Annotated in this window: 40 protein-coding genes and 20 pseudogenes (2 of these 60 running past the window's edge); 21 read left to right on the top strand and 39 right to left on the bottom strand. The window is 33.2% G+C overall.

Annotated features, from left to right (window positions below; genetic code table 11):
* From ABLV90_RS14850 to ABLV90_RS14860, 3 genes and pseudogenes are all read left to right on the top strand, one after another.
* Positions 1 to 799, top strand: a pseudogene (locus ABLV90_RS14850) (GNAT family N-acetyltransferase); it begins 72 nt to the left of the window's first position.
* 246 nt (positions 800 to 1,045) lie between these two features.
* Positions 1,046 to 1,903: a RhaT/GlcU family sugar-proton symporter gene (locus ABLV90_RS14855; RefSeq protein WP_460872833.1), complete on the top strand. Its 858-nt coding sequence runs from the start codon at positions 1,046 to 1,048 to the stop codon at positions 1,901 to 1,903.
* A gap of 168 nt (positions 1,904 to 2,071) precedes the next feature.
* Positions 2,072 to 2,866 (top strand): annotated as a pseudogene (locus tag ABLV90_RS14860) (glucose 1-dehydrogenase).
* A gap of 75 nt (positions 2,867 to 2,941) precedes the next feature.
* On the opposite strand, the gene ABLV90_RS14865 reads toward ABLV90_RS14860, so the two are convergent.
* Complete coding sequence (locus ABLV90_RS14865) at positions 2,942 to 3,850, bottom strand: AEC family transporter (RefSeq protein WP_460872834.1); 909 nt, start codon at positions 3,848 to 3,850, stop codon at positions 2,942 to 2,944.
* A 149-nt stretch (positions 3,851 to 3,999) separates the two neighbouring features.
* Here ABLV90_RS14865 and ABLV90_RS14870 point away from each other — a divergent pair, with 149 nt between their 5' ends.
* Together ABLV90_RS14870 and mspA are read left to right on the top strand one after the other, a co-directional pair.
* A complete protein-coding gene (locus ABLV90_RS14870) occupies positions 4,000 to 4,176 on the top strand; it encodes an SE1832 family protein (protein WP_002511448.1) in 177 nt (58 codons plus the stop codon).
* A gap of 64 nt (positions 4,177 to 4,240) precedes the next feature.
* Positions 4,241 to 4,558: a membrane stabilizing protein MspA gene (gene mspA / locus ABLV90_RS14875; RefSeq protein WP_046465826.1), complete on the top strand. Its 318-nt coding sequence runs from the start codon at positions 4,241 to 4,243 to the stop codon at positions 4,556 to 4,558.
* A gap of 212 nt (positions 4,559 to 4,770) precedes the next feature.
* On the opposite strand, the pseudogene ABLV90_RS14880 reads toward mspA, so the two are convergent.
* The 3 genes and pseudogenes from ABLV90_RS14880 to ABLV90_RS14890 all read right to left on the bottom strand — a co-directional run bounded on the left by ABLV90_RS14880 (position 4,771) and on the right by ABLV90_RS14890 (position 10,562).
* A pseudogene (locus ABLV90_RS14880) lies at positions 4,771 to 7,973 on the bottom strand (efflux RND transporter permease subunit).
* 209 nt (positions 7,974 to 8,182) lie between these two features.
* Complete coding sequence (locus ABLV90_RS14885; RefSeq protein WP_460872835.1) at positions 8,183 to 9,433, bottom strand: lipid II:glycine glycyltransferase FemX; 1,251 nt, start codon at positions 9,431 to 9,433, stop codon at positions 8,183 to 8,185.
* A 367-nt stretch (positions 9,434 to 9,800) separates the two neighbouring features.
* Positions 9,801 to 10,562, bottom strand: a complete 762-nt coding sequence (locus ABLV90_RS14890) for a VOC family protein (protein ID WP_046465830.1) — start codon at positions 10,560 to 10,562, stop codon at positions 9,801 to 9,803.
* A 220-nt stretch (positions 10,563 to 10,782) separates the two neighbouring features.
* Here ABLV90_RS14890 and ABLV90_RS14895 point away from each other — a divergent pair, with 220 nt between their 5' ends.
* The gene (locus ABLV90_RS14895; RefSeq protein WP_427706727.1) at positions 10,783 to 11,217 is read left to right on the top strand and encodes a MarR family winged helix-turn-helix transcriptional regulator; all 435 of its coding nucleotides are present in this window, start codon (positions 10,783 to 10,785) and stop codon (positions 11,215 to 11,217) included.
* A gap of 1 nt (position 11,218) precedes the next feature.
* A complete protein-coding gene (locus tag ABLV90_RS14900; RefSeq protein WP_460872836.1) occupies positions 11,219 to 12,418 on the top strand; it encodes an MFS transporter in 1,200 nt (399 codons plus the stop codon).
* A 78-nt stretch (positions 12,419 to 12,496) separates the two neighbouring features.
* Here ABLV90_RS14900 and ABLV90_RS14905 read toward each other — a convergent pair whose 3' ends face one another.
* From ABLV90_RS14905 to glp, 7 genes and pseudogenes are all read right to left on the bottom strand, one after another.
* A complete protein-coding gene (locus tag ABLV90_RS14905; protein ID WP_427706723.1) occupies positions 12,497 to 12,847 on the bottom strand; it encodes a SarA family transcriptional regulator in 351 nt (116 codons plus the stop codon).
* A 445-nt stretch (positions 12,848 to 13,292) separates the two neighbouring features.
* Positions 13,293 to 14,316 (bottom strand): annotated as a pseudogene (moaA, locus tag ABLV90_RS14910) (GTP 3',8-cyclase MoaA).
* Positions 14,317 to 14,330: 14 nt separating this feature from the next.
* Positions 14,331 to 14,940, bottom strand: a pseudogene (gene mobA, locus ABLV90_RS14915) (molybdenum cofactor guanylyltransferase MobA).
* Between the two features lie 7 nt (positions 14,941 to 14,947).
* Complete coding sequence (moaD, locus tag ABLV90_RS14920) at positions 14,948 to 15,181, bottom strand: molybdopterin converting factor subunit 1 (RefSeq protein WP_046465836.1); 234 nt, start codon at positions 15,179 to 15,181, stop codon at positions 14,948 to 14,950.
* Complete coding sequence (locus tag ABLV90_RS14925) at positions 15,178 to 15,630, bottom strand: molybdenum cofactor biosynthesis protein MoaE (RefSeq protein ID WP_427706719.1); 453 nt, start codon at positions 15,628 to 15,630, stop codon at positions 15,178 to 15,180. The genes moaD and ABLV90_RS14925 overlap by 4 nt, the downstream gene beginning before the upstream one ends.
* 5 nt (positions 15,631 to 15,635) lie before the next feature.
* A complete protein-coding gene (mobB, locus tag ABLV90_RS14930; RefSeq protein ID WP_460872837.1) occupies positions 15,636 to 16,118 on the bottom strand; it encodes a molybdopterin-guanine dinucleotide biosynthesis protein B in 483 nt (160 codons plus the stop codon).
* A pseudogene (gene glp, locus ABLV90_RS14935) lies at positions 16,115 to 17,375 on the bottom strand (gephyrin-like molybdotransferase Glp). Before glp ends, mobB begins: the two are co-directional and overlap by 4 nt.
* A gap of 64 nt (positions 17,376 to 17,439) precedes the next feature.
* Here glp and moaC point away from each other — a divergent pair.
* Positions 17,440 to 17,925, top strand: a complete 486-nt coding sequence (gene moaC / locus ABLV90_RS14940; protein WP_046465840.1) for a cyclic pyranopterin monophosphate synthase MoaC — start codon at positions 17,440 to 17,442, stop codon at positions 17,923 to 17,925.
* A gap of 190 nt (positions 17,926 to 18,115) precedes the next feature.
* On the opposite strand, the gene ABLV90_RS14945 is transcribed toward moaC, so the two are convergent.
* Both ABLV90_RS14945 and ABLV90_RS14950 read right to left on the bottom strand, forming a co-directional pair.
* On the bottom strand, positions 18,116 to 18,616 hold the full coding sequence (locus tag ABLV90_RS14945; RefSeq protein WP_046465841.1) for a MogA/MoaB family molybdenum cofactor biosynthesis protein: 501 nt from the start codon (positions 18,614 to 18,616) through the stop codon (positions 18,116 to 18,118).
* A 12-nt stretch (positions 18,617 to 18,628) separates the two neighbouring features.
* Positions 18,629 to 19,633, bottom strand: a complete 1,005-nt coding sequence (locus ABLV90_RS14950) for a ThiF family adenylyltransferase (protein WP_460872838.1) — start codon at positions 19,631 to 19,633, stop codon at positions 18,629 to 18,631.
* A gap of 272 nt (positions 19,634 to 19,905) precedes the next feature.
* Between ABLV90_RS14950 and cudC the strand changes: the two genes are divergently transcribed.
* Positions 19,906 to 20,460 carry a choline uptake/conversion transcriptional regulator CudC gene (gene cudC, locus ABLV90_RS14955; RefSeq protein ID WP_046465843.1) on the top strand — a complete coding sequence of 185 codons (555 nt, stop codon included), beginning with the start codon at positions 19,906 to 19,908 and terminating at the stop codon, positions 20,458 to 20,460.
* A 96-nt stretch (positions 20,461 to 20,556) separates the two neighbouring features.
* Here cudC and ABLV90_RS14960 read toward each other — a convergent pair whose 3' ends face one another.
* The 8 genes and pseudogenes from ABLV90_RS14960 to ABLV90_RS14995 form a co-directional block, all read right to left on the bottom strand.
* On the bottom strand, positions 20,557 to 21,387 hold the full coding sequence (locus ABLV90_RS14960) for an MBL fold metallo-hydrolase (protein WP_427706713.1): 831 nt from the start codon (positions 21,385 to 21,387) through the stop codon (positions 20,557 to 20,559).
* A gap of 100 nt (positions 21,388 to 21,487) precedes the next feature.
* Positions 21,488 to 22,094, bottom strand: a pseudogene (locus ABLV90_RS14965) (ATP-binding cassette domain-containing protein).
* Positions 22,095 to 22,767: pseudogene (gene modB, locus ABLV90_RS14970) on the bottom strand (molybdate ABC transporter permease subunit).
* A gap of 12 nt (positions 22,768 to 22,779) precedes the next feature.
* Positions 22,780 to 23,565 carry a molybdate ABC transporter substrate-binding protein gene (gene modA, locus ABLV90_RS14975; RefSeq protein WP_460872839.1) on the bottom strand — a complete coding sequence of 262 codons (786 nt, stop codon included), beginning with the start codon at positions 23,563 to 23,565 and terminating at the stop codon, positions 22,780 to 22,782.
* A gap of 116 nt (positions 23,566 to 23,681) precedes the next feature.
* Positions 23,682 to 25,173: pseudogene (galT, locus tag ABLV90_RS14980) on the bottom strand (UDP-glucose--hexose-1-phosphate uridylyltransferase).
* A gap of 3 nt (positions 25,174 to 25,176) precedes the next feature.
* Positions 25,177 to 26,179: pseudogene (gene galE / locus ABLV90_RS14985) on the bottom strand (UDP-glucose 4-epimerase GalE).
* A 35-nt stretch (positions 26,180 to 26,214) separates the two neighbouring features.
* Positions 26,215 to 27,377: pseudogene (locus ABLV90_RS14990) on the bottom strand (galactokinase).
* A 97-nt stretch (positions 27,378 to 27,474) separates the two neighbouring features.
* Complete coding sequence (locus ABLV90_RS14995; protein WP_427706701.1) at positions 27,475 to 28,488, bottom strand: LacI family DNA-binding transcriptional regulator; 1,014 nt, start codon at positions 28,486 to 28,488, stop codon at positions 27,475 to 27,477.
* 198 nt (positions 28,489 to 28,686) lie between these two features.
* Between ABLV90_RS14995 and fdhD the strand changes: the two genes are divergently transcribed.
* Entirely contained in the window at positions 28,687 to 29,493 is an 807-nt protein-coding gene (gene fdhD, locus ABLV90_RS15000; protein WP_427707046.1) for a formate dehydrogenase accessory sulfurtransferase FdhD, read from the top strand.
* Between the two features lie 124 nt (positions 29,494 to 29,617).
* Here fdhD and ABLV90_RS15005 read toward each other — a convergent pair whose 3' ends face one another.
* The 4 genes and pseudogenes from ABLV90_RS15005 to ABLV90_RS15020 all read right to left on the bottom strand — a co-directional run bounded on the left by ABLV90_RS15005 (position 29,618) and on the right by ABLV90_RS15020 (position 33,344).
* Positions 29,618 to 30,364, bottom strand: coding sequence for a GNAT family N-acetyltransferase (locus ABLV90_RS15005; protein WP_427706699.1), 747 nt, complete (start codon positions 30,362 to 30,364; stop codon positions 29,618 to 29,620).
* Positions 30,365 to 30,401: 37 nt separating this feature from the next.
* Positions 30,402 to 30,950, bottom strand: coding sequence for a biotin transporter BioY (locus tag ABLV90_RS15010; RefSeq protein ID WP_046465852.1), 549 nt, complete (start codon positions 30,948 to 30,950; stop codon positions 30,402 to 30,404).
* Positions 30,951 to 31,118: 168 nt separating this feature from the next.
* Positions 31,119 to 32,024, bottom strand: a pseudogene (locus tag ABLV90_RS15015) (ABC transporter substrate-binding protein).
* A 162-nt stretch (positions 32,025 to 32,186) separates the two neighbouring features.
* Positions 32,187 to 33,344 (bottom strand): acyl-CoA dehydrogenase family protein, encoded by a 1,158-nt coding sequence (locus ABLV90_RS15020; RefSeq protein ID WP_460872889.1) that lies wholly within the window; start codon positions 33,342 to 33,344, stop codon positions 32,187 to 32,189.
* A 143-nt stretch (positions 33,345 to 33,487) separates the two neighbouring features.
* On the opposite strand from ABLV90_RS15020, the pseudogene ABLV90_RS15025 reads away from it, so the two are divergent.
* The 4 genes and pseudogenes from ABLV90_RS15025 to ABLV90_RS15040 all read left to right on the top strand — a co-directional run bounded on the left by ABLV90_RS15025 (position 33,488) and on the right by ABLV90_RS15040 (position 36,486).
* Positions 33,488 to 34,235 (top strand): annotated as a pseudogene (locus tag ABLV90_RS15025) (amino acid ABC transporter ATP-binding protein).
* A complete protein-coding gene (locus ABLV90_RS15030) occupies positions 34,235 to 35,089 on the top strand; it encodes an amino acid ABC transporter substrate-binding protein (protein ID WP_427706692.1) in 855 nt (284 codons plus the stop codon). Before ABLV90_RS15025 ends, ABLV90_RS15030 begins: the two are co-directional and overlap by 1 nt.
* Complete coding sequence (locus tag ABLV90_RS15035) at positions 35,089 to 35,772, top strand: amino acid ABC transporter permease (RefSeq protein ID WP_285323755.1); 684 nt, start codon at positions 35,089 to 35,091, stop codon at positions 35,770 to 35,772. Before ABLV90_RS15030 ends, ABLV90_RS15035 begins: the two co-directional genes overlap by 1 nt.
* A 14-nt stretch (positions 35,773 to 35,786) precedes the next feature.
* Positions 35,787 to 36,486 (top strand): annotated as a pseudogene (locus ABLV90_RS15040) (amino acid ABC transporter permease).
* Positions 36,487 to 36,557: 71 nt separating this feature from the next.
* Here the strand turns inward: ABLV90_RS15040 and ABLV90_RS15045 are convergent.
* The 4 genes from ABLV90_RS15045 to ABLV90_RS15060 form a co-directional block, all read right to left on the bottom strand.
* Complete coding sequence (locus tag ABLV90_RS15045) at positions 36,558 to 37,637, bottom strand: PTS sugar transporter subunit IIC (RefSeq protein WP_460872840.1); 1,080 nt, start codon at positions 37,635 to 37,637, stop codon at positions 36,558 to 36,560.
* Positions 37,638 to 37,822: 185 nt separating this feature from the next.
* A complete protein-coding gene (locus ABLV90_RS15050; RefSeq protein WP_046465860.1) occupies positions 37,823 to 38,170 on the bottom strand; it encodes a transcriptional regulator, SarA/Rot family in 348 nt (115 codons plus the stop codon).
* A gap of 350 nt (positions 38,171 to 38,520) precedes the next feature.
* On the bottom strand, positions 38,521 to 38,880 hold the full coding sequence (locus tag ABLV90_RS15055; RefSeq protein ID WP_460872841.1) for a hypothetical protein: 360 nt from the start codon (positions 38,878 to 38,880) through the stop codon (positions 38,521 to 38,523).
* A gap of 14 nt (positions 38,881 to 38,894) precedes the next feature.
* Positions 38,895 to 39,947, bottom strand: coding sequence for an LLM class flavin-dependent oxidoreductase (locus ABLV90_RS15060; RefSeq protein WP_460872842.1), 1,053 nt, complete (start codon positions 39,945 to 39,947; stop codon positions 38,895 to 38,897).
* Between the two features lie 497 nt (positions 39,948 to 40,444).
* Between ABLV90_RS15060 and ABLV90_RS15065 the strand changes: the two are divergent.
* A pseudogene (locus ABLV90_RS15065) lies at positions 40,445 to 41,216 on the top strand (CHAP domain-containing protein).
* Positions 41,217 to 41,484: 268 nt separating this feature from the next.
* Here ABLV90_RS15065 and ABLV90_RS15070 read toward each other — a convergent pair.
* The 3 genes and pseudogenes from ABLV90_RS15070 to ABLV90_RS15080 form a co-directional block, all read right to left on the bottom strand.
* Positions 41,485 to 41,940, bottom strand: coding sequence for a hypothetical protein (locus ABLV90_RS15070; RefSeq protein WP_427706682.1), 456 nt, complete (start codon positions 41,938 to 41,940; stop codon positions 41,485 to 41,487).
* Between the two features lie 124 nt (positions 41,941 to 42,064).
* Positions 42,065 to 43,457, bottom strand: a pseudogene (gene nhaC, locus ABLV90_RS15075) (Na+/H+ antiporter NhaC).
* 27 nt (positions 43,458 to 43,484) lie between these two features.
* Entirely contained in the window at positions 43,485 to 44,555 is a 1,071-nt protein-coding gene (locus ABLV90_RS15080) for an NAD/NADP octopine/nopaline dehydrogenase family protein (protein ID WP_427706677.1), read from the bottom strand.
* 384 nt (positions 44,556 to 44,939) lie between these two features.
* On the opposite strand from ABLV90_RS15080, the pseudogene ABLV90_RS15085 reads away from it, so the two are divergent.
* The 5 genes and pseudogenes from ABLV90_RS15085 (at position 44,940) to ABLV90_RS15105 (ending at position 48,264) form a co-directional block, all read left to right on the top strand.
* Positions 44,940 to 45,196: pseudogene (locus tag ABLV90_RS15085) on the top strand (DUF4870 domain-containing protein).
* A 340-nt stretch (positions 45,197 to 45,536) separates the two neighbouring features.
* A complete protein-coding gene (locus ABLV90_RS15090; protein ID WP_460872843.1) occupies positions 45,537 to 46,004 on the top strand; it encodes a CHAP domain-containing protein in 468 nt (155 codons plus the stop codon).
* A 397-nt stretch (positions 46,005 to 46,401) separates the two neighbouring features.
* A complete protein-coding gene (locus ABLV90_RS15095; RefSeq protein WP_460872844.1) occupies positions 46,402 to 46,722 on the top strand; it encodes a DMT family transporter in 321 nt (106 codons plus the stop codon).
* Positions 46,722 to 47,036 carry a DMT family transporter gene (locus tag ABLV90_RS15100; protein ID WP_069817616.1) on the top strand — a complete coding sequence of 105 codons (315 nt, stop codon included), beginning with the start codon at positions 46,722 to 46,724 and terminating at the stop codon, positions 47,034 to 47,036. The genes ABLV90_RS15095 and ABLV90_RS15100 overlap by 1 nt, the downstream gene beginning before the upstream one ends.
* Before the next feature lie 270 nt (positions 47,037 to 47,306).
* A pseudogene (locus tag ABLV90_RS15105) lies at positions 47,307 to 48,264 on the top strand (2-hydroxyacid dehydrogenase family protein).
* 101 nt (positions 48,265 to 48,365) lie between these two features.
* Here ABLV90_RS15105 and ABLV90_RS15110 read toward each other — a convergent pair.
* The 7 genes and pseudogenes from ABLV90_RS15110 to ABLV90_RS15140 all read right to left on the bottom strand — a co-directional run bounded on the left by ABLV90_RS15110 (position 48,366) and on the right by ABLV90_RS15140 (position 56,619).
* The gene (locus ABLV90_RS15110; protein WP_427706673.1) at positions 48,366 to 49,490 is read right to left on the bottom strand and encodes an FAD-dependent monooxygenase; all 1,125 of its coding nucleotides are present in this window, start codon (positions 49,488 to 49,490) and stop codon (positions 48,366 to 48,368) included.
* Between the two features lie 179 nt (positions 49,491 to 49,669).
* Positions 49,670 to 50,446: an N-acetylglucosaminidase gene (locus ABLV90_RS15115; RefSeq protein WP_427706671.1), complete on the bottom strand. Its 777-nt coding sequence runs from the start codon at positions 50,444 to 50,446 to the stop codon at positions 49,670 to 49,672.
* A 25-nt stretch (positions 50,447 to 50,471) separates the two neighbouring features.
* A complete protein-coding gene (locus ABLV90_RS15120; protein ID WP_080947915.1) occupies positions 50,472 to 50,705 on the bottom strand; it encodes a hypothetical protein in 234 nt (77 codons plus the stop codon).
* A gap of 310 nt (positions 50,706 to 51,015) precedes the next feature.
* A complete protein-coding gene (locus ABLV90_RS15125; protein WP_046465874.1) occupies positions 51,016 to 51,480 on the bottom strand; it encodes a helical membrane plugin domain-containing protein in 465 nt (154 codons plus the stop codon).
* Positions 51,480 to 54,435: pseudogene (fdhF, locus tag ABLV90_RS15130) on the bottom strand (formate dehydrogenase subunit alpha). The gene ABLV90_RS15125 and the pseudogene fdhF overlap by 1 nt, the downstream one beginning before the upstream one ends.
* Before the next feature lie 307 nt (positions 54,436 to 54,742).
* A pseudogene (locus tag ABLV90_RS15135) lies at positions 54,743 to 55,670 on the bottom strand (LCP family protein).
* Positions 55,671 to 55,824: 154 nt separating this feature from the next.
* Positions 55,825 to 56,619 (bottom strand): inositol monophosphatase family protein, encoded by a 795-nt coding sequence (locus ABLV90_RS15140; protein WP_460872845.1) that lies wholly within the window; start codon positions 56,617 to 56,619, stop codon positions 55,825 to 55,827.
* Positions 56,620 to 57,070: 451 nt separating this feature from the next.
* Between ABLV90_RS15140 and ABLV90_RS15145 the strand changes: the two genes are divergently transcribed.
* Positions 57,071 to 57,671: the 5' portion of a helix-turn-helix transcriptional regulator gene (locus ABLV90_RS15145; RefSeq protein WP_046465878.1), read on the top strand. 92 nt of this gene lie beyond the right edge of the window; the window shows 601 of its 693 coding nt (coding positions 1–601); the start codon lies at positions 57,071 to 57,073; its stop codon lies beyond the right edge, outside the window.

Consider the following 57,671-nt stretch of genomic DNA (forward strand, 5'->3'; position numbering starts at 1 on the left):
TCTTATTTATACAAATTACCACCAAGCACATAAAGATATTACAACTAATATAAAGCAACTCATCGAAGACCCAGGCGTCTATGCACAGATGGATGATCAAGATCAAATCATCATGTTAATATCAGCGTTTCAATATGAGCAAAATAAATATAAAGTTCTTGGCCCTTTCGTAAATAAATCAGTTACACCATCAGTTTCAGCCTTTCAAAACTTATTTGAAACATTAGCACAGAGCAAATCTGAATCTACGAGTTTCAACTTTTCTTTTGAAGAAACAGAACAAAATTATTTAGATTTTATGAAAGCTATCCAATCTTCTTATAGCTTTACAGATTATTATTTAGTAGCATCACAAGATATTGGTGAAATTGAGCACGCACAAAACATCACAGAATATCAGCCGACTTACTATCGTTTATTTAGTAAATTGCATGAACACACATTTAAACATGATGTAATGACTGCTGATGAAATTGTTGAATCACTAGATGAGCATCATCGCCTATTTATGTTTATGTCTGAGGGACTACTGAAAGGTTATCTCTACCTTCAAATATTTGAAAATAGTCATAAAGCAGAAATCAAATATTTTTCTTCGCACTCTGATTATAGACTTAAAGGCATAGCATTTGATTTACTATCACACGCCATACACATCGCGTTTACTAATCACGATATAGAAAAAGTTTTTTTCAAAATACGTAGTAAAAACACGACACTCGTTGAACGTTTTAATGAGCTAGGCTTTAATATCAATTATGAATATAAAAAATTTAAATACGTCGTCGCTCATATTTAATTCGCTATACCTTTATAAGCTTAAAGTTTGGAATATCTCCAAATTTTAAGCTTATTTTAATTATTCTTTTTTTAATGCCAAAAACCGATAATGGTTATATTTCACAATGATACAAAATAATTTTGCATATAATCTAATATTTTTTACTATATTAATATTTTGCTTTAAAATACCATACAAGGGCAATCTAAGTAGTTGTTTTGAAAGGAAAGTATTATTTAAATAGAGAGAGAGTGAATATAAAGTATGGATATATTAATTGCCCTTTTACCCGCGTTATTTTGGGGGAGTGTTGTTTTAATTAATGTGCTTGTTGGTGGTGGCCCCTATAACCAAATTAGAGGTACTACATTTGGTGCATTAATCATTGGTATTATTTTATTATTAACTGGCAATGCTGAATTTGGTGACCCCACTATTATTATTGTCGGTTTAATTTCAGGTGCTTTTTGGGCACTTGGTCAGGGCTACCAATTGAAATCAATTAGTTTAATTGGTGTGTCTAAAACTATGCCTATCTCTACTGGTTTACAATTAGTAGGTACAACATTATTTAGTGCTGTATTTTTAGGTGAATGGAGTACTGGTACTCAAGTTACATTAGGCCTACTCGCTATGGTATTACTCGTTATTGGTATTGCTATGACGTCTATTAAAGGCAAAAATGAAGCATCAGAAAACACGAAAAACTTTGGTAAAGCAATGCCTATATTACTAATTTCTACTGTTGGTTACGTCGTGTATGTAGTTGTAGCTCAAATCTTCGGTGTAGATGGAATGAATGCCCTTTTCTTCCAATCTATAGGTATGGCGATTGGTGGCTTAATACTATCAGCTAAACACGAAACATCAATAAAAAGTACTGCATGGAATTTAATTCCTGGTGTAATTTGGGGGATAGGTAATTTATTTATGTTCTATTCACAACCCAAAGTCGGTGTAGCAACGAGTTTTTCATTATCCCAATTATTAGTCATCGTATCTACACTTGGCGGTATTTTCCTATTAGGTGAGCGTAAAGACAAACGTCAAATGACTGGCATATGGGCTGGTATTGTTCTCATTGTCATTGTCGCCTTTGTACTCGGAAATATTAAAGGTTAACATTAACAATCAAACATCATTTTACAAATAGATAAACAACATTAAGTTTAAGGCAACGACAATTTTTCATTGCATATTGAATGATTAGTGACTTTCATCTCTAATCATTTAATATTTGTCTTAAACTTTTTGTTTTATACTATTACTATCAAGGAGGCGTCATACATTATGTTTAAGGACTTAGAAGGTAAAGTTGTAGTGATTACAGGTGCTTGGTAGCGGTATTGGAAAAGCTATGGCAGAACAGTTTGGTGATGAAAAAGCTAATGTCGTTATAAATTATCGCTCGGAACGCCATTTAGAAGTAGTGTCTCAAACTATCCAATTAATTGAAGATGCTGAGGCGGCAAGGCAATCAAGGTACAAGCTGATATATCAAAAGAAGATGATGTAGAACGTTTAATTCAATCTGCTGTAGATCAATTTGGTACACTCGATATCTTAATTAATAACGCTGGATTTGAAAAACCTATCCCTACACACGAAATGCCTTTAGAAGAATGGCAAAAAGTAATTGACGTCAATTTGACTGGTGCATTTATAGGTTCAAAAACAGCTATAAACCAATTTTTAAAAGAAGATAAAAAAGGTGTAATTATCAACACATCTAGTGTTCATGATAAAATTCCATGGCCAAACTATGTAAACTACGCAGCAAGTAAAGGCGGATTAAAATTAATGATGGAAACAATGTCGATGGAATATGCACAATATGGTATTCGTATTAATAATATTTCACCGGGAGCTATCGTTACTGAACACACGAAAGAAAAATTCTCTGATCCAACAACACGTGAAGAAACATTAGAAATGATCCCATCTAAGATTATTGGAGAAGCTAGTCAAGTTGCTAACGTTGCAAGATTTTTAGCTTCTGACTTAGCGGATTATATTCATGGCACAACAATATATGTCGATGGTGGCATGACTAATTATCCTGCATTTATGGGTGGTAAAGGTTAAGCTAACATTTAATCTGGTTATCAGTCATTAGAGACAGCAAAAAGCACTCCTGTAAAATAACAGGAGTGCTTTTATTTATACAAATAAAGCTTGGTAAATATATAATATAATTATACTAATAACAATTGTTAAATTAGTGACCATGCCAACCAGTGGTAATGTCTTATATTTAAATTGAATCGCATAAGGTATTATTGCTACACCTACTGGTAATAACCATGCAACTTGTAGTGTTGTTTTTACCATTTGATCATCAACTGGTAAAAAGAAATATACGAGTAACCCGACGATAATACCTAAACCGTAATGTAATAAAATGTACTTCATTGCGATTGGTAAAAATCGTTTATCTATACTAAAATTCAACATTAACCCTATCAAAATCATTGATAATGGCATATTAGCGCCTGATAATACAGAGAAGAAATCAATTACTGGATCCGGAAAATGAATATTGAGCATATTTAAAATAAACATGATGATATATGTCATTAACGGCACTGATTTAAGAAGATTTTTCGCTAGATATTTAAAATCAAAGCTATCACCTGAACTACTAAAATAGCTTCCAACAAAGTAAGTAACTCCAAACATAATAATCGCGCCACCAATATCTACCATACCAAAATAAATCATACCAGTATTGGGCCATATTGCTTCTACCAATGGATATGCAAATAAGCCTATATTTAGAGAAGCCATCATCATACCCGTTGTCCCTCGTATTTGGTTGTCATATTTCATGAAGAACCATACCATGATTATTTTTGTTATAGCACCATACAAAATCATCATTATAGGTAAGATAGAAAGTGATATATCTAAATCTGCTTCGTTTAAATTAACTATCACGAGTGAAGGTAATGTGACATTTAGAACTAATGTTGCAAAAACTTGGCTGTCGTTTGCCTTAAAGTAATTAATTCTTTTAAGTGCATAACCTAATGCAATAAGTAAAATAATTATGATAAATTGTTGAGTCACAATAAACCTTCTTTCATTACATCGTTTCGTTTTCATTCCATTTTCATACTTTAACATATAACTCGGTTATTTTAGAAGCTTTCAATTTCATGTTATAATTTAAACTAAAACAGTGTGGCCAATGCCGCATACAAAAGGAGTGTGTAAAAATGGATTTAAAAGAAAAATTAGCTGAACTAAAATATGATTACGTGAGACTACAAGGTGACCTTGAAAAAAGAGAATCCGTTAATCAACAAGTTGACCCATTATTACGACAACTTGAAGACATAGAAAAAGAAATTGCATCTGTACGTTCAGAAATTAGTCAAAAAGAACGTAAATAACATCCTAGTAAATCAATTTTTTACATGCTAAGATTAAGTGCATACATAGAAAGGATGTAATTCAATGCAACTGTACCTTATCTTTTTACCAATATTATATCTTATAGTAAGCTACATCAGTATATTTAAAATGCCGACAATCATTACACGCATTTTACGTATTATTATGGCCTTGCTCTTATTATTTGTTGTAGCAATTACAACATTATCTTTCCCCGCAATAAACTGGTGGGTATTCATCGTACTATTACTTATCGTTGGCAATGTAGAAATCACAGCTTTCAAAAACGGTAAAAAAGATTCTAAAGGCGTTCAGATCTTAAATATTATTACCGTTATACTATTTGTGGTATACGCTATTTTAGCATTAGTATTATATTAATTATTTAAATATTGAGTATTGAAGTAGTTATCTATTTCAATACTCTTTTTGCATAGTGCATTATTTTCAGTTAACTAACAAGATAAGTACTAAGAAAAATGATTTATACCGTCCCTTTTATATAAAAACAAATAAAACTGCTTACACATGTTATAAGACTGTGTAAGCAGTTTTTCTGTAGGAATTCATTCATACATCCTAATATGATTTATCTATGATTTGTTTTTCTTATTACGTTTATTAATAATTTTATCTTTCAAGCTAAATAGTATTTCGTATATAACAGGTACTACAATTAACGTTAATAGCGTAGATGAAATTAATCCACCTATAACTGTCGCCGCCATACCTTTTGAAATAATAATTGAGCTATCTTCACCAAACAACATTGGTAATAATGCGCCAATTGTAGCTATAGCTGTCATAAGAATCGGTCTAATACGCGTACCACCGACTTCTAATAACGCTTCTTTCATTTCCAGACCTTGTTTTTCTTTATTAATAACTCTATCTACCAACACAATCGCATTTGTTACTACGATACCAATCAGCATGAGCATACCAATCATACTTGGTACGGATATCGTTTCACCCGTTAAGACAAGAGCGATTACTACACCTATAACAGTATATGGAAGAGAGAATAGAATTGTAAATGGTGCGAGTGCGCCTTTGAACGTCAGAACAAGCACTAAATAAACAATTATTATTGTCGCTATCATTGCTAATACTAATTGTGATATAGCTTTGCTTATATCTTCATTAGCCCCGCCTACTTTTGTTTCTACGTTATTAGGCTTATCTATATCGTTTACTTTAGATATTACTTTTTGAGCCATGCCACCGACATCATCGTTTGTTACTTTTGTAGAAACTGTTGCAGTGTAATCACCGGCTTCTGTTTCAATTTTATTAGGTGTAGATGATTTTTCTAAATCGGCAATCTCACTTAACTCAATAGATTGACCTGTTGGTGTTTGTACTTCTGTGCTTTCTAATTTTTCTTCTGTCCAGTTTTTATCTTTATCTTCTTTAACTTTTACATCTATGGATTTACCTTTTTCTTTAACAGTCGTAACCGTTTGTTCAGGTGTATTTTGATTTAATGTCATTGCTAATTGCGAAGCTGACAAGCCATAGCTTGAAGCTTTATTTTGATCGACTTTGATATTATATTGCTCATAAGTTTGTGATAAGTCTGACTTAACATTAGCTAGTCCTTTAACATCTTTCATTTCGTCTTCAACTTTTTTTACAGTTCCTTCAATTGAATCTAATGATGGACCAGTTACTGCAATTTCTAATGCTTTGTTGTCTGTGCCGGTGCCCATATCTTGGTTACCCCAAGTACCAGGGTGTTTATATTCTTCAATATGACTAAGCACTTTATCAGGTTCTTCATCAAAATTTGGTGTGTTGGAATCATATTCCACCATTATTGCCATACTATTTGAACTTCCAGTAGGATCTGTCGGCGTTGCACCACCCACTGAATATTGAACTGTATTCACTTTATCTTTTTTATTTAAATATTTCTGTACTTCTTCTGCGTGATTTAGAACGCCTTCTTCAGTTTCACCGGGTTCCGGCGTATATGTAAGTGCCATATACTTATCTTCCCCTGTGGAAATAAAGCTTGTTCCAAGTTTAGCAACGACCCAGTCCAATACTTGCTATCAAAATGAGTGTACTAATTATAATTACAATCCATTTATGATTTAATGACCAGTTTAATACTTTTTTGTAATTACTACCTATCAAACCTAATTTCTTTTCTCTACGTTGTTTAATTCCCTTTTTAAAGAATGTTGCACTTAATGCTGGAACAATCGTTACAGAAACAAGAAGTGATGCTAATAAACTAAAAGCAATTGCTAGGGCAAATGGTCTAAACATTTGACCTACGGAACCTGTTACAAAGACAAGTGGCAAGAATACAATAATTGTCACTATAGTAGATGATAAAATTGGTTTAAATACTTCACTTGTAGCACTTATAACTAATTTATCTCCGCTTAATTTCTCATCTTTATCTGACAAACGTCTGTATATATTTTCTACTACTACAATTGAATCATCAATTACACGCCCTATGGCAACAGTTAATGCGCCTAAAGTAAGAATGTTTAATGAAACATCTGATAATTTTAATGCCACCATCGCTATTAAGATAGACATTGGTATGGATACGATTGAAATTGCAGTCGTTCTAATATTTCTTAAGAATAGTAAGATAACGATAATCGCAACCATTGTACCTAAGGTCGCTTTTTCAATCATAGTGTAAAGAGAGTCTTGAATAGGTTTCGCTGTATCCATGACTTTAGTTGAATTGACATCAGGATTTTCTTTAACAAATTTATCGATTTCATTTTTGGTATCTTCAGCTACTTTTACAGTATTGGCGTCTTGTGATTTAGTAACCTGTACATTCACCGCGTCTTTACCATTTGTTTTTGAAATAGATTCACGTACATCCCCTACAGAGACGTCGGCAATATCATCTAGCTTCACTGATGGTACGCTTTCACCACCTGAGCCACTACTTGCTCCGGCACCTTGCATTGCAGAACCTTGTGAAGAAGCTCCCGCACCACCTTGACTTTGTGCTCGCACCTTGTTGACCTGAATCACTTGCACTTTGTCCTTGAGCCCTAGATCCAGCACCCGCAGTTAGTGGGATTTCTAAATCTTTCAATGCATCTACGGATGTAAATTGACCATCAATGACAACAGACTTTTCTGTCTTATCAAATTGGAATAACCCGAGAGGTGTTTCACTTGTAGCACTCTTTAGAAATTGTTGAACACTTTCTGCACTCAAACCACTTTCCTGTAATTTTTCTTGATCAAATTTCACAGATACTTCTCGTGACGTTTGACCGTTAAGTTGTGCAGTTTGTATACCTTCAATTGTTTCTAAACGTGGAATCAGTTCGTTGTTAATTTTACTTGTCGTATCTTTGAGGTTATCTTCCTTATTACTAAATGAATAAGCTACGATAGGAAATGCATCCATTGAACTTCTTGTTAGTTCTGGTTCCTCAACCTCTTCATCAAATTTAATCTTATCGATTTCTTTCTGTAAATCATTTTCTGCTTTATCCATATCTGCAGTTTCTTCATATTCTACAGTTACCATTGAAGCATTTTGTATAGATTGAGCGCTCACGCTCTTAACATCAGACATAGACCTAACTTGACTATCTATTTTATCACTAATGTCTTCCTTTACTGTTTCTGGAGTCGCACCCGGTAATGCTGTTTGTATTGTAATCATTGGTGGTTCAACATCGGGTAATAGTTCGAGTTTCATTTTGGAACTCGAGTATATGCCGCCTAATATAACTAACAAGACCATTAAGAATATTGCAAATTTATTTCCTAATGAAAACTGTAGTAATTTTTTTATCATGCACTTAATCTCCTCTCGTACTTTCATTTCGCTATATCCAATTTACCATAAGTCTCTAATTTACAATATCATACATGCTAATAATTTTATAAAATATTTTGAATTTTTAAATCTATTCAACAATAAAAAAATACACAGCATAAAGTTTTATAAATTTTAATTCAAAACTTTATATTGTGTATTTTTACGTTTAATTAATTTACTAGCTTTTACTTACGTTTTAATTTACGAGATATTTTAATTTTCGCTTTAGTAAGCTTTGGTTTTACATTTTCAATTATTTGATAAAGTGGTTTGTTTAATACATAGTCAAACTCACCTATTTTTTCACTTAAATATGTGCCCCAAACTTTTTTGAATGTCCACAAGCCATAGTGATCAGAGTCTTTATCAGGATCATTATCAGTACCACCAAAATCATAAGTTGTCGCACCATGTTCCCTAGCATATTGCATCATAGCAAACTGCATATGGTGGTTTGGTAGAAAATCACGATATTCATTTGAAGAAGCACCATATAGGTAGTATGATTTGTTACCTGCGAACATTAACAACGCGCCTGACAGATACATACCTTCAGGGTGAGATAGTTCTAATTTTTCCATATCTTCAATTAATTCTTGGGTTTTAACGATTTTATTATTTACATCGTTGATTTTATTTAGTGTTTTTTTATCTTGTTTTTTTTCAGCTAATTTAACTTTTTCTTGCTCAAGTTGTAATAAGTCTTCTCTTAAATCTTTGAGTACTGGCTTAGGCTCTAATTTAACTAAGAATAATTCTGCATCGCCATCTGGATTCATAGCATCGTAGATATTTTGGAAATAACTAATATCACGCGTTAAAAAGCCATCACGTTCACCTGTAATTTGCATTAAGTTGGCAAATGTTTTTAAACCTTCTCTATTAGAACGCTCAACAGTCGTACCACGTTTTAAAGCTAATCTGACTTTTGAACGATTACGTCTTTCAAAACTTTGTATAAGTTCTTCATCTGACTTTTCAATTGGTGTAATCATTGTCATTCTTGGTTGTATATAATCTTTAGATAAACCTTCTTTAAATCCTTTGTGCTTAAATCCTAGTGATCTTAGGTTTGTTAATGCGTCAACACCTTTATCTACTTCAACATCTGGATCAATTTTAATAGCATAGGCTTTTTCTTCTTTTGCAATTTGCATTGCGTACTCTAAAAGCGTTTCTAATGCGAGTTTATTACTGTAATCTGTAACAAAACCTCTAGAGATATAGCATAACGTATATGGTAACTTAGGTACCTTTTTGAATAACAGTTGAGCAACGCCTTTTACTTCGCCCTCTTCTCCAACTGCGATACGTTTTGAATACCATCCAGTTAGTGTTTTTGTTTCTGCCCATTTTGTTAATTGTAATAAATCACCTTGTGGGTGCGATTTAACAAACGCATCATGTGCTTGATTTGTGATATTCATCTTTTCCATACAACTAATGTCTCCTTTACCAATTCAATACTTTGATATTATACATTGCTTCGCTCATAATTTCACATATAAACAGTTCATTTGCTATACTATATTAAAAGAAAAAGCGAGGTGTTTTCATGCGTATTTTTATTATTGGATTATTACTGATTATTAATTTAATCTTTGTAGTTCAAGCTTTTATCGAACCACTGTCAATATCATACTTAAGCTTAAGAGTTATTTTAGCGGCGTTGTCTTTTGTTATATGCGTATACTTATTATTATTGCGCACACATAAAGTCGCCACGTATTTAACTATTTTAACACTTATTATTTCATTGATACACATTTTCATTATTGCACATAGCGCGTATATTTATATTTATTAATCTGCCTCAAATTGGTAACTTGTTCCTCGAATAATTAAAGTATAAGATGATGAAGTTTTATCGTCTCGTAATGTGACTGATTTATACCCTGAGTGTTCACCATCATAAATGTGGTAAACGACATCATCATTTTTTAATTTTAATGCAGTATACGTTTTAGTTTCACTTATTTTTTCCATATCAAACCAATATTCCCATTTTTTTACAGTATGCTCTCGTTCTGTGCTGTGTAAATTAATTGTTTTAATCGTAAATTCTTTTTGTTGCAACGGTTCTAATTTTGCATTTCTCACTTCTTCAGCTTCATTCCACTGGATAAAAAATGGTGGTTTTACTCTATAATCTGGATCTGCAATATAAAGCAATTTCCAAGATGTTTTATCACCTTTCACATTTTCCCTATGCATATCTATAGGGCCGATGACCTCTATATTTCTCGTTTCCAAATCTTTTTTCAATTGATGAATATCTTGCGTACGAAATGCCAGCGTCTTTATACCTTGACTATAATTATCTTGCACTATTTTTGAAGGAAACGATACACGTCCTTCATCTGTTTTTATCATTTTTAATAATACGTCAGGTTTATACACATCTAATAACTCTATATATGCATTATTTAAATAGGCTAATCTGTTATAAGTTCCCAATCTTTCATGATTGCCACCTTGATGTAATTTAAACAAATGTCCCGGATATTTAAAGTTATCTAATTGATGAATATAATGAATCATATGGTCTAATTTTAAATACTGCATTAGGTATCTCCCTTATTTTAGCTTTGACTATATCTTAACAAATTGTATACCACTTTACTTGTCTTAACTAACGCTACGGAATAAATTTCTTATCTCCATAAACTTTTTCTTTAATTTTTAATGTTTTTACATCGCCTACTATTGATTTTTTTATTAAAAAAGAATAGAATAAGTATGCTATAAATTAAGTTAGCAAAGCTAACTATATTAGGAGGTCATTATGGAAAACAATCTTGTTTTTAATAACCTTATTGGCATTTATAGACCATACACCAAATTGTTTCAACCTATATTTGAAGCGTTTGATCTATATCCTGCTCAATGGTTGGTATTTAAAGATATAGCTTACAATGCGCCTACTACTTTGGTACAAATATCAAAGCGCCGTGCCATTGAGAAACCGACAACACGTAAGATTTTAAAAGTACTTTCTGAAAAATCATTGCTTTCAATTGAACCTGGTATTGATAAAAGGGAGAAGTTATTAACGCTCTCAAAAGAAGGGCAGCTATTATATGACAATATGAGTGCTCGAGTTGATAAGGTGCAAGATCAGCTTATTAATGAAACAGGATTATCTGAAGACGATCTTAAACAGGCAATTAAGACCATTCAATCAATACATGAAGCTATAACAAAAATGGAGGAAGCGTAATATGAACCAAGCTATAACAACAAAATCACCCATATGGACAAAAAGTTTTAATATAAACTTTATAACCAATTTTTTAATATACTTATGTATGTACTTACTTATAGTAATTATCGCCGACTATACTAAATCTGAATATAATGTTTCAGATAGCACCGCCGGCTTAGTAACAGGGCTCTTTATCATAGGTTCTTTAATCGGACGTTTTGTAACTGGTAAATATGTAAATAAAGTTGGTCCTAAACGTATATTATTAATTGGATTAGTATTTTTACTCATTACCCAATTATTATATTTTATAGAAGGTTCTTTAGCATTACTCATGTTTACTAGATTAATCAACGGTATCGCTACAGGAATTACTACAACGGCAACAGGTACCATCGCCGCTTATGTCACACCTAATGATAGAAAAAGTGAAGGCATTAGTTTATTTTCTTTAAGTCTTGTCATGGGTGCGGCTATTGGTCCTTTCCTTGGATTACTTTTAATTAATGCTTTTCCAATTAAGATATTATTCTTAATTTGTCTCATTTGTGGTGTAGTAAGCTTATTAATTTCTTTCTTTGTAAACTTACAATTTAAACTCGATACGACTGATACAACTACTCAAAAAACAACGAGTAAAAAATTCAACATCAATAATTACATTGCAAAAGAAGCTATTCCGGTTGCAATAATTATGTTGATTTCAGGTTTAACTTATTCTTCAATACTTACATTCTTGCAATTCTTTGCTCAAGAGATAAATTTAGTAACGATTTCTAGTTACTTCTTTATATTCTATGCCATTGCATCACTGATTACTCGACCAATTGCGGGTCGACTTATGGATCAAAAAAATGAGAATGTCATTGCATATCCTGCCTTTGTATTCTTAATCCTTACATTCGTTACTTTAAGTATTACAAATAATGGTTGGTTACTCATTCTTGCCGGCTTGTTCTTAGGTGCAGGTTATGGAAATATTTCATCCTGTATGCAAGCTATTGCCATTAAAGTATCACCACCTGCTAAATATGGTATAGCAACTTCAACCTATTTTATCGGACTAGACTTAGGCGTTGGATTTGGACCATATGTTTTAGGATTCATGACATCCTCCGTATCTTATGCACAATTATATGCTATTATGGCCGTCATCGTACTCATAGCGACTATAATTTATTTCTTTTTACATGGCAGAAAAGTTAAAACAACTTAACTCATTACAATAAAAAGAGAACGGGAAGGAATCAAATGTTGATTTCGTAGTCCCGCTCTCTTTTTTATGTATGTTTTATTATTGTGCTACTTTAATATTTTCTATTTCTTGAATAATGTCATCAAAAATTTTAGTTTGAACATCATTGAAATAATAATAAACTTGTCTTTCGTCTGTTTCAGAACGAACTTTAGACATAAGTTCTTTTTTATAAATTTTTCGTATAATCACATCAATCTTGCTCGTATCCCATAACATTTCGAAATGAAGTGTATCTCTCAATTCCTTTCCGCTGATTTTTTTAGATTCATAAACCTTATACAACACAACAAATTCTTCAATTGATAAATGATGAACTGTTTTCAACCAATGCTTTAATTGACTCAATGCTCTTTCAGAAGTTATAAAATAAGATACTTTAGTTTCCATAATAATGGCCTCCTCATCGTCTTTTCTTGTTGTTTTAATGGCTTTATAATGAATAAGCTTCGAAAATATTATATAACATTTTCTTCATTAAATCTATTATTTTAAAAGTAATAGATAAATTTTTTTTACTATTGTCTTTCATTTATATCGTTTCTTATACATACCAAGCATTTTTTTGTTTTACTTAAATCCCTAAAGTAAATATAAACATTTTTTATTAATAGATTATCTTAAAAAATGCTTTATTTTAAAATTCAAAATTGTTAATATTAACTGCTTTTTTGTTAAATAAATAGAGTGATTTTTATTTACCTTGTGATTTAATACAAAAAACGCTGAAAGCATATTTAATTAAGTCTGCCTCAGCGTTTCGTGGTATTAAATGTTATATCAGTGTCAAAACTATATCGAACCTAATTGTAAGATTTACAATTACTTAATGATACTAACCACCAATATAGTTCATATTAATTTTTTTGCGTTTTCTATTTGCTACGGTTTGTTCTGTACGTTCATCTGAATATCTATCATCTCTAACATTCCACAGTACTTTGAACTGTTCAAATAGCTCCTCATCCGTTGCTCCGAGCACGCATAAATGATTTCACATTAAAACCATCTACTGTACTAAATAAACAACTATAAAACTTACCGTCTGATGACAATCTCCCACGTGTACATGTAGAGCAGAAAGATTGAGATACACTAGTGATAAGGCCAAACTGTGCGCCATTATCTTTATGTCGATAATATTTAGCAACTTCACCAAAATATTTTGGCTCAACAGATTCAATATCAAATTCATTTTCTATCATATTTAGCATTTCATCTTTTGTTACCACTTTACTAAAATCCCATCCATTATCGTTTCCAACATCCATAAATTCTATAAATCTAATCTCAATATCTTTCTCTTTGAAATATTGAATCATAGGTAAAATTTGATTGTCATTTACACCTTTTTGTATAACCACATTTACTTTCACGTGGAATCCTATGGAAATTGCATAATCAATCTGTTGCAATATTGTAGAAGCTTTTATATTTCTATTATTAATCGCTTGAAACACTTTGTCTTCGATTGCATCTAAACTCACATTAATACGTCTTAAACCTGCATCGTATAATTTTTGACCGTGTTTTTTTAATAATAAGCCATTTGTCGTTAGACCAATATCTTCTACACCATCAATCTGATTTAATTCATAAATTAATTTATATAAATCACGTCTGAGTAACGGTTCACCGCCTGTAATACGTATTTTTTTCACGCCTAATTGTGTGTATACTTTCGAAATACGTACCATTTCATCAAATGTAAGAAGCTCGTCTTTAGGTAAGAAAACAAAATCATCGCCAAATATTTCTTTAGGCATGCAATAATCACAACGAAAGTTGCATCGATCTGTAACTGACAATCTTAAGTCACGTATCGGACGCCCGAGTTTATCAGTGATTTGTTCTACCATATCGTTAGCCCCCTTTATCTATTTATAATTTCATGTTGTAAAGCGTCCAAATCATGCTCGGAAATTAATATTTTTATACCAATATTCAGGTGATTCAATTGTGTTAACATCTAACCAGTCGCTCGCAACTTTAGTATAAACATTCTTTAAACTATAATCATCTGAATCCAGTGCCTTATCAATGTAAGTTAAAGTATGTGGACTGTAAAAAGCAAGTGTAGGTATCGGTCTACCCGCTTCTTGAAAACCTGCAATATCTAACTGGTCTTCAATAAGGTGTTCCACCATAAATTGGTATAATTTACTTATCGCTTTTTGAGTAATCATAGGTGTGTCAACGGAAATAACAAAGAATAGTTCTTCCTCTAGGTATTGGCTCATGACTGATCTAATACCTGCCAAAGGCCCTTTATCTTTATTCTGGTGTTCATCTATAATTATATTAGGGTAATCAAATTGTGTCGCAAGATTTTCATTGGTACTTATAATAATTTGATTAAACATGTTCGTTGCTTCTAACACATCTATAATTCGCTCATAAAATGCTTGCGATTCAATTTGTGCAAAAGCCTTAGGTTTACCGAATCTCTCTGACTGTCCTCCGGCAAGTATAATTGCTTTCATCTCTTCTTTACCCTCCGCTAACTGGTGGAATCAATGCGACAGTGTCATTAGGTTGGACAATGTCATCATTTTTCACAAATTCTTCATTTACCGCTATTTGAAATTTTTTATCGCTAATACTAGGATAACGTTTAAATAAATCTGTAATAAATTCATCTACAGTAATATCATAACTTAAATCGATGTCTTCTGATTGTTTTGCTAATATTTCTTTTATCTCTGCAAAATAAAGCACTCTCATGATTGTCCTCCTTCAATCGCATCCTCATAACTTCCATGTTGATGTCCTTGCCATTGTGCACCATCTTCCCATATTTCCTTTTTCCAAATAGGTACGATTTCTTTGATACGCTCAATTGCATATTCATTTGCTCTATAAGCATCTTTTCGATGTGGTGAAGAAACACTGATGAGTACTGCAATATCTGAAATAGCTAACGGGCCTATTCTATGCACGATTGCTGTTTGTGTACCTGGCCATTGCTGTGAAATTTCATCGCCAATTTGAGCTAACTTTTTTTCTGCCATAGGTATATAGGCTTCATACTCTAAATGCTCTGTTTTAATTCCTTTTGTCCATTCCCTTACATGACCTGTAAAAACAACAACTGCACCTTGATGTTCGTTCAGTACATAAGATCTATATTGCTCTGTCTGTATTGGCTCGCTTGTCACTTCAAATTGCTTCATTTAATTCATTCCTTTGATATTAAAAAAGATAATAACCATTGGTCATACTGACGTAAAGCCTCTGGTTTTGATATATTAATGGCATACTTAATATGTGTTAAATGATTTAGTGCATTACGGTCATTTTCATCACGGTAGACTAACACTTTATCGTAACTTGCTTCTTTAAAACCCTCTACTAATATTACGTTACTGTCTATTGTAACAGATTCATCTATGATTTCATCAAGCGTTTTGTTTTGTGTTCTGGTGACACTTTGTTGGTAAGCATTACCCTGAACAATACTTTGATCTGCACTCGCATAAAAGTGTTTCATATGGTCAACATGATTATTTTGCAATGTGATATCATGATAATCTTCAGAGTTATGATGTCCATGATGTTTCACCGTTGCTACTGTGAGATGATGTTCTTTTAACACCTGAATTGTATGTGCCATTAATGTCGTTTTCCCAGAGTTTTTCAATCCAACAATTTGTAAAATCATATAAAGCATTCCGTTTCATAAGCTTGTGATTCAGTTAATATTACATTTACCGTATAACCTTTTTTATATCCTCTTGTTCCACCTGGTAACATAATCATTGCATTACTATGTGCAATTGCAACAACTGCACCTGATTTGTTAAATCCTGAAGGAACTGCTGTCATTTCTTTCCCGTTAAAAGTGGCCGTAGCGCGAATAAATCTCGTAAATGGGTTTGCTTTTGTAAAATCTTCCATCAATGTAGCTTGCACGACTTGAGGATAGAGTGCATTTGCATGCATCATATGTTGAACTGCTGGCTTAACGTATAATTCAAAGCCGGTAAAGCATGCTGATGGATTTCCAGATAAACCAAATAGATACTTACCTTCTGCTACTGCCACTGTCGTCACACTTCCTGGACGCATAGCAATTTTATTAAAAAGGACTTCAGCATTTAATGCTTCGTATATTTGTGGTAAATAGTCAAAATCCCCCACTGATACACCACCTGTAGTAATGACGATATCATGTTGTTGCATTGCTTCAGTAACCACTTGGATACTACTTTTTAAATCATCTTGTTGTATTTGATAACGCTCTACTTGTAAGTCTAATTTATTAGCCAATGCAGTAATCATTGGTCCATTAGAATTCCTAATTTTTCCAGGTTCTAAATCATCACTTACATCTAATAGCTCACTGCCGGTAGCAATTACGGCTACGCTTGGTTTTTTAAAAACAGGAACTTGTGCATAGCCATATGTAGCTAATACTGCAATGGCACCAGGATTAATTTGTTGTCCTTTTTGTAAAATAACATCACCTATTTGAGTTTCTTCACCTTTTAAAGAGACGTTCTCATTAGGTTTAAATGCTTTACGTAATGTGAAACTTTGTCCTTGTTCTACTGTTTGTTCTAACATGACAACTGCGTCTGCACCTTCGAGGCATCGTCGCACCTGTCATAATTCGAACTGCTTCAAACGCACCAACTTTTTTATCTGAAACAGTACCGGCGCCAATATGGTCAATCACATTGAAAGTGAGACGGTGCGCACCACTTGCATTCGTTGTATCTTTACTTCTAATGGCAAAACCATCATAAGGTGATTTGTTGAAACGTGGAATTTCGTATGTAGCAACAATATCTTCAGCCAATATATGGTTTAAGTCGGCATCTAGAGGCACTGTAGTCTCATCCATATAAATATTTTGACTCACAACACGTTCAATGGCTTCACCGACTGGAATTGGATTTCTTTTCTCAACTGGCATCTAAATCTACTCCTTATATTAATTAATTTCGTGATATACTAGAAAACGATTAGGAGGGATATGTTTGTCTGAATTTACACATATTAATGAACAGGGCAATGCTAAAATGGTAGATGTTTCTGAAAAAAACATTACGAAACGTACTGCAATTGCACATTCAAGCATTACCGTAAACCCAGAAATCTATCAACAAATTGTTGATCATACAAATAAAAAAGGAAATGTGCTTAACACTGCACAAATTGCAGGTATTATGGCTGCTAAAAACACTGCTGATATTATTCCAATGTGTCATCCTTTACCATTAACAGGTATTGATGTTGAATTTCAGTGGCAGAAGCATGCGCAATCTTTCACTTTGAATATCCAAGCAACCGTGTCTACTACTGGAAAAACAGGTGTCGAAATGGAAGCATTAACTGCCGCAACTGCTGTAGCACTTACTGTATATGACATGACAAAAGCTTTAGACAAAGGTATGGTCATTGGCGAAACTTATTTACTCTCTAAATCTGGTGGTAAATCTGGTGATTTTCAACGTAAAGCATAATTTAATATTTGCGTTCAACTCGAATAAAGTCTCTAGGGCATAACTACATATCTCAGCATCAACTATTATATTTGTAGTAGCTGTCTGACATTTAAATGTACTTGTTTCAAGCTCTTGTATTCCTTTTTCTAGTAAACCTTGTGAGGGGGACAGACTTCAAATTTCATATTTTGATTCTTGTCACCCTCTTTTATTTAGTTATTTCTTTAACTAAATGATTTAATTCTGGTTTTATTAACTTCTCCAATGCTAATTTAACAGCTCCAGTAGATCCTGGGATACTAAAAATTAACTTGTCACCTACTGTCCCCGCGATTGCTCGAGACAATAATGCTCTCGTACCTACATCCTCAGCATAACTGAGATATCTAAACAACTCTCCAAATCCTTCAATTTCTTTAGTGAAAAATGAGGATACTGCTTCTATAGTTACATCTCTTTGTGCAATACCAGTGCCTCCTGTAGTAACAATCACATCGATGTCTTCACTTAACCATTGCTCAACTTGCATTTGAATCGCTTCTTGTTCATCTTTCACTATTTTATAATGCGCCTTATCAATTGAAACATTCAATTCCGATAACAGTTCTATTACTAATTTACCGCCCTTGTCAGTCTTATAATCTCTTGTATCAGAAACTGTCAATACTGCACATCTTATATCTTGATCTAACTTAACATTTGTATGCATTTTTACACCCCTTTAGCCGAATAATCGGTTTATTAAAGTAATCGCTTGTTGAGGGTTTGTCATACCATGAATCAGTAATCTCCCGCCTTTAAAGCTAACAATGCGATAACCATTATATTCAAAGTGAATCATATAAGGATTACGTCGGTATGCAATATTTTGCTGAGTTAAAAATGATTCTAGCATTTCCTGGGAAATATTAGGGTTTTCGTATTGCACTGTGTCCCTACCACACAAACTAGCAAACTGTCGTTTCGTTTCATTTAAATGTGGATATGTAGGGTTGCGACCACAAGTTTTGCAATCGCTCCGTTGTAGTTTACTAAACCCAAATGTAAAGTGCGTCCCTTCCCATAAGTCTCCATACGTTACTTTAGTCGGCACGTGTTGTTCTGTTAAAATTTTCAGCGCATCCCTCATCTGTAAACTTGTTGTCATCGTCACTGCGGGTTGAATTACACCTACCGTATCACATGTCATATTTATAGCTGGTAACTGTGGCACTAAGCAATTAAAACATGGTGTGTGTCCTGGAATAAAAGCAGTTTCTACATAAGTACTTTGGACTACACCGCCATAAATCCACGGTATGCCTTTTTGAAAAGCAAAATCATTAATCAACTGTCTCGTTTCAAAGTTATCTGTTGCATCTAATATCAGTTGAGCTGAACCAGCATTATCCTCTAAAAACTGACGATTTACATGTGCAATATAACTATGAATCTTCAAATCTTGTCGAATATCTAATAATTTTTCTTTAGCGACAACAACTTTGGGCAATCCTTCTAGCGCATCGGCTTCATTAAACAACGTTTGTCTTTGAAGATTACTATATTCAATATAATCTCTGTCTACAATAGTTAGTGTACCAACCCCTGCTCTAACTAAACTTTCAGCAAGGTGTGTGCCAAGTGCCCCCATGCCTACAATGAGCACGTGTGAATTCATGATTTTATCTTGTCCTTCAGGACCTATATGTTTAAATAACGTTTGTCTTGAATAGCGGTCTTTTGTCACTACAATAACCCTCTCTATACATCATTGTATCCATTATAAATCTTGCATGCGATAGTAACAACGGTTTGCCATCAATATTACAAAAAGTAGTGAATTCCCTATGTAGTTTTTTGATTTTGAGCACTCACAATGCTCGATATAACTAGAAATGGTTAAAGATTTTATTAATACACTTAATACGCTCTAAATCATGGCGCACGTTACTTATAAAGCATATCCTTTAAATATATGTTCGTGTTACAATAAGTTAACTATTACATGGAGGTGAATCAATGGCACGTTCAAAAGACTATGAACAACTATTGGAGCAAGCAAAAGATATCGTCATCAATTCAATTGGAGAAACGATGGATCTTTATGGAGTCAATCGTAGTGTAGGTAATCTATATGGCACGATGGTTTTTGAACAAAGTAGTATGACACTAGATGAAATGCGTTATGAATTACAAATGAGTAAGCCCAGTATGAGTGCAGGTGTTAAAAGACTGCAAGAATTTGATGGCGTAAAACAAGAGTTTGTTCGAGGAAGTAGAAAACAACACTTTACTGCTGAAAAAGACTTTTTTACGTTTTTTGGAAACTTCTTTTCACAAAAATGGAAACGTGAAATCAAATTGAATTCAGAAGCAATATATAAAGCTGAATCTTTATTGAATCCCATTATTCATTCAGAAACTGCTACACCTGAAATCATTGAAGAAGCACAAGAAATTTTTGAGCAAATAGAACATTCTAAACTCTATTATGCTTGGTTATCTACTCTAACTGATGCGCTCAATTCAGGAGAAATATTTGATTATTTTCCAATTCCGGAAAATAAATCATAATCGATAGCAACACAAAACGCCTCCCTATTTCATGATAGGAGGCGTTTTTGTATCTATAGAATGCATGATAATCCTAAATGTTTCAAGCTGAATTTTTTATGTTTGGATTTTTAATCCGTCGTAAGCAATGGTGCATGATAATCCACTATGTAATAGTCGTTGTTCTAGCACTTTAGTATCATCCATAGTGAGGCCTTCCGTGGATTCTATATGTGTAAAATAAGTGTGTGTCGCATTTATTTCTCTAGCAATTTTAACACTTTCATCAAAACTTAATTCATTTGATTCCTTTAGTACCCCGTTTTCTAGTAAACGCTCACCAGTAATTGGATTAACTTCATTACTTCCAAAAGGTAATATAGCAACATCTATGTTTTGGAATTTTTGTGAAGGTACGAAACCTTTCATTTCATCAGGTATAATCAATATGCTCTGTTCTATGGCATTGATATAAAAACCAAAAGCAATACTTTCAGGAAGTTGAATCCATTCTATTTTAATATCATCTATTGTTAATAGAGCATCATTCTCTACCACTTCTAACTCTATCACGCCAATTTGAGTTAAATAATTCAAATGATTCCAATGACCTAAATAAGTTTTGAAATCTGCTACTTCTTGCTGAGTTATATATATCTTTGTCTTTCTAGAATTTGGTTTTTTATTTTTAAAATCATAATTTAATGTCTCCCAAATCCTCAATCCCATCGTATGATCAGGATGCCAATGTGAGTATAAAGCATGTTTTATTTCAGAAATTTGAGCACGTCGTAGTTGAGTGAATATATCCTCAGAAGTATCTATTAGTAATTGGATATCATGAATATATATTCCAGGGCCGGTTCGCAAACTCGATTCTTTATGTTGAGATACTGAATTATAAAGCGTAGGAATACCCCCTGCTGTTCCTAAAAACTCGATATTCATTATCTTACCCCCTTATTTAAAAAATGACCGTTAGATTCCGATATAGAAAATAACAGCCACTTATTCAATTTGTCATTTATATTTATTTTTGTGTGCGATCTCAATCAATATTAATCACTTCATGAGCCAGTGCCTCTGCTTCGTAATTAGAATGTGTTACAAAAATAATTGGTATTTGCCACTCTTCAAATATGCGCTTTACTAATTGAATACTTTCATCTTTAGTTGTATCATCCAAGCTTGAAAATGGTTCATCTAATAATATGAGGTCTGGTCTAGTGCTTAACGTTCTTGCTAATGCCACACGTTGGGATTCTCCTCCAGATAGTCTCATTGGAAACTGTGATTTTAAATGCGTAATGTTTAATTGATGCATTAAAGTCTCTATATGTTCGGAAGGTTGCGCCATAAAAGTTATATTCTGATACACATCCATATTAGGAAACAATTGATAATCTTGGAATAAGTAGCCAATATTACGCTGTTGAATTTTCACATCTATATTGTTATGCGTATCAGTTAAAATATGTTCATTTACTTCTATATGTGCCTTATCTGCACTTTTCAATCCTGCTATAATATTTAAAATTGTTGTTTTACCAATGCACTGATGGGCCTTTAACTGCATAAATTTTAGGTTTAGTATCTTGGAGACTCATATGTAATTGTGTGTTTTTGAGCGCATGCTCTAAATGTAATGCCAACAACTAATCTACCTCCCGATAACGGTCTTTATTCAACACATTGATTGTGCCAATTACTGTAATAGCAAATGCAACAAGGACGATCACCCACAACCATGCTTGATTTTCTTTACCTTGTTCTACCAAAAAGTATATTTCTAAAGGTAACGTATTGGTTTTATTAGGTATGTAACCGGCAACCATCAGTGTCGCACCAAATTCTCCTATCGCTCGGGCAAAGCTCATCATAATGCCTGATAATATTGGACGCTTTGACAACGGTAAAATTAATTTAAAAAATATCTTGTTTTCACTTGCACCCATCGTTCGGGCAGTATTGAGCATTTTATTATCTATACTACGAAAGCCTTGGACAGTATGCTTGATACATCAATGGAAAACTCACAATCACAGATGCAATAACTGCTCCAGTCAGTGTAAAAACTACTGGTAAATGCAATACATCCGTAAAAAATGCACCAATAAAACTTCTAGGTGAAAACACAATTAATAAAATAAATCCCATAACTGTTGGTGGTAACACAATAGGTAAAATAATTATACTTTCTAAGATTCTAGCAATAAAACCATGTCGTTTATACAACCATCTCGAAATAACGATACCAATAAAAGTAACGATGATTGTACTAATAACAGCTACTTTGAGTGATATCCAAAATGGTGTAACATCTATCATTGCTAAAACCTCCTATGCTTCAAATTGATATTTTTCTAATATTTCTTTAGCTTCGTCTGTCTTAAGAAAGTCGATCCATGCTTTAGCTAATTGCTTATCAGATGTTGTCGTTGCTTTATAAACAATGGGTTGCTTCAAATCAACTGTATTGATTTCTTTAACATGACTCTCGCCATTTTGCTGACTTTGATATAAGTCAGTTTTATACACATACCCTAATTGTGCATTACCTTTTTCAACATAGTTTAGTACTTGTCGCACGTCTTTAGCAAATACTAAATTAGGTTTTACTTGTTCATATAAATTATTATCTTTTAAATATTGCTGAGCATATTTACCTGCCGGCACCGAGTTCACCTCACCAATGGCTAATTTATCGCCTTCTTGTAGCGTTCCCACTGATTTATAATTACTGTCCTTAGCACCAATAAGTACGAGTTTATTTTTAGCATATTCATATGTATTTTGTGCTTTATCTTTATCTTGTAATGCATCAACGTCTTTCTTGTTTGCTGACATAAACACATCTACAGGTGCGCCTTTTTCAATCTGTTGTCTTAATGAACCAGACCCACCATAGTTAAATGTAACATTGGCATCTTTATGATTTGCTTCAAACGCTCGCTTCAATTCTTTAGTTGTATCAGTCAGACTCGCTGCTGCTGAGATATGTAATTCTTGTTTTTTATCATTCTCCTCAGAATTGCTATCATTTTTGCGCTCACTATTTCCATTTGAACATCCTGTTAATACTAGACATAGCGTCATAAACATTACGATTAAATATTTTATTTTCATCTAAAACAACTCCTATCACTTATAATTATATTCTTATTCATAAAAAAACAAAAGACCTAAATGATAGTATTTTGGCCTTTTGTAAGCGTATGTTTTGATGATTTTGATGTGCTATTTTATAGTTGTTCAATAAAGCGTTTAAACGCGTGATGACCTTGTTCTGTATTTTTAAATACGCCAAGCATCTTCTAATACACGTTTAAATTTAAATCCTACTTCTTTATCTACAACTTCATCGACATTATTTACATTAATATCATATGATTGTTTCATTTCTTCAGCCCATTGTTGATGTATTCCTAAATCTATTTGAGTTTTATCTAGTAAATAATCTTTAACTTGTTGTAATTCTTGTTTTAGTCGTCCTGGTAATATAGCAGTCCCCATCACTTCAATTAGGCCTATATTTTCTTTCTTGATATGTTGCACGTCTTTATGTGGATGGAAGATGCCGTCAGGGAATTGTTCTGAAGTTTGATTGTCTCGTAAGACAATGTCTAATTCATATTGTTGTTGTCTATATCTTGCGATTGGCGTAATCGTATGATGACGTTCACCATCACTACTAAATGCTTTAATATCTACACTATCATCCGAATATTGATTCCATTGTGTCATGACATAAGTAGCCGCTTCAATCAGTTGCGCTCTATCGTCACCTTTCAAACGAATCACACTCATTGGCCAATTTAAAGTGCTAGCTTGAACTGATGGATAATTAGCAATAGTAAATTGATTTATTTCAGCGACATTATCCATCGGAAATACATGTCTTCCAGTTTGATAATGATTATGCGATAAAATTGATCCCCCCACAAGTGGTATATCTGCGTTAGACCCAATGAAATAATGAGGAAATTGATCTATAAAATCTAACAAGTTAATGAAAGTATTTTTATTGATTTCCATAGGGACATGTTGTTCAGATAAAACAATACTATGTTCAGCAAAATAGGCATATGGCGAAAATTGAAAGCCCCACTGTTCACCATTTAAATTCAAGCGAATCACACGGTGATTTGTTCTTGCGACTTGTAGCACTGATCCTTTAAAGCCTTCATTTTCTATGCATAATGCACATTTCGGATAAGCGGTAGGCGGTGCTTCTTTAGCTTTTGCAATTTGCTGTGCATCTTTTTCAGGTTTTGATAGATTGATCGTGACTTCAATATCTCCGTATTCAGTAGCAACATCATAATTAATATTATTCGCAATTGCATCTTCTTTAACATAGTGATTACGTTTAGTTATGTCATAAAAATAATCTGTAGCCGCTTCTGGTGACTGTTTATATGCCTCGTTAAACTTGCGGTTAATTACCGATGGGCGTGGTGTAATTAAGTCTAAAATTTGAGCTTCAACAATTTCTTTACTATATAATGCATCTTCAATACAATTTTCACTAATAGCTTGGCGAATCCAATATTGTGTAATTTCATTTGCCGTTGCATCTTTATTTAATTCAGAGACTGTTGAATCATCAATACCTTTTGCATTTAAATTACGCAATAGTTGGTTTTGAATATAAATGCTATCTTCTTCTTCATAATCACCATACGAAATTGCTTGTGATACAAATTGTTGTACTAATTGTTGATTTAATAACATGCATTAACCCTCCACATTTTCTTGATATCCATTTGGATGTTGATGATGCCATTGCCACGCTGAATTAATAATATCGTTAATGTTATCGTGTTGCGGTTTCCAGCCAAGCACTTGTTGCGCCTTATCACTTGATGCGATTAATTTACTTGGGTCGCCTCGCTCTTCTTTCACCTACCACTGCTTTAATAGGTTCATTTGTTACTGTTCTTGCGACTTCTAGAATTTCAAATACCGAATAACCTTGACTACTTCCTAAATTAAATGCACCAGATGCTCCGCCGTTTTGTAAATGTTGATACGCCAAAATATGCGCATCTATTAAATCAACGACATGAAGATAATCGCGAATACATGACCCATCTTCTGTATCATAATTATCACCGAATATTGTTAAGTGCTCTCTTTGTCCAAGTGCGACTTCTAATACAATTGGTATAAGGTGTGTCTCAGGACGGTGGTCTTCACCAATGGCACCATTTTCTTTAGCACCTGCAACATTAAAATAACGTAGCGCCGCATAATTAACGCCATATGCTTCATGACTCCAGTGCATCATTTTCTCCATCATCAACTTACTTTCACCATATGGACTTGTAGGTGTTTTAGAATCTTCCTCAGTAATAGGTACTGAATCTGGTTCACCATAAACTGCAGCTGTCGAAGAAAAAATAATATGTTCTACTTGATGGTCATACATAACTTCTAATAACACTTGTAATCCGTGCACATTATTATTGAAATAGGCTAACGGTTTTTCTACAGATTCACCAACTAAAGAATAGGCGCAAAAATGGAAGACACCTTCGATGCTTTCATTATTAAAGACATCATCTAAAAAGACTTTGTCTCGAATATCTCCTTCATAAAATGTAGCTTCGCTATGCACAGTCGCTCTATGTCCTGTACCTAGATTATCTACTACAATAACGTTGTATCCTCTTGTAATTAATTGATCTACCGCATGACTTCCTATATAACCAGCGCCACCTAAAACTAAAACAGACATATACAAAATCCTTTCTCTATTCATTGATTAATAACTTATAATGATTTAACGCCATCACTTATACCCACATGATAAAATGATGGAGCGTAACCTATGTGCTCTATATATTGCTTAGAAACTTCATTTTCCAATTGTTTTACACTATTTTTATGCACTAAAGCAATTGCGCAACCTCGCGAAACCAAGCACCTGTCATTCTAGCTCCCAATACGCCATCAACTTGCTGAGCTGTTTCTGCTAAAGTATCTAATTCTATCCCTGTAACTTCATAATCTTCTTTTAATGATGCGTGAGATTCATTTAATAACTTTCCAAATTGATTAAAGTTATTTTCTGCTAAAGCTCTATGTGCTTTTTTCGTGCGTTCGTTCTCCGAAACTGCGTGTCTTGCACGACGACGCTTCACTTCATCCTCAATAAGATCTTGATGCTGTTCAAATTGTTCTACTGACAGCTCCCCTAGTGATGCAATATCAAGTGCTTGTTGCAACGAAGCTAATGCCGACTCACATTGTGCTCTACGTTCATTATATTTACTTTCTGTAAGGGAACGTCGCTTGTTTGTATTCATAATTGATATGACATAATCTCCAAATTTAGCAGGTACATAATCAAATTCTAAAGTTGCAGTATCTAGTAATATTGCTTGTTCAGCTTTACCCATACCAATAATAAATTGATCCATAATGCCTGAATTGACACCAATAAATTTATTTTCAACACGCTGTCCTATTTTTATAAGTGCTAATCGTTCTAAATCTAAAGTAAACAACTGCTTAATGAGCCAACCAGTTAATAATTCAATAGACGCTGACGATGATAAACTTGCCCCATTTGGAATATTTCCTTCAACTAAAATGTTGAAACCATGGTCTATGTCAGAGAATTGTTCGCTTAAATATTTAACTACACCTTTAGGATAATTTGCCCAATCATGTGCCGCTTCGAATTCTAATTCATCTAATGTAAATGTAATCATACCAACATCTTCAAAATTATTTGAATAAAGTTGAATAAGTTTATCATCTCGCTTTGTAGCTAGTCCATATGTACCCAACTCAATCGCAGCTGGAAAAACATACCCACCGTTGTAATCCGTATGTTCTCCTATTAAATTAATGCGTCCCGGAGCAAAAGCACTGACTTCAGCCTTAACGCCAAACAAAGTTTCAAACTTATCATGCATGGCTTGTAACATAATAACCCACTCCTTCTATATAAATCACTTTATCTATAATGATATTCTCTTTAGTAAACATAATTAAAGTTTACTTGTTTACTAAATGTTTTGTCAATTAAGATTGTCTTTTTGTTTTAAAAGTATTCCGCTCTTTAAGCTGTGCTTCTACCACGACATGGATGGCAACATGTCTCGTTTTATTAATGCGCTCTTCTGCCATTCGCACTGCAGTTCTACCAAATTCATCTACTGGTATGTGCACACTACTTATAGAAGGCACAGCATATTGTATGACTTCTAAATCATTAAAACTTATCAATTTAACATCTTTTGGAATTGCTATTTTTTCATATTGAATTTGTTGTAATATACCTATAGCAATCATGTCGTTTCCTGCTATAAAAACTTCAGGTAACTGATGCGCATTTAACAATGTTTTTACAGCTTCTTCACCATTTTCTTTTTTCCAACCGTCAATCATAGTTATTTCGCTAATTTGATGTTCAGAGCACCATTCTCTATACGCTTCATATCTAACATCTGTATGATTTGAAAACGGCGTACCGGCTAAATCTCTAATCATATGACTACCACCGATATACGCAATTTGCGTCATGCCTAATGCCTTGATTTCGTTCAATAAGTTGGTCATAGAATAGTGTAAATCTGAGTAGACAGCATCTATTGATTTTGGTGTATTAGGATTGTTAATGACAACTATATTTTTATTATAATCACGTAGTGTATTCAATGCTTCCGTAGAAAAATTACCTACTACGATAATTGCCCCTGCCTTGTCAACATTATATAAATCTAGATTTTTATCGTTACCATCGATTCTAATTGTACGCTTCAAAGACAAATTCAAACGTTTAACTTCAGCCTCTATTGCTAAGCGTATTTCTCTATAATAAGGGTCTGACATTTCTTTAGCTCGAGATGCATAGGTAATGATTTGAATGCTTTTGTTTTTTCTAGCCGATTTTTGATATTGTAGTTCATTTGCAACACGATGAATCCTTTCTCTCGTATCTTTTGAAACTGACAATGTTGGATCATTATTTAATACGCGTGAAACAGTGCCAGGACTTACCTTTGCTTCGCGTGCAATATCTCTTATACTAGCCATATCGAAATTCACCTCTTTAATTGTTTACCATAAGTTTACTTGTATATATCCATTTAATCAATCTGGACCATTTTAAAAATTGTTATAAATATTACAATGGGCAAATTAAAAATCCTTTGCTTTATTCATAAACTGAATCTTTTTTTACATTGAAAAATGCGCTAGAATGGAGAAGTGAATATGAAACGGGGTGTACTCATGCATGAAGATATATTGACCAATCAACCCATTGTACGGTTTGAGAACGGTAAGTTATTAGAAACAAAAGATCATTACGTTACTGAGTTTCCATTAACAATTATGGTAAATGGTGAAGAATTTGCGACTATAATTTGTAGCCCGAACCACTTAGAAGAGCTTGTCTTAGGTTTCCTAGCATCTGAAGGGGCTATTTTTAAAAATGGTGACCTAAAATCTATCCAAATAGATGATAGTAAAGGGTTTGCTCATGTTGAATTGACCAAATCTCTCGGTGAACGTTTCGAATATTCAACGAAACGCATGATTGCGTCTTGTTGTGGTAAAAGTCGAGAGTTTTATTTTCAAAATGACGCGGCAGTCGCAAAGACTTCGATGTCTAAAATTGTGTTAAATCCAACTCAAGTACTCAATATGATGACCCGTTTGCAAAGCGCCAGTAAAATTTTTAAACAAACTGGTGGTCTTCACAATGCCGCAATTAGTGATGGAGATACCTTCTTTGAGCATCGTCAAGATATTGGTCGTCATAATGCATTAGACAAATTATATGGTTATTGTATACAAAGACATATACCTGTACGTAATAAAGTGTTGATATTTAGCGGTCGTATTTCATCAGAAATATTAATCAAAGCTGCGAAAATCGGTGTTGGTGTCATCTTATCGAAATCTGCACCGACGACATTGGCAGTGACACTTGCTCAAGATTTAAATATTACTGCCATAGGATTTATTAGAGATGGTAATTTCAACATTTACAGTCATCCGGAACGTATAACACCTGTTGAATCATACGAGAATTAATTTATAATCTAGACCTTTGCAAAAACAAATTTTTAAATATAAAAAGGACTCATCCATTTGATACGGATGAGTCCTTTTATTTTGAGCCTGAGTATTTATGTCTCAGTTTCTATAATTATATTAATTAACTGTATTTAGCATTTTCTTTTAAAATCTGATAGCAGTAACTTATATATATGTAACCTTGTCGAATATACATTTCCTTAGCACTGTCTTCACCGTCGGCTATTAATATAATCGGTTTCGTATCAGCTATTTCCGCAACAAAAGTTTGCATCATACTGCCAATACCTTGTTTCTGATAACTTTCATCTACACCGAAGCCATCAATTTCCACAGTACATTGTGAAATGATTAAATCCAAAATCCCTACAGGCACATCTGCTTTATATGCGATTACACGAGATTTACTATCTTTATTGAATTGATTGCGAATTACTTCAATACTTTCGTCTGCGTACGCCTTGCCAAAGGGTTCAGCAAATTGACGATAAATTGTAATATAATCTTCTAATGTTTGTTCAGTGACAAACATGACTTTAATTTGATCATTTTCATGTTTTTTTATATTCTGTGACTCAATTGCATAAAGTTCCATTAGTCCTAGTTCAAAATCATATGTTTGAATTTTATCTAACCATTGTTGATCTAAAAGTGTATTCTCAGGAAACGTAAATGCTAAATGATGAGATGCTTGTTTTTTATGCATATCTAATTGAGTTTTCATATCTTGTTCCCAAGATATAATAGAAGGCATTTGTTTATAATCCCATTTATTCACGTCATATACTAAGGGTTCTTCAGGTGTTAGATAGATTGTCTTTAGTGTATCATCGACATAAACATCACCTTGTTGAAATATATCATTCATCGAAATCACCACGATTCAATCACCTACCCTTATATATTTATTTTATTAATTGTTTAAACCGACTATGATTCAGCATAATATTACCAATCAAACTTGCAATAACTGCTTTGACTAAATCCGCAGGCATGAAGACAAGGGATAAAGTCACTGATTTTGAAATCGGTAAATTAGTCATAAGCCCCATAACAATTGTACCTACAATATCTAATAAAATAACACCAAAGATAATTGTTGTACCTAATAATACAGTAAAGTTTATTTTTTTGAAATACAAATCTCTTACTAAACCAATTAGATATGCAATTACTGGATACATGATTAAAAAGCCAGTAGAGGGGCCTGCAAATACACCTATACCGCCACGTCCGCCAGATAATAATGGTAATCCAGTTGCTACAAGTAATAATAATACGATTACACTCAGCGCACCGTATTTACGTCCAAGTAAAATTCCCGCTAAGAAAATCCCTATATTTTGTAAAACGATTGGTACTGGCATAATTGGTAATGGAATCGCTGGCACAAATCCTAATACACCAATAATTGCTGTCATTAAAGCAGTGTATACTAAATATTTTGTCGTCATAGTCAATCCTCCTAATGAAAAAAATTATACCATAAATGTTAACTATTAAAAACAAAAAGTTTACAATATCTTATGTACAATAAAAAAAGCACAACTCAACTGTATTAATCCGTTGAATTGCGCTTTTTTAAAGCTGATCATAATGCTTATTAATTTAACTCATGTATATTAGTTATTTAAAAATTTATCTTTCAAATCTTTTCTCATAAATTCTAAAGTATATGGGTCATTATACCAATAAGTTTCAGCTTGCACTTCAAGCACATTGTCATTTTGAACTGCTTGGTAAGTTATTCCATAGGTTGGTTTTGGCATAGGCTGGTGTTGATTTCCCTTTACTTGTCGAAACAATATAATCGCCAGCATAATCTGCTATTTTTTCTTGTTTCACTTCAGCCCAGCCTTCTTTTTCAACTAAATCATTTAATTTTTCAGGCATTTTAAGTCCAAATGCTTGATACAATACTTCTCCGCCACGACCCCAGTTTGGACCATAACTATATAGTTTTTTCTCGAATTCATCAAAAATTGAAACTGTTGCGTCTTCACCAATTTTATCTTTAATTTCTTTACCGTCTTTTTTAGTTTGCGCTTTCCATTTGTCTTCCCATTCTTTTACTTCATCTTCTTTACCAAGTAACTTACCTAATTCTCTTTGTTGGTCTAAATATTTATGTTTGCCATAATCAAATACGACTGTCGGCGCAATTTTTTTATATTTTTTAATATTTTTGTCAGTAGAATATACAACGATTAGATCTGGTTTCGTTTTTGCTACTTTCTCAACATCATTCTCGCCAACTTTTTCAACATCTTTAAATTTATCTTTAAGGAGGCTACTACTATCGACTTGTTCATTTACTGCAACAATATTTCCACCAAGATATTTAATTCCACCAAGCATATGTAGGAGCAACTACTGCTATACGTTTTGGATCTTTTGGTATATCTATCTTTTTCCCACTATCTAATTTATAAGACTTTGTTTCAGCTTTTGAGTCACTGTCCGAATTATTGCCACATGCTCGCTAAAATAAGCACTAAAGCAATTAACGGAAACAATAATTTTTTCATAAATTTTCCTCCATTGAAAATGATTATCACTACCAATTGATTATATAATGACTAAAGTAAATTTACAATAGTAATCATAAGTATCTTCACATTTTTTAAATAACAAAAAAATACATTTAGACAATTTGTCTAAATGTATTTTAACTGTTTGTTTATATATTTTTAAAAATGATCTAATACACTATGTGCAATGTTCGTATATGCCATATCTTCCATCGGCGGATTGTGTAAACCTGCGCGCATATCTCTATAATAGCGTTGTAATGGTCTTTCCATTTGAAGGCTTTTAGCACCAACAATACGCATAGCAATATCTATAACTTCTAAGCCTTGATTCATTACTAACACTTTACTTGCTGAGGTTTCATTCCATATTTGGCTACCTGAAATCTCATGATTATATAAAGCCGCTGTGCTCCACAAGAAATGGCGCGCAGATAATAATTGCGCTTCCATCTTTCCAATATTTTGTTGCACAGTTGGTATATCACCGATTGTGCCTTCAATACTATTTGGGCTATAATTTTTCGCAAAATCAACAGCATAATCTCTTGTCGCTTGAGCAATACCAAGATACACACTTGGTATATGTAAAATCCAGCCATTCGGTTTTTTACCACCGGCGCCTCTTATTTCAACAAAGTTTTCTTGTGGGATGTGTACATCATTTAATAATAAATCATGACTTTCAGTTGCACGCATACCTATCATGTTCCAATTATCTGCAATTTCTACACCAGGTGTATCTTTTTCGATTAAGAAAAAGCCAACTTGATCGATGTCTTCATAATAAGCACTCACAACAAAATGGGTCAGTCCTTTACTCATTGAAGTAAACGTTTTTACTCCATTAACCACAAATCCATCATCTACTTTAACAGCGTTTGTCGCAGGTCTTCCCCCACGTGTTGGGCTGCCAGTATCAGCTTCACTAACTGCTCGATTTACTAATGCCCCATTTTTCACTGCTTTAGCAAAGCGATCTAGCATATTGGGTTCCCACATTTGTTGTTCATATAACTGGCCTACTACACTTAAATGCCATCCTATAGAAAGTGCAGTCGCTCCATCAATAGATCCTAAATAGCTTTGTATTATAACCATATCTTCAACAGTTGCTCCTTCACCACCGTACGCTTTAGGTAAAGTAAGCAGTGTGTACCCTTCTTTTACTAACCATTCAATATTTTCATAAGGAAAACGCGAATGGATATCATTATATTCCGCTTTCTCTTTAAATTGCGTTTTAACTGTATCTAGTTTTGCAATCCATTTTTCTTGAATATCCGTATGTATTAATGCGGAATAATTCACTTTCATCACCTCATCATTAACTTTACTCCTATTTAAACTTAGTTTAACACTCGCCATTATTGAAAGAAAGCTTTTCAGCAATAAATCCTACTTTACCGATAAGAATTAATATGATACTTTGTATTTATTGACACACTGGGGGAAATTGAATGATTACAGTTAAAAATCTTATACATAAATACAACGAAAACACGATACTTAATGATGTCGGCTTTGCCCAAGAACAAGGCACCGTTACTGCAATTATAGGACCAAGTGGTTCTGGGAAAACAACCTTACTTAGAACGTTAAATGCACTCGCACTTCCTAAATCTGGCACCATTGAAATCGGGGATGAAATTTTTGATGCTCGCACATCATACAAATAAAGATATTGCTAAATTACGTAAAAAATCAGCTATGGTGTTTCAAAATTACAATTTATTTAAAAACAAAACAATACTTGAAAATATCACTTTAGGTTTAATACATGGTCAAAATTACAATACCAAACAAGCTAATGATATTGCCACATCTTATTTAGAGCGCGTGAATTTATTAAATCAAAAAGATAAATACCCTATTCAGCTATCTGGAGGTCAAAGCCAACGTGTAGGTATTATTCGTGCACTTGCGCTCAATCCAAAAGTTCTTTTACTAGATGAACCTACTTCTGCTTTAGACCCTGAATCAATTCAAAGCGTCTTATCTCTGATTAGATCGATTGCTCAAGAAGGTATGACGATGGTACTCGTTACACATGAAATACAATTTGCAAAAGCAATTGCTGATCAAGTTATATTTATTGATGATGGGCAAATCATCCATCGTGGAACGCCACAAGAAGTATTGGAAGATTCAAAATCTGAAAGAATCCATCGCTTTTTAAACAGAGTTGAAACGGAGCGTGACATTTAATGACATTAAAAAGAAGTTTCACATTTTTATTAATGTTAATGATGGTTTCCGTACTAACAGCATGTGGTAATAATGATGCTTCCGATAGTAAATCTCAGAAAAAAGAAGTTAAAGTAGCACTTTCTGCTGAAGTTAATCCACCTTATTTATATACAAATAAAGATAATGAGTTTGTCGGCTTAGATATGGATTATATGAAATTAATTGAAAAGAAATTACCTCAATATGATTTTAAATATGAAGTCGGTGAAGAGGAATCGAATTTAGTTGGGATTGGTTCAGGCAAGTTTGATATGGGAATAAATTGGTTTTTCAAAACACCAGAACGTGAAAAACAGTTTCTCTATCAAGATGAGCCTTACAGTTATGCGCTACCTTTATTAGTTGTAAACAAAGACAACAGTGACATACATAGTTTACAAGATTTACCTGGTAAAAAAATTACTCCTATGGCGCCAAGTGGCGGTTTATATTCTATACTCACACAGTTTAATAAAGACCATAGTTCCAAAATCGACATCAATACAATACAAGAACCTTCAAATGGTGACAATTTAAAAATGGTCAGCCAAGGACGTCGTGATGCCATGTTTTTAAATTGGAACACATATAAAGCAATTCAAGAACAGATAAATGCCGACGTTAAAATAGGAGGTATTGTGAAGAAAGAACCATTACATATCGTTTATAATAAAAAACACCAAAAACTTCACGATGACGTGGATCGCGCAACCCAAGAACTTAAAGATGAAGGCAAATTACAATCACTTTCAAAAAAATATTTTGATATTAATGTTTTTGATGACTTAAGTGAAATCAATGATCAGAAAGATAAATTGGAGGTGACAAACTAATGGGGTCAGTCAATTGGTTAGATTTATTTGGACAAGTGTTGCAACAATTACCTTTAACTTTATTGATGATAATTGTTTCACTCTTTTTCGCAATCATACTTGGTTTTATTTTAGCAATGATTCGTATTAAAAAGACAAAAGTACTTGCTCCTATTGTAAGAGTTTATCTTTCATTTATACGGAGTACACCGTTATTATTACAACTCTTTTTAGTATATTTTGCATTACCACAATTATTGTTACTTATTCATATAGATATTAACCATTTCAGTAGATTGTTTTTTGTTATCTTAGCCTTTACTTTACATACAGGTGCATACCTTTCTGAAATTATCAGAGCAGGTTATCAATCCGTAGATTATAGTCAAATTGAAGCCGGATTAACAATTGGTTTATCTTATCCTAGAATTTTAAAAGATATTATTATACCTCAAGCTTTACGAAATAGCATACCGAATTTAACGACTCAAATCATAGAACTTGTAAAAGATACTTCGTTAGCTTTCACCATTGGTATCATCGATATGATGGGACAAGTCAAACTCATCATTGGAAATAATTACGGACTCGGCATGCTAGAGGTTTACATCGTAATTTCCATCATATATTGGATTATTGCTCTAATTATTCAAGGTACCTTTACTTTAATTGATAAACGAACACAAAAACCATATAGCGTTTAAGGAGGAAAATCATTTTGTCATTCATTTTATATACTATAAGTGAAGTACTTAAAGGCGTACCGAATACAATTATTATTTCCATTGTAGCAATGTTCGTAGGTCTTATTATCGGAACGTTATTTGCGATTATTCGTATCAAACGTGTGCCTGTCTTATCTCAACTTATAATCGTGTATAATTCATTTTTTAGAAGTACACCATTAATCGTTCAATTGTTCATACTATATTATGGAATACCTTCATTTATACTTTTTTTAAATGATCAGTTCTCTTGGACAATCAATCCTGACATATTCTCACCTTTAACGATTGCCTTTATCGTCTTTTCTTTTCATGCCGTAGCGTATCTTTCTGAATCAATTAAAGGCGGTCTTCAATCCGTAGACCAAAATCAAATTGAAGCTTGCGCAAACAGTCGGACTATCAAAATTCAACATTTATAAAGAAATTGTATTACCACAAGCTTTTGCTTATGCATTGCCTAACATAGAAAATCAATTCATTATGTTAATCAAAGGTACTTCCCTAGCATTCGCTGTTCAAGTAACTGAAATTATGGCAGTCAGTCGTGTTATTGCAAATGAAGGTTATCGTTTTATTCCTGTATATACAGTAGCGACTATATTTTATTGGTTGTTAGCAATAATATTAGAGTTCATCTTTGCAAAAATGGAACGTAATACGACGCGTTACTTAAGCGCAAATGCTTCTTAGGTAACGATATCAAACAAAAAAACTGTTTCTGAAATGTTATTTCAGAAACAGTTTTTTATACTTTATTATATTTAAGCTAAACTTTCCATACATTGCGCTTTAAGTTTATAATATTGTTTTACCTTTTTCGGCATTGCGCCATGTTGTAATTCATCTTTAGTAACTATAGGATAGTTTTTAAAAACAACTGAGCCTATATAACCACAAAGTGCACTACCTGATGCACACATGAGTGCCACAATTATTACAGTTAATGCATTATTAAATCCAAACATAACCATAAGCCCTGCAATTGGTGTAGCTGTACCCGTCGCCTCATTTACTAAACCAAACATAGAGATAATTACACCTGAGAGCGCACCACCTACAAAATTGGTTAAATATACTGGTACTGGATTTGCTGTCACAATGTCTGCTTGAGATAAAGGCTCTATTGCAACTGAAATCGTTGTTTTACGATCTCCAAATTTCATACGCTTAAATAATACAAAGTTCATAAACGATGAACCAAATACTGCTAAAGCACCGATAGCCATTGGCGTACCAGTTAATCCTAATAATGCTGTTAATGCCATTGAACTTAAAGGTGCAGTAGCAACAACAGTAATAATACCACCAAGTACAATGCCCATAAGAATAGGACTTGAAGTCGTAGATTCTTTAATGATATTTCCAATTTGTAATAACGTCGCATCTACTAAAGGTGTTGTACCAATAGCAATTAAACGTGTAATAGGCGCGATGACAATAATCGCAGCAATTAAATCAAGCCCATCTGGTAATTTTTGTTCCATCCATTTCATACCGAAACTCGCAATATAAGCCGCAACAAAGCCAGGTAAAAGATCCATACTTCCACATGAGACAGCAATTACAAATGCATAAACTGGAGATACCCCCATAGCTAAAGCTACAAGTCCTGCAGCTGCAACACCGCCAAGTCCTCCAACTGCATCACCCAACTCACCTAAGAATGGAATACCAAACAAGTCACCGCCTACATATTTGTGAAAAGCCTCTACTAGAAATGAAGCAATAGCCGCGTTAGCAAGGGCCCCCATGGCCTTGCCTCCATTTGGTGCTTTACTCGTGAACAATGTAAACAATGCTAAAACAATCCCTAAAAATATGATCCCGATTAATAAATTCATAAAAACACCTTTCCAAACCATTTTGTATGCGCTTTCATTCGACAAATATTAGTATAGCACATTTAATTTGGTTCTCAAATCATATTTTCGTACAATATATAACTATAATTATAAAATTACATTATTCAGAATATTCAAATCTTTTAGACTTACGCACAACCTTATTATCATCAAGCTTTCACACTTTAAAACTGTTCCTGTAAGTTCTCTATAAGTTCATTAATTTTATCACGTTGTGCTTGATTTATATATACTACCACAGTTCTTTCATCTATATTGCTTCTTTTTTTATTTAAAAAATCCATTTTGATAAGCTTTTGCAAAGCCTTCGTTAAATAGTAGGGTTTCAATTCTGAGTATTGAGCAATTTCTTTTGCAGTGACGTCATTTTCTTTACAATTATATAGATAATTTAATATCAGTACTTCTTCATAATTTAGTTTATAGTTCTTTTTCGTTGTTTTAAAAAATTTCCTACCTTGTTGATAAGTTGCAATAAGTTCATTTAGTGACTTGAAATTTTGTTCATTCACAAAACCACTCCTTTTGTTATATCTTGATGTTAATAACTTAATTTTATCCTATTTAACGCCTTTAATTCAATATGCTTAACTATGAAAAATATGAACAATTCCTACTCTTTTTTTAATCTTTTATTTTTATTTTTAAATTTTAGTGGTTCATTCACCCTTTTTATTACTAAAAAAAGACATAGGTATAAAAATTTCAATTATCAAATATCTCTATTTAAAATAATGCATTTTGATATCTTAAATATGTCATAAAAATTCATACAAAAATGCACAGCACGTGTTAGACTATTATCCAACATTTGCTGTGCATTTAAACGATTGCTATTTTAAATGATTGAGTTCAACCATTATTATTTTTTCTTAATATCAATTGTATCTAAGAAGCTTAATGTCGCTAAACCTGATAAATCTAATGCATGTTTAGCACCTGCTTTACCATGTCCTGCTTCAAAGTGTTTAATTGTCGCTACACCTAAAACTGAAATTGTTAAAAGTGATGCAATACGTGATAATCTTTTACTTGCAAAGCTTAAAACGAAAAATACAGCACTTAATGCTTCAAGTGCTCCTGCCAATGGCACTGCATTTGATGGCAAATTAAACACTTCAACAAAAGATTCTTTCATTGACTGGTCACCTTTAAGTTTAGGTTTTGATGCACCATATAATTCCTTAGCTAATTTTAAATTTGTTAAATAACGTAATATCATTATAAACGCTCCTTTTATTTGTTTTCAAAATATTTATCTACAATAGGCTTTACTCGCTCTGCTAATAATTTAATTGTATTGATTGTTTTATCATGTGGCATAGAACCTACAGGTGTATGAAGCATAAAACGAGTAAGACCTAGTGTTTCAATTGTTTCAATTATCTTTTGTGCAACGGTTTCCGGACTTCCAACATACAAAGCGCCATGTGGACCTGCTTCACGATCGAAGCTGTTTTCATCATATGGTGACCAACCCCGTTCTTTGGCTAATATATCATGACTCGCTTTTACCGATGGGAAAAACTCACGTTTAGCCAATTCATCTGTTTCAGCAATATAGCCCCATGAATGCGTAGCAATAGGCAATTCATTTATATTATGTCCGTAAGATCTAGCAATAGATTTGTACATATCTATGTTTCTTCTAAACCTTTTTGGGTCACCGCCAATTATAGCATAAGTTATAGGTAATCCTAATGCTCCTGCTTTTAATGAAGATTCTGGTGTTCCTCCAGTTGCAATCGTAATTGGTAAAGGCCCATGCTCCGCCTTAGGATAAACACTTAAGTTTTCAATAGAAGGTCGTAACTCCCCTTCCCAATTTACAATTTCATGTTTATTAATGGTCATTAATAAATCTATTTTCTCATTAAAGAGTTGTTCATAGTCTTTTAACTCATAACCAAATAATGGAAATGATTCAATAAATGAACCTCTGCCCACCATTATTTCTGCACGTCCATTGGAAACTGCATTTAATGTAGAGAAACGTTCGTAAACTCGAACAGGATCATCTGAAGATAATACTGTTACTGCACTACTCAACTTTATATGCGTTGTATTACGAGCCGCTGTCGCTAACACTGTAACGGGATCAGATACTGCATAATCTGCTCGGTGATGTTCTCCCAAACCATATACATCTAAACCATATTGGTCAGCTGTCTCTATTTCTTCTATTATATTTCTAATTCTTTGTCCATTACTTATAGCCGCTTGTCGTCCACTTTCCATATGAATATCAATATTATCTGCAAATGATGTCAAACCAAGTTCTATTTTCAAATAATCACCTCACAAACTAAGTATAATTTTTATACCTCTATATTAAATACTTCCTTAGAACATGTCAATTTCAATGCTCTAATTCTTTCCTTTCCTATTAAGACGGCTTTTAATTCACATTAACCTTAATTCAATACTTTTTATATAGTCTTTATATAAAGTGTTTTTTCATATATTTAAATAACTAAATTCTCTCATATTTTATTGTTTGTAATTTTCTGTTATTTTACAGCTTTGTAATAAACTGAAGTGCAATTATACACTGTAAATTTTGTAAATATTATATTAACGGGCTTTTAAGCCTTAAACACCCATCTTCCTTTTGTTACATTAAGCACTTTATTATTAGAACTAAATTACAAAACGATAACAAACCCCACAAACAGACATTTTTCTGATAAAGTAATTCTTGTCGTTAAAACAGCGAAAAAAATTATAAATAATGTCTTTAAGAGACTGGGATAAATGATTTACAATTATTAGGAGGAAATTTAACAATGAAAAAAATCGCTACAGCTACTATCGCTACTGCAGGAATCGCTACTTTTGCTTTTGCACAAAATGATGCAGACGCTTCAGAAAATAACAATGGTGGGTATAACCCAAATGATCCAACATCATACAGCTATTCATATACAATAGACCAACAAGGTAACTATGATTACACTTGGCAAGGTAACTGGAACCCAAGCAATTCTGACCAAGGTCACAACAACAATGCTCAAAGCAATAACACTGTCGCTCAAAGCAATAACAGTGGTTATAGCTACAATCAAAACGGTTCTACAGCTACTAACAATAACTCAAACCAATCATATACAACAAATAACCAAGGTACTGGTGGAGGCGGAGCTGTTTCAACTTCTACTTCAAGTAGTAATGTTCAAGTAACAACTACTAGCGCACCATCAAGTTCATCAAACTCAATGGCTAACACTTCAGGTTCATCAAGCAACCTTTACACTTCAGGTCAATGTACATATTATGTATTTGATAAAGTTGGCGGTAAAATTGGTTCTACTTGGGGTAACGCAAACAACTGGGCAAGCGCCGCAGTCGCATCAGGTTACACTGTAAACAACTCACCTTCTCAAGGTTCAATCTTACAATCATCAACTGGCGCAATGGGTCACGTTGCTTATGTTGAAAATGTAAACAGCGACGGTTCAGTTAACGTTTCTGAAATGAACTACGGCCAAGGTGCTTGGCGTTGTTACTTCACGTACAATCTCAGCTAGCCAAGCTTCATCTTACAACTATATTCACTAATAAATGATTTAAATAAAAAAGACAATCCTTATGGGTTGTCTTTTTTTTGCCATTTTTTCTTATGACATTCTACTTATAATATAAAATCATGCATTTTAGTGATTATTCCACTATGTTATGGAATAAGAAAAGGAGTGAGACAGAAATCAAAATTTGATTTCTATCCCACTCCTACTATATAGGGCCAGTCCCTATTTAGGTTTCAGACTTCTAAAGTCTTATATTTTTTAAAACCAATACGCTATCGCTATCCAATATATAAAGGCCATCAAATAAAGTAACGGGAAACTTTCTGAAGCTTTGCCTTTATCCGTTTATATAATACAAATCCACCTACTATGAGTAAAACAACTGAGAAAATAAGTCTTACAATAAACATCGTTTGCAATGAAATTATTGACGTCGGTGCCAACGGTAAAATCGCTAATACGATTGTTAATATAACAATAATAACCGTATAGTAAATTGTATCGCTACTCTTATTTCGATGAGAATTAATCCAAAATATAATAAGTCCAAATATCGTAGTTAGTAAAATTTCATGTATTATCGTTGAACTATCTAACAATTCGGTCTTATAAAGTAATATCGCTACAATATACAATACAAAACCGATTGCAAAATAGATTATAGAAGGAGTTTTTAATTTTTTATCTACATTGAAATATTGATGAATTCCTGATGCCAATAGTAATATCGCTACAATTATCACTAGGTATAACATAGAATCACCTCATCCATAGTTATATATAACCGAATTATATATTTTTAAACTTATAATTCATATTTTATATTAAGATTTATTGTTTTTTCTCTGTTAATTGTATACCTTTAAATCATTTAGTTTATTAGCTTTTTGCTTTTTTAATGCCAATACCTGAAAATCCATAAAAAATTGCGAATATGATACATAGATAACAAGGAACTGCCCAAATAAAGAATTGATCCACCGAAACACCTAACTGTTGTGTATAATAAATGCCTGATGTTCCCCATGGAATAAGTGGAATAATCATTGTACCTGAATCTTCTAGCGTTCTTGATAAATTAGAACGATCTAAATCCATATCATTATACATTTCCATCATTAACACGCCGACCATGATAATGACTATAGATGCCACACCAGCTGCGAGTACCATTATTAGACTACCGATTACAGTCGCTAGTATCAATTGTCCAACGGAATTAATATTTTTAGATATTGTTTTCAAAATAACATCTAAGCAACCAGCTTTTTCAACAATACCTGCGAAAGCATACCCACAAAAAATAGTAACAATGATTTCTGTCATGCTCATCATGCCGCCTTGCTCGACCAAATTAATGGCTCTATCCGATAATTCTCCACCACTTGCGGGTACCATGCCTTTATTAAAACCATCGAAAGTGGACTTAAATCCATCTACAATATTAAATCCATGATTAAATGCGCCAACAATGATTGCACTCAAACTTGAAATAAGCATTGCAGGTACAGTCGATATTTTTAATAATAAACACGTAATAATAATTAATAAGGGAATCCATACAAAAATATTTATATTATAAATTTGAGATAATTCGCTAAGCATTTGATTCACTTGTGATGTATTAGTATTTCCACCAAATTGCCTACCTGCAAAATACCAAACGATTAGGCCGATGATTGATGCTCGGTACAGTCGTCCATATCATTGCTCTTATATGCGCAAAGATATTCACTTTTGTTACTAAAGCTGCTAAATTTGTCGTATCTGAAAGTGGTGACATTTTATCACCAAACACCGCACCTGCAATTATGGCACCTGCTGCCATACCTGGCGTAATATGTAATTGTGTCGCTATAGCCATTAACGCTATGCCCGCAGTAGACGCAGAGCCCCATGCTGTCCCTGTGGCAACTGAAGTAATTGCACATATAATAAATGCAGATACTAAAAATAAATTAGGATTTAAAAATTCTAAGCCATAATAGATCAAAGCCGGAACAGTCCCAGAGTACATCCATGTACCTACGATAATTCCGACTGCTAAAATGATAAAGATAGCCGGCATTGCTGTTGCTAACCGATGTGTGATACCTTCTTCCAAATCTTGCCATTTCAACCCAACACGTCTTGCTATAAATGCGGCATATGCTGACGCTAAAATTAATAAAGCTTGTATTGGAATTTCAAAAACAACAAATCCTGTGATTACAATTATAATCATTACTATTATAGTAGAAATTGATTCTAAAAATGTTGGTTGTCTTGTCATACACAGTCCCCCTATTGTTAGTTCAAATTAATTAAGCCCCAGCTTTTCTTTGCCTAATTCATTAATCGTGAGTCCTTCTTCAAAAAAGTCACGTTCTAAAATAGTAGATGCTAACACGATAATGGCATCAATATTTGGCGTTTCAACCTCAATTTCACGACCAAGACTAGACCATAATACGAGTCCGTATGCAATATCTTCTGTTAAATAACGGTTTTTCACATGATTTGGTCCTTTGATTTGTGAAAATACTGGACTCGTGTTAAACAATCTATTCAGAGGTTCATCTTCGTCTTTTCTTTCTAAATAACCACGTTCAATACGCGCTTCTTTAGCCGGAGATAATTCAAAGCCTAACTTACGTCCTAAAGTTAATCGTTCCAACTCTACGGCGTGCAGTAAACGAACGGTGTGTTTCGTTATGCCTTCTTCATATAATGCAAAGTCATCGGCATAATCGATACGTCCTACATTGAGTAATGTTGGACCTGGATGCACTTCTGGATTCCCGTTCTCAAGATTTGTTTTCCAAAGACTTTCCTCTTTGACAACATATGGGTATAGCGATTCAATCTTGTCAAAGCTGTCACTTAAATGTTCTTTATCATAAGTTGAAAAATGTACTTTTCTTACATTTAATGATAAGTCCACGTGAGCTTCATCAAAATTCACTCTCGTCCCATAAGTTAATGTGTTCACTTCAGCAAATATCGGCATAACTTCTATACGCATATCTTCTAAGACGTTCATAAATCGAATCGAAGCCATTGCCGCCGCCATATTAAAGAATATTAATTGCTTATCATTAATAAATGGCGCCATCGTACGCGCATAGTGTTCAATAAATGTAGACGGTATAATGACTTGAATGACTTCTGCATCACTAACAACATATTCCATATCATCACTGATATCAGTAAATTCGATAAACGTTTCTTCCCCTTCATTATTAAACGTAAATCCGCCTTGTGCTATTGCCTTGTCAAACTTATCAATAGATTGATTTCGACAATATAACTTCACCTCATGTCCTTTATGCTTCATATCTAATGCTGCTGTAACAGCACCATTCCCTGATCCTACGATTGCTATCTTCATAAATACCCTTCTTTCTCTAATGATTTGTATGTATGAGTGTTTTAAACATTACTATAATGTATATCCAATTTAGATTTCTTATAAACACTGGTATTCAACCTTTACTAATTGCATTATATTCATTTGTTTCATCCAATTAAATGTACGACGTTTTAAAATGCTCACTTTTCCAATTTTTTAATTGTAAAATTAAATTGTAGCCTTTAAAATTAAATACCAATCAACAATAATATTTGTTATAGTTATGCTAATAAGAGAGGCGTGATTCATATGGATGAACAATATAATACAAACCAATCTTCTACAGTAATAAATCAAGAACCAAGTAGCGACGATAGATTAATGGGAACTTTAATCTATGTGCTAAGTTTTTTCACTTCGTTAATAGCACCACTTATTATTTGGCTTATTAAACGTGAAGATTCACCATTCATTGACAAGGCTGGTAAAAATTACTTCAACTTTTTACTTTCTTATATGATTTGGTTAATCGTTGCTCAATAGCGATGTTTATCATAATAGGCTTTATCTTATTCCCTATTATAGCTATTTTGAATTTCATATTTACTATCGTAGTCGCTGTAAAAGCATATAATGGAGAAGACTATTTACCACCACTTTCAATTAGATTTTTCAAATAAAACGAATCTAAATTTTGTGACTTATTACAACTCTTGTAATACAAATTAGTTATTTTGAATGTTAATTTATTGTAAAACCTTATACCACAGCTCTTTACAAACTATTACGAGCCGATACCTTTCTGTAACCTCACATGTCGTTTATTACAACGATATGTGAGGTTTTTTTAATTGTTTTACAAAAGCGTAACAAACCACACAAACCTAAATTCATCTGTTAGAGTATTACTTGTCGTTGAAAGCAAAGCGAAAAATAAAAACATTAACTTTAAAGACTATCGAACGAATAACATAAATAATAAATATAAAGAACGAACAAATTTGGGAGGATTTTTTAATTATGAATAAATTAGTAACAGCAACAACTATCACAGCAGGTATTGGCGCGGCAATCGTAGGATTAGATCAAGGAAATGAAGCAAGTGCGACAGAACAAACTCAACAAACAAACCAAACTACTACACAAGAAACTGCAAGCTCAAGTGCTAACTTATACACTTCAGGTCAATGTACTTGGTATGTATTTGATAAAGTAGGCGGAGGTATCGGTTCTACTTGGGGCAATGCAAATAACTGGGCGTCAGCGGCTTCATCTGCAGGCTACACAGTTAACAACTCTCCAGAAGCTGGATCAATCTTACAATCATCTGAAGGACCAATGGGCCACGTTGCATACGTTGAAAATGTAAACAGTGACGGTTCAGTAAATGTTTCAGAAATGAATTATAGCGGCGGACCTTACTCTGTAAGTGAACGTACTATCTCTGCTGGTGAAGCAAGTTCATATAACTACATCCACGTTAACTAATATTCGCTACTACAATATAAATTAGAATAACAGGATTTAGAACATTATAGAGTGTCAACAAAGTCTAAAACTTTGTTGACACTTTTTTTATGCACACTTTTCGCGGACGCTACCTCAACCTATAGTCTTCAATTCGTGCTTTATTAACTAGTCAAGCGTCCAAGCAAACCACTGCCTTTTTAAAACAATATACTCAATTATTCAGACATATCGATTGATTGAACATTTATAAATGTTCACCACATCAAAGTAATTAAGCAAGACAACACGCGCTATAATTAAAACGAATCTAAAAATTCAGTATTAAGTGCTCAATATTTTTAGATTATTTTTAATATTGCAGTATAATAGAATATTTGAGAAAATAAGAGCGTTTGGTGAAAAAGGAGGCACAACGATGCAATGGTTTAAAGTTATACTTGTCGGGCTTATAGAAATATTATGGGTCACTGGCTTAAATACTGCTGATTCATTACTTAGTTGGATTGGTACGATTATCATTATTATTATAAGTTTCTTTCTTGTTATTTCTGCGTGTAAATCATTACCCGTTGGCACGGTTTACGCCGTATTCGTAGGTATTGGCGCAGTTGGTACTGTTTTAGTGGATATGTTATTTTTCGGTGATCCTTTTAACTTTATGAAAATCATCTTAATTATACTATTGGTAATAGGTATTATCGGTCTAAAATTAACTACAGAGGAGGCTGAAAACTAATGGCTTGGTTTATTTTACTTATTGCGGGGCTATTAGAAGTAGTCGGTGTAGTCATATTAAATGAAATTACACGCACTAAAAAGAAATCTTTAGTAGTCTTATTAGCAATTGCTTTTATCTGTAGTTTTAGCACGCTCAAAGTAGCAATGAATGACATTCCTATGGGAACTGCTTATGCAATTTGGAGTGGCATCGGTACTGGCGGTGGCACACTTGTAGGTATGTTGATATACAATGAATCTAAAAATGCAAAACGTATATTCTTTATTGGCTTGATTATTCTTTCAATTGTAGGCTTAAAGCTTATAAGTTAGAAAAACAAATAATAAAAAGATACTTTCTAAATCATGATATTAAAATAAAAGCAATAATCCACTGTTTAACAATGGATTATTGCTTTTTTTGAGAATGGCTATGTTTGACTTATATACATTAAAATATATAAATAAGTAACATAGAAATCGCTTTCTATTGCTTTTTAGGCATTATATAAAAAGTTCACCCAACTATTTCTTTAATAAATATAATAATTTGTTTAGTGCTTTGAAATTTACTATACTAAATATACAATGGAGGGATTATACATGGTAAAAGTTTATATCGCAGGTCCAGTACCCGAAGTAGGTTTTGACTTGTTAAAAGATCAAGGTTATGAGGTTGAAATGTATGAAGGCGAAGGTATCATTGATAAAGATACTTTAAAGCAAGGGGTTAAAGATGCTCGATGCATTAATTAGTCTTTTGTCTACCAACGTAGATAAAGAAGTAATTGATGCCGGTAGCAATTTAAAAATCGTCGCAAACTATGGTGCAGGTTTTAATAACGTAGATGTAGCCTATGCTCGTCAAAAAGACATTGACGTTACAAACACACCAAAAGCTTCAACAAATTCTACAGCTGAATTAACTTTTGCGCTCGTACTTGCAGTTGCAAGACGTATCGCTGAAGGTGATAAATTATGCCGTACAACTGGCTTCGATGGCTGGGCGCCACTGTTCTTCCGTGGCAGAGAAGTTTCTGGTAAAACGATTGGTATTATTGGCTTAGGTGAAATTGGTGTCGCTGTAGCAAGACGTGCCAAAGCATTTGATATGAATGTGCTTTATACTGGCCCTAACCAAAAAGTCGATAAAGAACGTGAAATCGGCGCCAAGTATGTAGACTTAGAAACTTTATTAAAAAATGCAGATTTTGTAACAATTAACGCCGCATATAATCCAGATTTACATCATCAAATTGACACTGAACAATTTAAAATGATGAAGCCAACGAGTTATTTAATTAATGCTTCGAGAGGCCCTATCGTCCATGAACAAGCTTTAGTACAAGCTTTAAAAGATAAAGAAATTGAGGGCGCAGCTTTAGATGTTTTCGAATTTGAACCAGAAATAAATGACGAGTTGAAATCACTAGACAATGTAGTACTCACACCACATATTGGTAATGCGACATTTGAATCTCGTGATATGATGTCTAAAATTGTTGCGAATGACACAATTAGTAAGCTAAATGATAAAAAACCTAAGTTTTTAGTAAATTAACAAATGAGTTACTAAAAGTTTAGTTCTAAATACTTAGTACAAATTAAAGCACCCATCCATTAAAAATATGGATGGGTGCTTTCTATTGAAATATACCAAGTTTATTTACTTTTGGATTTATATAAAAATTTAGTTTGGTTCGTAACTAACTTATTAGGCAAAGCTTTTGCAACGCCATTTCTTACAGTTACAACCAGTTTATTACTACGTTGTGCGAGCTTACCTATTTTTCTAGAACGTTTAATTACTTTTTTAGTATGTTTTACACGTAATTTATCATAGCGTTGTAACGCCTCATCAAACGAATATGACTCAAGACAATTTGCTAAGACAATGGCGTCTTCCATTGCTTGTCCTGCCCCTTGTCCCATGTTTGGTGTCGTTGCATGCGCCGCATCACCAAGTAAAATAGCACGTTGATAAACAAAGGTTTTCAGTGGTTTTAGATCATAAATATCATTTAGTAAAATATCTGTTTCGCTTTGTTTATCTAATACGGCTCTTACTTCATTTGGAAAACGGTTAAATCTGGCTTGTAAATGAGGTTTACCATAGGTTTTCATTTTACTATCTTTTTCTTTCGCATTAATAGAAATAAACCAATAGGCTTGGTTGTTTAATAAGGGAACTATACCTACTCTACCCTTTGGCGACCAATACTCTTTAGCAATTTGAGCATCTTTAATATCCACATCTTCTACTAATCCTCTAAATACCGTATAGCCTTGATATTCAGGCTTACTATTAGGTTCAACCGTATTTCTTATCTTAGAATGTACACCATCTGCACCAATACATAAGTCAAATGCTTCTTCTTGTTGTGTATCAAAATGTATAGTCACTTTTAAATCGCCATTATCAATATGAGTCACAAAATGATTTGTATAGATTGCTGTGTCTGGTACATAAGATTGAATAACATCTATTAAATCTTGACGAGACATTGTTAAGTTCACCGTATTCTTTTTTAACTTCACTTTGGATAGCAAGTTATTTTTATCATCTCGCACTTCCATCGTATCAGTAATTTGCCCGACATTTTTAATGCCTTTTGCTAAATCATGCTTTCCTAATTTTTCAATAACGTTACCACCGATGCCGATGCCCGCGCCTATTTCAGCTACTTCCTTATTTTTTTCAAATACTTTGACATCATGTCCTTGTTCAATTAATAATGCCGCAGTTGTTAATCCACCAATGCCCGCGCCAACTATAGCTATTTTCATTTTCAATTCACTCCAAATTTTCCTAGTCTATTCAATATTAACACTTTTGCAAAACTATATATTAATAAGTCCTTTGATATTAACTTAAGTATTGGCAATAAGTCATCACACAAAAAAGATAACAAACGTATCATGAAAACACCTGTTATCTTTCCTATAAATATATGATAACTCAACTTTTATAAATAATAGTCTTTATTAATATGATCTTTCTTTATACCCAGTTTATCATAATAAACCTTCATAAATGTGGCGATGTTTTCATCCCATTCTACATCACTAGCATATTGGTGTTCTCCAGGTGATTTTGGATTCCAGCGCATTTGATATAACGATAATTGCTCATTTTCAAAGTAATTGCCTCTTATAAATTTAGCTCCGCCCATAATTGCGCGTTCTGGTGAAGTCCATGATTGCTTTTTAGCAAAACTACTACCTGTGTGTACTGCATTTTCATCAAATGCACCTATACCATAAAAATTATAGTAATGCTTACCATCATCTTCTATACCGTTGGCCAATTCAGATTTACCATTGCCAGTTTCAACAAGCGCATGACTCACAAGGTATAACACATTAACTTCATATTTATCTTGTGCTTCTAAAAATGCTTCACCTTTATTTTTCAATATACCTTTATCTTTTAAAATATCATTTACTTCTTTTTCTGACATTGATACTTTTTCAGATATATCCATATGATTTAAGTTATCTTTGTCATTATTTACATCCATAGCCTTTTTAACATCAGTTTTTGAAGCCTCGACAAATCGACCATTTTTTTCTGTCATATTTAAAGTGCCTTCACCAAGTTGCTTATCTACCGCTTCATTAAAAGAATGTGTCTTTTGATTATCAAATAGATGTGTTTCATTTATAATTAATAAAATCGCAAATATGACGATGATAATGAGCATAATAAATAATGTTAATCTTTTCTTTAAAATTCCATTCATTATATAATAACTCCCTAGCTTACACTTATTTAGTTAATGTAACATAAGCAATAATAATAGCAATTAAGACAACTACAAAAGAAATGTTAAGCGCTATCCTCATAGCTTTCTTATCTCTAAACAACATATTGAATATCATTAAACTGATTACTAATGAAACAGCAAACATTGTAATTGCCATAACCATATTCATCATTATTAAAAATATAATTCCCAAAACTAGAAATACATTTGAGATAATCGCCATGATTTTAATCATTTTCGCGTTAATAAGTCCTCCACTCCTCGCCCTTAAAAATATATAAAATTTAATTCTAATAATAGAAATTGTATCATAGTTCCCATTGTTTCAATATGTCATTTTTAAAACAATAAACAGTTAGGAAGTGGACAGAAATATAATTTTTCTAATAAATTTTCGTCGTCCACCCCGGCACAGCTGACTGTAAAGTTGAATACAAGCTTGATATAAACGCATTTTCAATTCAGTCAACCACTGCTAATATAAAAAATGAGACTGAGACATGTGCTATGTCCCGACCTCTAACTATATATTTATTTAAAAGTGCTTATCTTGACATTCCTCTAAGCATATTCATCATATATGTTAAACTACGATTCATTTCATCATCTTTCAACATACCCATCAAACCAGTGATAGATGTTTTTTGATTTGGATTGGCTTGATTTGCGACGCGTAAGCCTTTATTTACTTTATTTAACATCCCAGATAAATCATCTACATCTAAATCGCCTAATAAAAATACAAGTGAAGCCATATTTGAAATTAACCCTGAATATTGTTCTTTATTTAATTCAACAGAGAATTTATTGGCTATAACACCTCTACTCTTAACTGCACCTGACATAGCATCTAGCAATTTAGCATCATCTAAAGTACTAATGATATTAATCGCTTTTAAAATGCTGTCTTTATTTGCTACAATCGCATCGGTCACTTCAGCTAAATTTTCTTCTTTAACCTCTGCTTCAGTTTTTTGCATGCGTTTAATATTTGTTATTCTTTCAGCCATTATTTATCCACCTGACTTCCTGGGAAAGTATAATCTTTACGATTCCATTTGTCTTCAACTCGAACGCTATATTGTGGTTGACGTTGTTTGTTTACACGGAAGTTTGTAGGATTGAGTGGTGATTTACCTCTTCGTGTCTTCACTTCCATACGACAACTTGTACGTTTATAAGATGGTGTGTCTGTGTCTTTATCTACATCACTATTTGTCAATAAGTTAATGGCACCTTGATCACCATATTCCATAGCATTGTTATTTAATGGAATATAGATTTCTTTACCTTTAACTCTATCTGTGACATGGGCCACAAGTTCTACTTCACCAGTATCAGAAATCAATTTAATTTCTGCACCTTCGTGAATGCCTCTATCTTCTGCTAATTCAGGAGACACTTCGACAAATGGATTTGGCATTTTGTATTGAAGCCACTGGCACTTTATAAGTCATATTACCTTCATGGAAATGCTCTAATACACGACCATTATTTACGTGTAAATCATATTTTTCATTTACTTTAAAGAAATTATCAAATGTTAATGGATAGAAATTCGCTTTTCCATCATCAAAGTTAAAGCCTTCTAAGAAAAGTGTCGGTTGATCTGTACCATCTTCTGCTACTGGCCATTGTAAACTATTATATCCTTCTAAACGATCATAGTTCACACCTGAATATAACGGAGTGAGTCTTGCAATCTCGTCCATAATATGACTTGGATGCGTATAGTTCCAATCATAACCTAACGTTTTCGCTACAGCTTGAATAATTTCCCAGTCTGGCTTAGAATCGCCTTTTGGTTCTAAAGCTTGATATAGACGTTGAATACGACGCTCTGTATTTGTAAATGTACCTGTTTTTTCTAATGATGGACTAGCTGGTAACACTACATCTGCGTATGAAGCTGTAAATGTAAAGAATTCATCTTGTACGACTAAGAAACCAACTTTCTCTAATGCGGCTTGTACATAGTTGATGTTTGAGTCGACAATACCTGTATCTTCACCGTATAAATAAAGAGCATCAATTTCACCTTCATGAATACCTTCCATCATTTGATGGTTATCTTTGCCTACTTCGTTTGGTAATGTTTCACCATATTCTCTTTCGAATTTCGCTCTTATTTCCTCATCAGTAACACTTTGGTATCCTGGGAATTTATCAGGCATACTTCCCATATCACTACAACCTTGTACGTTATTATGACCACGTAATGGATAAGCGCCTGTGCCTGGTCTTCTATAGTTACCTGTTGCTAATAATAAATTAGATATCGCTGTCGAAGTGTCACTACCAATGTCTTGTTGTGTTACGCCCATTGCCCATGCGATTGATACTGATTCTGCATCAACAACTTGATGTGCAAAGTCTATTAAGGCCTCTTTAGAGATACCCGTTGTTTCTTCAGCAAACTCCATTGTAAATGGCGCTAATGATTTATGATATGCTTCAAAACTGTTCACCCATTTGTCGATAAACGCTTTATCATGAAGATCGTTATCGATAATGTATTTAGTAACTGCTGACAACCAAACTAAATCAGTGCCTGGTTTAGGCTGATAGAAATTATCTGCGCGTTCAGCCATTTCATGCTTACGTATATCAAACACATTTAAAGTATTGTTATATAGCTTATGACCACGTTTAATACGTGAAGCAATAACTGGATGAGCTTCTGCTGTGTTCGTACCAATTAACACGACCATATCTGCAATTTCAAGATCGTCTATTGAACCAGAGTCACCACCATGACCTACCGTTCTAAATAGTCCTTTTGTTGTTGGTGCTTGGCAATAACGTGAGCAATTATCTACGTTGTTTGTGCCAATGACTTGTCTTGCAAGCTTTTGCATAAGGTAAGACTCTTCATTTGTTGCTTTTGAAGATGATATAAATGCTAAACCATCTGAACCATGAGTTGCTTTAACTTTATTAAAGTTGTCAGAGACAACTTTCAGTGCTTCATCCCATTCAACTTCTTCAAATTGACCATCTTTACGTACTAATGGTTTTGTAAGACGTTCTTCTGAATCAATATAATCCCAACCGAATTTACCTTTAACACACGTTGCAATTTTATTAGCTGGTGATTCTTGTTGAGGTTGAACTTTTATAACTTCTCTGTCTTTTGTCCATACATCGAAAGAACAACCAACACCACAATATGTACATACTGTCTTAGTTTTTTCGATGCGTTCTTCACGCATTGCCGCTTCTGAGTCAGAAACTGCGAACAATGGACCATAACCCGGTTCTGCTTTTTTCGTTAAATCAATCATAGCGACTAATGAACCTGGCTCTAAATCAGTCATATATCCGGCACTGCCTTCCATGTTGACTTCCATCATTGCATTACATGGACAAACTGTTGCACATTGACCACAACCTACACACGATGATTCGTTGATTGATGTATCGTTATCCCAAATCACTCGTGGTTGTTGACGTTCCCAATCAATTGTAAGTGTTTCGTTTACTTGAACATCTTGACATACTTCTACACAACGTCCACATAAGATACATTGATTTGGATCATAACGATAGAAAGGACCGTAATCTTTTTCGTATGGCTTTTCTTTATATTCATAAGTTTGATGCTCTAAACCCCATTGGTCCATTGTATTATGTATTTCACAGTCGCCATTGTTATAATCACAAACTGTGCAATACAACATATGATTTTCTAAGATTCTGTCTAAAGCTTCTTTTTGGCTTGTTTGTACGTTATCATTTTGCGTATTAACAATCATCGGTCTATCAATTGTTGTGCCACACGCGCGTGCCATTTTACCGTCTATTTCAACAGTACACGTGTCACAAGTTTGTATTGGACCTAGCGATTCGTTATAGCATATTGATGGAATAAATGTATCTTGAGATTTGATGAACTCAAGTAAATTCGTCCCAGGTTCTACAAGATAATCTTTGCCATCCAATGAGACAATCAAATGTTCTTGCATTCTCTTCACCCCTATTATTATTTATGATGCCCGCGTTATATATATCTATTAGGTGCTGAATAACATTCCATCTAAAAAGCCCACACTTTTTTAAGATAATGTTATCTATATTGTATATCTATTTCGTATAAATGTTAAGGATTTCCACCTTATTTCACATTTTATTATATTAGATGTACTTTATAGTCCAAAACTTAATATTCATAGAATTTTTCTTAATTAATAAGTTTTATATTATTTCATATATATTGGCATAATAAAAAAACTATAGATTTTAGCATTCGCCAAAATCTATAGTTCATTCAAATTACATTCCTAAATTATCTTTAATGTTTGTTTCTATTTCACTAAGTGAACTCTCACTTGGTATAAAGTAGTACAAGCCATCATCTTGTATGCCACCTTGTCCATCTAATTGATGTCTATTGACTTGTTCGTTCGCGTCATTATAATTACTTCTTATTTTGTTTAATTCTCCAACTGTAAGGTCCGTTTTCACATTATCTTCAACATGATTCATTAATGAATTAAAATGTGTAACTGAACTGATACTTGTAAGTTTATTAGCTAAGCCTTGGATAACAAGTTGTTGACGTTCTTGACGACCAAAGTCTCCACCAAGCACCATCTTCTTTACGACTTCTAATAAATGCCATCGCTTCTTTTCCATCCATATGGGATTGAACGCCCTCACTAAACTGATACCCATCATATGAGAATGATGCGTTACTCGTTACATTGATACCACCGACAGTATCTATCATATCTTGCATACCATCCATATCTATCGTTGCGTAGTGGTCAATAGGTACATTCAATAAATTCTCTACTGATTTCACTGCCATGTCAGGTCCGCCATACGCATATGCATGATTGATTTTTTCAGTAGTACCTTTACCGACAATTTCTGCTTGTGTATCTCGTGGAATGCTGACAATTTCTGTCGTTTTTTTCTGCGGATTAATTGATAATACCATTACTGTATCACTACGTTGTCCACCACCATCTGCATCCCTTTTAGCGTCAGAATCTACACCAAACAGCGCAATCGTAAATGGGTCACCATCATCTAAGTTTACGTCTTTATCTCTTAATGAAGATTTATCTCTGTCTAAAGGATTATGAATTGATCCACCAACAGAAAATATTTTAAATCCTAGATAAATAACTGCTAATAAAGCTAATAAAACTAATATACCAAAGAACCACAATATTAATTTTGTTGGTAATCCCATTTTTTTATTTTTTTAGAACGATTCACTCTTATCATTCTCCGTTTCTGTATTCAATTTTCTCTCATTTAGTAATACATTATATATTAATAAGTTGGGTTTGGCATAGTGCTTTAGACCTATTATTTATATAATAAATATTTAATACAGTGATTGCTTATTGTATTTTGTATCCATCTCCTGAATTTAGTATACCTAATACTTTTTCATGACAAGCATTGTTACTAATAATAAATGGACCTGCTTTAGAAAAGTCTAGTGGCGTATTATCTAAAGTTGTCATTTTAAGTCCAAGTTCACTTGCAAACAAGAATTGTGTCGCGATATCCCAAGGTTTGGGATTTGTATTAACATGGGCACCAAATTGTCCTTTGATTACACGGATTGAATCTAAACCACAAGATCCGATAAAACGATGACTAAATGAAGCATCATTTAAACCATGAATCGTTTCATCATTCATAACTAATGTATTAAATGAAATAATCGCGTCTTGTAAATCAATACTTTCAGGTTTTTCTAATGGTTTACCATTCACATATGCACCGTATCCTTTAGTCGCTTTGTACAGTTGACCATGTGGGTAGTCATAAATATATGACAGCACTGGTTCACCATCAACAAAATAACCTAGAATAATGCAGTAATCTTCTTGTTGTTTAACTAAATTCGTCGTTCCATCAATAGGGTCCATAACCCATACATGCCCTTCTTTAGGACGCACTTCCTCATTTGACTTTTCTTCAGCAAACAACTGATGTTCCGGGAAGTTTTGGTTTAAAAATTGTTCAAAGTTGTTTTGTATTGATTTATCAACATTTGTCACTAAATCAAATCTATTTTGTTTCGTACTTGTAACCATATCTTCAATTAACTTCGGGATGATCTCATCCAATGTTTCAAGCCAAGCTCTCACAGCATCATCGATATAAATTAATTGTTCTTTTTCCATGTATAGGCACCTCTTTATATTTATAAATTATTATGTTCCTTATTAAGGATCAACTATCTTTAATTTATTATATTTTATCATAGAAATATTAATGAAATATATGATATATCATAACCATCAAAACATTTTGGCACACATATTGACGTTATGACATAAAAATAAAACCGACCAGCGTAGCTAGTCGGTTAAATAGAAAGGAAAGTAAGTAATAAATATTGAAGATGTTTGATTAGTAACGTGAACGAATTAGATGTTAACAAAACTATATGTAATAGCCTACCCCTTTGTCATCTACTCGCTACCCCCTTGTTACTAACTACATATTAACATAAGTTTTTAACGAATGTAAGCGTTTTCTTTATTTTTTTAAAAAAGTTTTTCTAAATGTCGTCATTGTCACTTTTATGATATAATAAATGTAATATGTAATCATTTGGGAGGTGACTTTCTAATGAATAAACGCGAGAGACAAAATAAACTTGTTCTAGCTATTCAAGAGAATAGACAAATTACCGCTTCAGAGTTAGCAAAAAATTTAGAAGTATCAAAACGAACGATTTTAAGAGATATTCAAGATTTAGAAGATCAAGGTGTGAAAATTTTAGCAAAGCACGGTAAACTAGGTGGCTACCAACTTCAAGAAACACCAAATAGTTATGAGATTGAGCTGACTGAGAATCAACTATCCGCTTTGTTCTTAGTGCTTAATGAAAGTCAGTCTTACACTACGTTACCTTATAAAGAAGAAGTTAATGCAATTATTAAAAAGTGTTTGAATTTACCTTATACAAAAATGCGACGCGCTTTGAAAAAGCTAGATCGTTATATTAAATTTGATCACCGACAACATACAAATTTACCACCTATATTTTCTGAAGTCCTCATTTATTGTACTGAAAGAAATGTTATGGCAATGGAATACAATAACGGTACAAATATAGGCACTGAAAATGTTATTTTTATCGGATTATTATGTGAAAAAGGTTTATGGAAAGCAGTCGTCTTTGAAATTGGTTTGGGTAAAACAAATGAGATTCCTATTATTGATATAC

The organism is Staphylococcus sp. 2S1 (genome assembly GCF_046721335.1).
Lineage (GTDB): Bacteria > Bacillota > Bacilli > Staphylococcales > Staphylococcaceae > Staphylococcus > Staphylococcus equorum_A.

Bases quoted from the DNA above. Each gene is read 5' to 3' on its own strand.
- moaD (WP_046465836.1), bottom strand. From the start codon at position 15,181: ATGAGAGTGCTTTATTTTGCAGAGATAAAAGAAATATTAGCAAAACAA.
- ABLV90_RS14900 (WP_460872836.1), top strand. From the start codon at position 11,219: ATGAACCAAGCTATAACAACAAAATCACCCATATGGACAAAAAGTTTT.
- ABLV90_RS14945 (WP_046465841.1), bottom strand. From the start codon at position 18,616: ATGCATACAAATGTTAAGTTAGATCAAGATATAAGATGTGCAGTATTG.
- ABLV90_RS14855 (WP_460872833.1), top strand. From the start codon at position 1,046: ATGGATATATTAATTGCCCTTTTACCCGCGTTATTTTGGGGGAGTGTT.
- ABLV90_RS15110 (WP_427706673.1), bottom strand. From the start codon at position 49,490: ATGAAAATAGCTATAGTTGGCGCGGGCATTGGTGGATTAACAACTGCG.
- mobB (WP_460872837.1), bottom strand. From the start codon at position 16,118: ATGATTTTACAAATTGTTGGATTGAAAAACTCTGGGAAAACGACATTA.
- ABLV90_RS15100 (WP_069817616.1), top strand. From the start codon at position 46,722: ATGGCTTGGTTTATTTTACTTATTGCGGGGCTATTAGAAGTAGTCGGT.
- ABLV90_RS15045 (WP_460872840.1), bottom strand. From the start codon at position 37,637: ATGAATTTATTAATCGGGATCATATTTTTAGGGATTGTTTTAGCATTG.
- cudC (WP_046465843.1), top strand. From the start codon at position 19,906: ATGGCACGTTCAAAAGACTATGAACAACTATTGGAGCAAGCAAAAGAT.
- ABLV90_RS15125 (WP_046465874.1), bottom strand. From the start codon at position 51,480: ATGGCTGAAAGAATAACAAATATTAAACGCATGCAAAAAACTGAAGCA.
- ABLV90_RS15140 (WP_460872845.1), bottom strand. From the start codon at position 56,619: ATGGAAAAAGAACAATTAATTTATATCGATGATGCTGTGAGAGCTTGG.
- ABLV90_RS15030 (WP_427706692.1), top strand. From the start codon at position 34,235: ATGACATTAAAAAGAAGTTTCACATTTTTATTAATGTTAATGATGGTT.
- ABLV90_RS15055 (WP_460872841.1), bottom strand. From the start codon at position 38,880: ATGATATTACGTTATTTAACAAATTTAAAATTAGCTAAGGAATTATAT.
- ABLV90_RS15010 (WP_046465852.1), bottom strand. From the start codon at position 30,950: ATGACGACAAAATATTTAGTATACACTGCTTTAATGACAGCAATTATT.
- ABLV90_RS14960 (WP_427706713.1), bottom strand. From the start codon at position 21,387: ATGAATATCGAGTTTTTAGGAACAGCAGGGGGTATTCCTACGCTTTAT.
- ABLV90_RS15115 (WP_427706671.1), bottom strand. From the start codon at position 50,446: ATGAATGGAATTTTAAAGAAAAGATTAACATTATTTATTATGCTCATT.
- ABLV90_RS14895 (WP_427706727.1), top strand. From the start codon at position 10,783: ATGGAAAACAATCTTGTTTTTAATAACCTTATTGGCATTTATAGACCA.
- fdhD (WP_427707046.1), top strand. From the start codon at position 28,687: ATGCATGAAGATATATTGACCAATCAACCCATTGTACGGTTTGAGAAC.
- ABLV90_RS14885 (WP_460872835.1), bottom strand. From the start codon at position 9,433: ATGGAAAAGATGAATATCACAAATCAAGCACATGATGCGTTTGTTAAA.
- ABLV90_RS14925 (WP_427706719.1), bottom strand. From the start codon at position 15,630: ATGAAGCAATTTGAAGTGACAAGCGAGCCAATACAGACAGAGCAATAT.
- modA (WP_460872839.1), bottom strand. From the start codon at position 23,565: ATGAAAATAAAATATTTAATCGTAATGTTTATGACGCTATGTCTAGTA.
- mspA (WP_046465826.1), top strand. From the start codon at position 4,241: ATGCAACTGTACCTTATCTTTTTACCAATATTATATCTTATAGTAAGC.
- ABLV90_RS15035 (WP_285323755.1), top strand. From the start codon at position 35,089: ATGGGGTCAGTCAATTGGTTAGATTTATTTGGACAAGTGTTGCAACAA.
- ABLV90_RS15090 (WP_460872843.1), top strand. From the start codon at position 45,537: ATGAATAAATTAGTAACAGCAACAACTATCACAGCAGGTATTGGCGCG.
- ABLV90_RS15070 (WP_427706682.1), bottom strand. From the start codon at position 41,940: ATGTTATACCTAGTGATAATTGTAGCGATATTACTATTGGCATCAGGA.
- ABLV90_RS14995 (WP_427706701.1), bottom strand. From the start codon at position 28,488: ATGGCTAGTATAAGAGATATTGCACGCGAAGCAAAGGTAAGTCCTGGC.
- ABLV90_RS15020 (WP_460872889.1), bottom strand. From the start codon at position 33,344: ATGAAAGTGAATTATTCCGCATTAATACATACGGATATTCAAGAAAAA.
- ABLV90_RS14890 (WP_046465830.1), bottom strand. From the start codon at position 10,562: ATGCAGTATTTAAAATTAGACCATATGATTCATTATATTCATCAATTA.
- ABLV90_RS14870 (WP_002511448.1), top strand. From the start codon at position 4,000: ATGGATTTAAAAGAAAAATTAGCTGAACTAAAATATGATTACGTGAGA.
- ABLV90_RS15120 (WP_080947915.1), bottom strand. From the start codon at position 50,705: ATGATTAAAATCATGGCGATTATCTCAAATGTATTTCTAGTTTTGGGA.
- ABLV90_RS15080 (WP_427706677.1), bottom strand. From the start codon at position 44,555: ATGAAGATAGCAATCGTAGGATCAGGGAATGGTGCTGTTACAGCAGCA.
- ABLV90_RS15095 (WP_460872844.1), top strand. From the start codon at position 46,402: ATGCAATGGTTTAAAGTTATACTTGTCGGGCTTATAGAAATATTATGG.
- ABLV90_RS15005 (WP_427706699.1), bottom strand. From the start codon at position 30,364: ATGAATGATATATTTCAACAAGGTGATGTTTATGTCGATGATACACTA.
- ABLV90_RS14905 (WP_427706723.1), bottom strand. From the start codon at position 12,847: ATGGAAACTAAAGTATCTTATTTTATAACTTCTGAAAGAGCATTGAGT.